The sequence below is a fragment of the Ruegeria sp. BHSA191 genome, from assembly GCF_059613325.1.
Genome location: NZ_JBXWSH010000021.1, coordinates 1 through 56,628 on the forward strand (window position 1 = coordinate 1; position 56,628 = coordinate 56,628).

Consider the following 56,628-nt stretch of genomic DNA (forward strand, 5'->3'; position numbering starts at 1 on the left):
TCGAGGCGACCTCGGCGGATGAGGCGCTGGCACTGACCGCCAGTTTGAATGACATCTCGCTGATCTTGTCCGATATTCGGCTGGAGGGCACTGCCACCGGCATTGATCTGATCGAACGACTTGCTCTACCAATTCCGGTGATCCTGATGACCTCGTTGCCCTATGATGACCCGCTGCACCGTCAAGCTCTTGCCAAGGCGCCGGTCCTGCGCAAACCCTTCACCCGCGCGCAATTGTCCGCGCTGATCCGAACCGAGGCCGCCTCATGACGCAACCCCTGGTGACCATTCTGGACGACGAGCCGGAAATCCGCCGGATTCTGACCGAAGCGCTTGAAGACGCTGGATTTCGAACCCAGAGCTTTGCCCGCGCCCGCGAATTCGAAGCGTCTCTGAAACGGGTCACGCCGGATGTGTGCCTCGTGGACCTGTCGCTGCCCGACACCGACGGATTGGCGCTGGTGCACCGGCTGGCGCTTGAACAGGGTGCGGCGGTCATCATCATTTCGGGTCGGGCACAGGTGCAGGACCGGGTGACGGGGCTGGAGTTGGGGGCCGATGACTACATCACCAAACCCTTTGACCCAGCTGAGGTGGTGGCCCGCATCCGCGCCCGTCTGCGTGCGCCCAGATCCCAGGTGCAGCAATCGCAGGTGGCCAGGTTCCATGGCTGGACGGCGTGTTTCGACCGCTATGTTCTGCTGACTGATACCGGTGAGGAAGCCGCATTCAGCCATGCCGAGGGCGAAGTTCTGCGGCTGTTCCTGGAAAGCCCCAAACGCCTGATCAGTCGAGCGCAGATGCAGGAGGCTTTGGGCGGGGCTGCGGGCGAAAGCTTTGACCGGGCGATGGACGTGCGCATATCGCGGCTGCGTACCAAACTGGGAGAAGACCCCAAGAACCCGCGCCTGATCAAGACCATCTACGGCGCCGGTTACATCTTTCTGGGCGACGTCGAGTGGCGGTGATAGAGTTTCGGAGCGAACGGCCCGACAGGTCTTGGTCACCCGATGCTTTGACGAAAACCCGCATTGGCACTGGTATTTTCGAGTTCAGCCCCTAACTGAAGGCTTCTGTGCGTCGTGGCACGGCTTTGCCGGTCGGCGCTTTGACAACTTGCAAATCCGGTTCTGACACGCAACAAGGCGTCAGAACGTTTGGAGACCCTGATGATCGGAAAGACCTGGGCCAAGTGGCGCTCCGGCCATATCGGCCGGCTGGTGGGCGATAGTCTGCGGGCGCAGTGGCGGCTTTATGCCATCGCAATGGTCGCCATGGCGATCGTGGCCGCGACGACAGCCGGAACCGCGTGGATGATGGAAAGCATCGTGGACGCGATGACCACCCCCGAAATGCAATCGCAGGTTTATTGGATTGCGCTCGGGGTCGTTGCGCTGTTTTTCACCAAGGCGGTGGCCTCCTATGCTCAGGCCGTGTTTCTGGCACGCGCCGGTAACCGCATCATCGCCGAGCAGCAGGAAAAGCTGTACGACAAGCTTATCACCCGCGGGGTCGGTTTTTTTGCCAAGACCGAGTCGTCTAGTCTTTTGATGCGCGTGACCAATGGGGCCCAGGCCGCGCGGCGTCTTGTGGATGTCATCGTCACCAGTTTCGTTCGAGACGCCCTGACGCTGGTCGGCCTGGTCTTTGTGATGGTCTACCAGCAACCGGTTCTGTCGGTTATGTTCTTTGTGGTGGGGCCATTGGCCCTGTGGGGCGTGAGGGCGCTTTTGAAAAGCGTGCGCGTCATCATGGAATCCGAGCTGAAATCGCTGGCAGAGATCATCAAGGTGCTTCAGGAAACTTCGGCCGGCATCAAGGTGATCAAGGTTTTTGCGCTCGAGGACATGATGGTCGACCGGATGCACGGCGCCATTCGCTCGGTCGAACGCCGCGCCAACTCGATCGCCAAGCTGCAGGCGATCGCAAGCCCCTTGATGGAGCTTTTGGCCGGATTGGCGGTGGCGGGCGTTCTCGTGGTTTCGACGATGGGACTCGCCGGCAGCGAGCCGCCATCGGCGGGTCAGTTGATGTCGTTCATCACGGCTCTTCTGATGGCCTACGAGCCGGCCAAACGGCTGTCGCGCATGCGTGTGGCGATCGAAACCACATTGGTGCCGATCGGTATGATGTTTCAGTTGCTGGATCAGGAAGACCCGATGCGCGAAAAGCCGGGGGCAATCGACCTTGCTCCGGGGCCCGGTGAAATTCGCCTGAAGGACGTCACGTTCGGGTATCGCGGTTCGCACCCGGTCATCCGAAAGCTGAGCGCTACCTTCGAGGCTGGCAAGACGACCGCGCTGGTGGGGCAATCCGGCGGCGGAAAATCGACCATCTTCGGCCTGATCATGCGGTTCTACGATCCCAAAAGTGGTACCGTTGAAATCGACGGGCAGAACTTGCAGGATGTCAGTTTTGCATCGTTGCGGCGCAAAATCTCGTTTGTAGGCCAGGACACTTTCCTGTTTTCGACATCCGTGATGGAGAATTTGCGCTTTGCCCGACCGGATGCCACCGACGAAGAGGTCATCGAGGCGGCGCGTGCTGCGCATGCGCATGACTTCATCATGGCGCTGCCCAAAGGTTATGATACGCAGGTTGGCGAAAACGGAGCCTTCCTGTCGGGTGGGCAAAAACAGCGCCTGGCCATCGCCCGGGCCATTCTGCGCAAGGCCGAGATCCTGTTGCTGGACGAAGCCACCAGTGCTTTGGATGCGGATTCCGAATCCCTGGTCAAGGACGCCTTGGACAGATTGACCGAAAACGTCACCACGATCGTCATCGCGCACCGGCTGTCGACGGTGCTGGGCGCGGACAAAATCATGGTGGTGCAAGACGGGCAGGTGGTCGAACAAGGCAATCTGGATGAATTGCTGGAAATGAACGGCAGATTCCGGGGTTTGTTCGACCAACAGTTCAAGACGTCCTCCAATTGACGCAGTTGGCGTGCCCTAGTCCCTGAACGCGCGGTTCTTGATCTTCAGAACCGGCTGCAACAGATACTCCAGGACGGTTTTCCGCCCGGACAGAATGTCGACCTCGGCGATCATACCCGGAATGATCTCGACAGGGTTCCCTGCCGCGTCCAGCAGCTTGTCTTCGGTCCGCACCTCGACCACGAAAACCTCTTCGTCGTTGCGCTCGGATCGGGTGATCGTGTCGGCACCGATGCGGATGATTTCACCGTCAAGTGCGCCATAGCGCGCGAAATCATAGGCCGTTATCTTGACCCTGACCTTCTGGCCTGCACGCAGAAAGGCAATGTCCTCGGGCCGGACGTAGGCTTCGACCAGCAGGCTGTCATCCAAGGGGACGATCTCGACCAACTCCTCTCCGCTGCGGGCCAAGCCGCCCAGTGTGCTGCGGTGCAATCGGTTGACGATTCCTTTGATCGGTGCTCGGACCTGCGCCCGCGAGGCTCTGTTTTCCAGCGCGGGCAGCGTCGGCTCCAGTGCGGCCAATTCGGCCGTGACCAAGGCAAGGTCGGTCAAGGCCGACGTGCGAAACCGGCTGCGGGCGGCCTTGATCCGATCATCGATTTCGCTCAACCCGGTGTTCAGCCGCAATGTGGCCGCCTCGGCTCTGACCTTGCGCCCTTTCCATTCGGCTTCGCTGCGGCGCAGGGCCATCAAGGTCGTCGCCGGCTCCATCTGGCGTTTAACCAGGGGTTCGATCAGGGCACGTTCCTCCGCCAGGACCTTGAGCGTTTCTTCCGCCGTGACCTTGTCGACCAAACCTTCTTCATACTCGCGCTGGCGTTGTTCGCGTTGTCGCTCCAGAATCGCGATCTCATCGGCCAATTCCGCCTGCCGCCCCAGATACAAGGCCGTCTCGGACTGGACGACTTCGGGCGCCTGCCGGACCAGATCGTCCTCAAACCTCAGATCGGTTCCATCGATCTCGGCCTGTAGCCTTTGTGCCTTTGCCATCAACCCAAAGGCCTTTTGCCGTTCGCGGTCCAGGTCGCTGTCAAGTTGCGTGGCGTCGAATTCCATCAACAGCTCATTCTTGTCGACGACCTGACCCTCGCGAACATGCAGGGCCAACAGAACGCCGGGTTCGGTGGCCTCGATGACTTGAACATCGGCCGACGGTACAATGCGCCCATCGGCGCGTACGACATCATCCAGTTCGGTGGTATACGCCCAGACACCCGCAACCAGGATGCAGCTCAAGGTCACCAGCAGCAGAACCGAACCTCGCGCGCCCGGGCGGCCGCGCAGTTCCCGCTCAAGGGAAGCAAAATCAGGATGCCGCGACATTCAGATGCCTCCGTGTACTGCGGGCGCGATGGGTCAGTATCGACTTGGGGCCGTCGGCGGCGATCCTGCCGTTCTCGATGACGATCACCCGCTCCACCATCTCTAGAAGGCTGGTTCTGTGGGTGACGACGATGGTCGTGGTTCCTTTTGTGGCCGTCTTGAGGCGCTGGATAATCTCGGCTTCTGACTTTACGTCCATTGCGCTTGTCGGTTCATCCAGGATCAGGACCGGTGGTCGCCCGATCAAGGCCCGTGCCAGGGCGATGGTCTGTCTCTGACCCCCTGACAGACCTTCGCCGCGCTCTGCCAGTTGCAGGTCGTAGCCGCTGGGGTGTCGGTTCACGAAATCTTCGACTCCGGCGATGTGGCCGGCGCGGATCAGGTCTTCCTCGCTGGGCCGATAGGCGCCGCTGACTATGTTGTCACGCACGGATCCTGAAAACAGCCATATGTCCTGCAGAACCGATCCAATGCTTCTCCGCAGGTCGCCCGGGTCAATCTGCCGGATGTCGATATTGTCCAGAAGAACCGACCCCGATCGCGGCTGGTACAGTCCCAGAAGCAACCGGGCAATTGTGCTCTTGCCCGAGCCGATCTGCCCAAGAATTGCGACCTTTTCCCCGGGTTCGATGGTGAAGGTCACGTTTCGCAGCGTATCTTCTTCCTGACCGGGATAGGCGAAGCAGACATTATTGAAGGAAACGCGGCCTGCAAAGCCGGGCCGGCTGATCCAGGTTTGTCCTGCTGGCTGTTCGCAGTCTGCCGACATCAGAGATTGCAGGTTGCGATAGGCGCTGCGCGCCTGATTGACCCGCGTCAGTGTTTGCGCAACCTGCCCCAGCGGGGCCAAGGCCCGACCGGTCAACATGACCGATGCAACGAGGGCACCCATGCTGGCGTGACCGTCGGCAATCAGGAATACCCCGTAGAAGACGATGAGAACCTGCGCGGCCTGTTGCACGAATCCGGTCAGGTTAAGCGCGAACTGGGTGATCGCCCGGCTCTTGATCCCGTTTTGCGAATGCCGCTCGACCGCCTCTTCCCAGCGCTTGCGCATCCGGTTCGAGGCCGTCGTGGTCTTGATCGTCTCTAGACCGGCCAGAGTTTCCACCAATACTGATTGCTTGGACTGCCCTTCGTCAAAATTCCGTGCCGCGAGCCGGGAAAGAAAGGGTTGCACCACCAAGCCCGCCAGCAGGACCGCAGGCACCGCCAGCGCCGGAATGGCCGCCAATTGACCGCCCACCAGGTAGATCGCGAAAATGAACAACGCGATGAAGGGCAGGTCGACGACGGCAACCAGCGTGGCTGACGTAAAGAACTCGCGCAGGGTTTCGAATTCGCGGACGGTGCTCGCCATGGCGCCAATCGACCCGGGGCGCGATTGCATCCGGATGTTCAGAATCTGGTTGAAGATCCGTCGCCCCATCAGCATGTCGGCCCTCTGGCCGGCCCTGTCGATGAACCCGGCCCGCAAGATCTTGAGGATGAAATCAAACAGCAACGCAAGACCGACGCCGACCGTCAGCGCGACAAGGGATTCCGTCGCCTCGTTGGGAAGTACCCGGTCGTAGACGACCATGATGAAGACCGATGTGGCCAGACCCAGAAAGTTGGTCATGGCGGCAGCCAGAGCGACTTGCGCATAGGACCAGCGGTTCGCCATCAGGGCCGACCAGAACCAGTGACCGTCGTCCCTGGTGTCCGGCTTCGGACCGTCCCTGTGGGCCTTACGGAACAATATGGCATAACCGGAATAAAGCGAGGCAACCGTCTCTTGGGGCATTTCCGAAACGCCATTGTCCAGTTCAGGGTCAAAGATCAACAGGTCTCCGCCGTGACCCCGTCCATGATAGACGACCGCCTTGTCGCCCTGCATCAAAAGAACAGCAGGTGCCAGCACATCGTCGAAGTCTTCCAGTCGACGTGCACCAAAACCGGCCTGCAGGCCGGCATCCTGAGCGAGAGCCAATGTCTCTTTGACGTTCAACCCCTTTTCCGGGTTGTGCTGGGCCGCAATGACCCGCGATGGCGTCAGTGGCCGCCCCAATTCGGCTGCGACGTGCAGAAGGCAACGCTCCAGTGCTTTGAAGTTCGGCTTTGTGGGTTCCGGGCGCTCCGAGGTCATGGCATGCCGTTCCAGTTTTCCAGTTGGATATCAAACAGGTCGAGGATGTCGCCGGTCAGGCTGATGGCGGCGTAATTGGTCAGGAAAAAGTTCTGCTCGGCGAGGATCATCCGCTCCTGCGCGGCGACCAGATCGCGTTGTGCATCCAGAATTTCGATCAGGCTGCTGCGGCCGATCTTGAACTGCTCTTGCATCGCCGAAACATTCTGGATGTTTGCCTGAACGGCGCGGCGCGCCTCTTTCAGTCGTTCCGCACCGGCTTTCTGGTCTGACCGAATGAAGCCAAGTTCGCGGCCGATTTCGCGGATCAGCGTTTCCCGCTCGAATTCCGCCTGCTTGATGCGCGCCGAGGCAGCGGCGATTTCGGCTCGCCGTTTGCCGGTGCTGTCAATCTCGTAATTGACGGACAGGTCCACTCCGAAATTCGCGTCATGATTGTCGTCCTGGTTGGCGAAGGCGGATACGCGGATATCCGGTTGGCGCCTGCCCAAGGCCGCCGACTGCTCGGCCCTAGCGGCAAGAAGCGCCGCATCCGTGCGTCGAACCTGTGGGCTGTTCAGCACGATCTGGCTGTCGCTTCTGTTCAATACGGGCGCGGGAAGCGGAGCGGGTAAAGCACCGGGGTCATAGCCGAATATCTCCCGGAAACGGGCGATGGACCGATCAGCCTGCGCCTGCGCGTTGGCCAGTTTCGTGCGGGCATCTGCGATCCTGGACCGGGCGGTCAGAAGGTCGGCAGTCGATCCGGCTCCGATGTCGGTCCTCTCGGAAATCTGCCGTTCGATCTGTTCGTGCGCCGCTACATTCTGCCGAGCAATGTCAACAAGCTCGCGCCGGTTCAGAACCGAAACATAGGCCTCGATTGCGGCCAATGCGGTCGCGGAAGCCGTCTGCAATTGGCTGCCGCGGCTTTCCAAAATCCTGGCCCGAGCAGCGGCCAGATTGCCAGAGGCCGCGCCGCCGTCATAGACTAATTGAGAGACGCGTAGATAGGGCGATAGGTCAGAAACATTCGAATCCACGCGCTCGGAACGCGCATTCAATCCCAAGGACAGCTGCGGCAGAAATGCACCTTCGGCGACGTCCCGGTTCGCGCGTGCCAGGTCGATTTCCGTATTTGACTTCGCAAGCGTCGGACTGGATTCCACCGCCTGGCGGATGCGGCGGCCGAACTCGCTGCTGGTCAGTCGCTCAGACGGTTCGGTAGCGCCCGCTCCGGCCGTGCCGGCCGAGAAGGCCATTTCGACTGGCGCCAGATCCGGCACGGGTTCGCACGCGGAGACAAGAGCCAAAAGAATGCAGCCAAGTACTTTCTGCGCAGACCGTTCAAACAAATGCATGGGAAGCCTCGTTTTCGGCCTTGGATTGTGCCGTAGCGAGCGCAGTGAGGAACCCGTCCAGTTCCGACGGCTGGGAGGTTGCGCAAGCGGATTGAGTTCGGCCGGCGGCCATCTGCAACTTGCCCAACCATTCAAAATGAGCGAGCGAAACCCGATGGCTGTATGCGATCTGCATTGCGCCACTCGTCATCATCAGCGAGGTTTCGGGGGGTGACAACTCGGCCAAACGCGTGAAATCGATGCCGCAAAGAGGCAAATCCAGGCTCAGCGGCACACCTGATTGCAAGGGTGCAAACAGCTTGAGCTCGGCAAGGACGGCGCAGGCGGACTCAGCCGCTCTCTGCTCCGCCACATAGTGTCGCATGAAGTCGACGACTGTCCCAAGCTCTTGCGAGGGCGCCTTGTCGGACGTGAAAAACGGCAGTCCTGTCGAATCTGGTGTGACAAGGCCCGTCGTTTCGTCCACAAGCAAGGTAAAGGTGCTCTCGTGCCCGGCTTGCCGACGGTCGGCCGGCGCCGCGAAAAAGGGGTGACACCGCAGGACAGACGGCACATAGGGTGCCAACCATCGGCCGTCGTTTGCGACGAAGAGGTTTGGTTCCCCTTCCAAGACAGACATGATGCTGACCGGTCGCAGCGATTCGCCGTTGGAGAGAAACCCGATCGGGAATGAAGCTGCGACGATCGGGATTTCTGAGGCAACGACCTCGCAAACTGCCATGGTTCGGGCGAAATCATAGGATGTGAACCGATGCCAAGAGCATTTGGAATGTCTCTGTGTGGTCACTGCGACCCGGTCGTTCTGAACCATTTTCCCTCTCGATGCTCGCTATGGGCAACACCCCCTTGGGGATGTTGCATGTTCCTTCGCTGGATCAGGCGGTCGCGCCGGTGGGATCCGTGTGCAGGATGTTGTCGCTGCTGAGGCTTCCGAGATCGCCAACCCCCTGAAAGTGCGCGATCATGTCGACAGAGGCCGTTCCCGAGGCGGTATAGTCCACCTTGGCCAGCACGCTGTCGGTTCCGTCGGTGGCCATCAGATAGATCTCATCGCCAGACTGAGCGCCACCCAAGCCTTCGGCTGCGGTCGTCAAGGTTCCCACATCGAGATCGGCCAGTTGGGTGTTCAGTCCGACAAAGCCAGTGTTCGCGCCAAGAGAACCTCCCAGCCCCAAAATCTCGATATCTGTCCCGCTTCCGCGCAAGGTCGAAGCATCAAGCCCGCTGAAGAGCAATGCATCGGTCACATCCGTCGCCGGACCAATATTGAAGCCGGTGATTGTATCCGTGCCGTTGATCGCGGGGTTCGCTTCAAACACGACCAGATCGCGCCCGGCGCCCGTCAGGTTAATTGCGTCGTCGCCGCCGCCGCCTCGAACGACGTCGTCCACATTCGAGGTCGACAGGATATCGGCGCCATCGGTTCCCATTTGCCATTTGGCTGGTCCGCCATTCGGTGTCGTTATTGCCAGAGCGATGGGCTGAGAAGGATCTTGCACCGTGATCGTGAAGGTGAACAGCGGTTGCGACAGGTCGGTGAAGGTCAGGGCCGTACCGGCAAAGTTGACGGCGCCCGGACCGGGTGAATAAGTGAGCTCCGAAAAGAGTTCGGGGTTTGGAACCGTCGATCCGGCGTTGAAGGTGACGACCGTCGGGTCGAAGGTCGCGTCGACATTGTAATCGATGCCGCTGGAGATATCGCGGTCTGCGTCGGCGTAGACGGCCAGTGTGACTTCGGACCCGGTTCGGCCGAATTCGGCGATCGTGTAAGCCGAGGGCACATGCGCAAAAACCTGGTCACTGACGGGCACGGGGTCAGGCCCTGTTGCGACGCTTGCCGTAGCCTGAACGTCGATGGCGTCGCCGCCGTCGAGCCCTGCGAAAGTCGCGGCTGGTACTGAGATGCTCCATGACCCGTCTGCTGCGACGGTCGCGGCCCCCACCGCGTTGGAGTTGACGGTCACATCCACCGACTGGCCGGGGGCGAGGCCATACGATGTTCCGCTGATCACAGTGCCGTTCGCTTGCGCGTCGACCAGAGCGATGCTGTCGTTTGTGCCCACCGGGTCCAGCAAAAGGATCGGACGGAAATCGGTCGCGAAATTCGCGGGCGTGGCCGAGGCCGGGTTCCCTGCAGCGTCTGCGACCGTGGCCGTGATCGTGTAGTTTCCGCCATCCGACAGACCTGAAAGGTCCGACGCAGGAATCGTCGCTGTCCAGCTTCCACCATTGGCGGTGGCCGTGTAGGTCTGACCGTTCAACGATACAGTGACCGTCTGCCCGTCTTCGGCTGTGGTCGAACCCGAAACCGGCAGGTCTGAACCTCTCTCGACGACATCAAGTGTCGCGCCCACAAGTAGCGGGTCCACCGTGATCGTCGGCGCCGAATAGTCGGTTGCGAAGCCGGTGGTCGCGCTTTGGGTGTTTCCGGCTGGATCGGTTACTGTCGCGGTAACGTTGTACGCTTCGGCGTCCTGCAACGAGGAGATGTCCACACTGGTCGCCACGAAGCTCCAGGCGCCGCCGCTGACGGTTGCGGAGCCGGTCGCGTCGACCGTGCCATCGGCCCGGGCGATGCTGATGGATACGATCGATCCGTCCGGCGCATCCGTCGTTCCGTTGACCGAAAGACCGCCAGCCCGTTCGGTTGCATTCATCACCGCTCCGGTCGAAATGCCCGAAATCGCCAGCGTCGGGGCCGTGAAATCCGTGTCGAAACTGGTAGATGCCTGAGTAGCGGGGTTGCCGGCAGCATCCGAGACGTCCGCCGTGACAGAGATCGTGGACCCGTCGGCGAGCGCGGCCAGGTCAGCCATCGGAACGGTCACTGCCCAGCTTCCACCGGTTGCGGACGCGGAATAACTCTGTCCGTTCAGGTTGACGGTCACGGCCTGCCCATCCTCGGCGGTCGTCGAGCCGGAGACGGTGAGGTCCGTGGCCTGCTCGGCCGCATTCATGACGGCGCCGTCGGAAAGCGCGTCGATGGTGACCATGGGCGCGGTGGCGTCCTTGGACAACCCGATGCTGGCCTGAGGCGCAGACAGGCCGTCCGCATCAATCACGTCGGCGGTGATGGTGAAACTGCCACCATCCGCCAGCGCCATCAGATCAGTGCTTGGGACGGTGACGCTCCAACTTCCGGACGAGACCGTACCAACATAGGGTTGTCCGTCCAGGTTCACCGTTACGGTTTGGCCGTCGGTCACGTTGCCCGTGGTTCCCGAGATCACAAGATCCGAGCCGGTTTCCGTGGAATTCATAACTGACCCGACCGACAGAGGAGCGATGGATATGGACGGGCCGGTTAAATCGACTGGAACCGAGGCCGAAATCGGCGACGCCGGATTGCCGGCGGCGTCGTCGACGGTGACGCTGACGTCTACCGGAACTCCGGTGGACAAGGTCGCCAGATCCGCGACGGGGACGGTAACTGACCACGCACCGCCAGAGACGGTGCCGGAATACGTGTTTCCGGCGAAGGTGACAGTGACGGCCTGTCCGTCTTCCGCCGTAGACGTGCCGGTCAGGGTCAGGTCCGCGCCGACATCGGCAAGGTCGATCTGCCCACCGGCCACGGGGTCAAGGGTCACTGTGGGATCGGTGAAGTCGGTGTTGAAACTGCCTGTCGCCTGAAGAGCTGGGTTCCCGGCGCGATCTTCGACATCTGCAGTTACGGAAATGACCGCTCCGTCGGGCAAGGACGTAAGATCCGGGGCCGGGATTGTGACGCTCCAGGTGCCGCCTGACGCCGTTCCGGAATAGGTCTGGCCATTGAGGTTTACGGTGACGGTCTGCCCGTTTTCGGCGTCAGTGATTCCGGTGACAGTCAGGTCCGTACCGCTTTCGGCGGCGTTCATGACCGCACCGTCTGAAAACTCGGTGATCGAGATCGTCGGTGCAATCGTGTCGACCGTGAAATCCGCCGTGGCGACCGATATTTCGTTTCCGTCACTGTCCAAGCTGCGGACCGAAACGGTCGTCACCCCCTGTGGCAGCCCCGCGGCCTCGGCCTGCGTCAGCGATACGCTCCATGTGCCATCGGGCGCGGGCGCGGCGATTGTGGTGACCGAGCCGATTGTCACCTCCACGGCGGCAGCCCCCGCCGCTGCCTCTGCCCCTGTGCTGACACTGTTGAGCGACGTGCCTTGAAGCTCGGCAAGGTTCAGGCTGGGGGGCGCAGGGACAGAAGGTGTGACGGGTGCCGGTTCGGGGGCCGGGATCGGGCTTGGCTCGGGCGTTTCATCCCCGCCGCCACCCCCGCCGGCGGCAGCCGCGCCGGCAAGGCCTATGCCGCCTAACACCGCGCCGGCTGCGCCGACTCCGCCTCCGGCTGCGGCCCCAGCGGCTGCGGCTTCGGCTGCGAACTGGGCAATCTCGACGGCGACGCCCTCGGCGATCATGATCGCGCCGCCGTCCAGTACGCGCACGTCTTCGGCTGCCACGACAACAGTTCGGCCGTCAAGCATCTTGAGTTGGACGTCGCCATTCTCAAGCAGTTTTACCGACCGGACGCCGGGCAACACTTCGGCGAACTGAAACGAGTCCAGGTCTTCTCGGCTGGCCTGGGCCAATGCAGGGAGGGTCAGCAAGGTCGAAACGAGACCGCCCGCAAAGCCGCGACCGGCCCATTTGCGCAGCTGTTTTTCAATCAGGTGGCGGGCTGTGATATCTTTGCCCGTTTCCGGTGCCTTGTCAGCCAAAGAGGCCTTTTGCGAACCTTGTTTCATCGTCATGATGCCCTCACCATCGGTGGCCACAAACAGCAGGTCGGCAGGCAGAGACGCAGCGTGTTTCGATCTTCGTTCCTGTCGCCTGTTTTCTCATGCGGTCGAACCCAAAAAGTTGTTTAAAACTGGAACCGAAATCCTCGTTTTCACCACATTTTCGTTCTGATCCCTGCTTCTCTTTCGGATGACCCTTGACGTGTGCCGCAAGTGGCGTGGGGGAAATCGAAAGTGAATCTTCAGTTCGAAAGAGTGGTGGCAACGGGAAGCCCGGCGCTCGATTCCGGTATCGGCGATACGGCTTTAAAAACGTTTAACGGTGTCACGTACCTGTACGGCGTGACTGGCGCGACAGGCGGGATTTCGGTTTGGGAACTGACAGCGGGCGGCGCGCCCGTGTTCCATGATGATCAGTATTTCGGCAGTACGATTGCCCTTCAGGCCGGGCGGTTCGGGCAGCCCGTAACCTTTGGCGCCCAAGACTGGATCGTGCTGGATATCGACACCGCGACGGGGCTTGTCGGCTATCAGTTGAACGGGAACGGCACGATCGGGGCCTTGGGCGAAGCCGCCGCGGTTTCGGGAGGTGGGGACGTGACGAGCCTGGTTCAGTACTCCGCCGGGGCAAGCGAATTCGTGACGGTTTCCCATCAAGATACTGCGCAGGTCACGACATACCGGATTGAAACGAACGGAACGCTTTTCGAGGTTGGGTCCCTCGCCGGTCAGGCTGATTCGATGCAGGCTGCACAGGTTGGCCCGAGTTCATTCGTGGTTGCGGCCAATGCAGCCGACAGCACGGTTCAGGTCTTCGGAGTCGACCTGATGACGGGCAGTCTGAGCCTGACCGATACGGGCGCATCGCTCGCAACGTTGGGCATCCATACCCCCACGGCGCTCGAGATCGTGCAGGCCCATGGCCAGACCTGGGTTCTGGTTGCGGGGTCGGGCAGCAACTCGATCAGCGTCATGCGGTTGGGCGCGGATGGCAGCCTGGTTCCAACCGACCATGCCCTCGACACGCTTGGCACCCGGTTCGGATCGGTTCAGGACATGAAGGTCGTCGAAGCGGGCGGCCATGTTTTCGTGGTGGCCGGTGGCGGCGACGACGGGGTCACGCTGCTGACGATGACGCCGGATGGCAAGCTGGTCTATCTGGACAGCTTTGCCGATACGCTGGCCAGCGGCCTTCAGAATGTCGAGGTGATCGAAGTTGCCCATGTCGGGAACGAGTTGCAGATCTTTGCCGGCTCGCAGCAGGAGCCGGGCTTGACCCAACTGAGTGTGTCTCTGCAGGATTTGGGCGTGGTTGCCGAAGGCTATGGCACCGTGACCGGCACCGCGCAGGACGACATGCTGAGCGGTGGCGTTCTGGATACTGTCGTGCAGGGCGGGGCCGGAGACGACATCCTGATTGCCGGGCGTGGCGCGACAACCCTGACCGGCGGATCGGGTGCCGACATCTTCGTCATGCGGTCCGGCAGCGGGCCAACCACGATCACAGATTTTCAGGCTGGCACCGACCGCCTGGACCTGTTCGACTATCTGCTGCTGCGCAATCCCGGCCAGTTGACCGTGACCTCGACCGCGCAGGGTGCGCAGATTGACTATCGCAACGAGACGATTCATGTCGTCTCGGCCGACGGGTCGCCGCTGGACGGTGCGGCTATGTTCGGTGCGGGGTTTCAGGGTCCCGATCACATGCCGGTCGACTACGGCGTGTTTGCCAGCCCGCAATCCTCGGGTGGGGTAGTCGGTCTCGTTTCGATCGACTCGCGAACCGCGAATCCGGGCCTCACCGATGCCGAAATCCGGTTCACGCCCTCCGGCAACGCGACGATCACGGCGCAGGCGGACGGGCAGGGGCAGTTCGATCTGGGCCTTCCGGACGGAACCCTGAACGGCCATCTGGACATCATCAAAACCTACTCCAATGCCACGCGCGAAATCACCGCGCTGGATTCCCTGCAGGTTCTGCGAATCTCGGTCGGCATGGATCCGACATGGGGTCCAGCAAGCCCCGAAGATCTGATCGCCGCCGATATCACGGGTGATGGCAAGGTGACGGCTATGGATGCACTGGTGATCCTGCAAGTGGCCGTCGGCATGCCGTCATTGCACGAGCCCGAGTGGGTCTTTCTGGATCAGAACGCCGACCTGTCCGGCATCACGCGGCACAACGTTTCGTATGACACCGGAGTTTCCGTGGCGGCCGTCGATGGCGTGATCGCTACTGACATGACATCCATCTTGCTGGGCAACCTCGAAGGCCCGTGACGCGCTATTCGCGGAAGGCCCGGTTGAAATAGTCGGTCATGGGCTTGACCAGATAGGACAGCGGCGTGCGCTCGTCGGTCTTGATCAGAGTTTCGACCGGCATGCCGGGCAGCAGGGTCTGGCCATTCAGCCGTTCGGTCTGGCCATCGTCCAGGGCCACCTCGGTCCGATAATAGGCCTGCCCGGTCTTTTCATTGGTCAGCGCGTCGGCCGACACGTTGATTACATGGCCGTCGATCTGGGGGGTTTCCCTCTGGTTGAAGGCCGGAAACCGCAGGGTGACGGGTTGTCCCACGTGCAGCTGGTCGACATGGATAGCGTCCACGCGCGCCGCCACCAGCAAGGGCGTATCGTCGGGGACGATGTACATCATGGGTTCGCCGGGCTGAACCACGGATTGCGCTGCAAAGACCTGGCTGCCGAAGACCGTACCAGCGACCGGGGCGCGAATGTCCAGGCGCGACAGGCGCTCGGTCAGCGACAGGCGACGCTGCGACAGCTCCACGATCTGCGCCTGCACTTCCCGCAACTCTGTGATCGCCTGCTCGCGCCGTGCGGACGCCAGCTCGACGATCTGGATTTCGGTCGCGGCGATCTGTCCCTTCAGGCGGGCCACCGTTGCCTCCAGCCGCCCGATTTCACCGGTCAGGCTGGCCTCTTCGCGCTGCAGGGCCAGCACCCGGCTGGCCTGGGTCAGGCCCTTGGCCAGAAGGTCGTTCTGATCCTCCAGCTCTTGCCGGATCAGATCGACCTGTTTGGTCAGCGACACCCATTGGGCGTCGGTTCCTGCGATTTCGCTTTCGATTTGATTCCGTTGCTTGCCCAGCTGGTCGATCTTCTGGGCCAAGGTATCGGACCGCGCCAGGAACAGGTTTCTTTGTCCGGTGATCAAATCCGGGTCGATCGGTTCCATCCGCGCAAGATCGCGCATGCGCGCGTCCAGTTCGTCGACCTTGGCGCCATCGCGTTCCGCTTCCAGCCGCACCTTCCGCGCCAGCAACTCGAACAACTGAGATTCGATGATGGCCTTCTCGGACGTCAGGAAGGTGCCGTCCAACTGCAACAGAAGGTCCCCCTGGGCGACATGGTCGCCATCGCGGGCGTACAATTCGCCCACGACCCCGCCGTCAGGGTGCTCGATCACCTGCCGGTTGCTCTGGACTTCGACGACGCCGGGCGAGACGATCGCCCCGGCCAGTCTGGTCCGCGTGCTCCAAACGCCGACGCCGCCGATCAGGATCGTCAGTGCGGCAAAACCCACTAGGGCCGGAACGGTGATCCGCCAGGCCGGGCGCGAAACTTGGTTGGCCATGTCTATTCACCCACCTTCTTGAGCTGTCGCTTGATGACGCCCGCGTTCTGCACCATTGCGCTCAGAACATCGTCGCGCGGTCCGAATTTAACGATCTGGCCTCGTTCGACCACAGCCAGGTCGTCGCACTCTGAAATGGCCTGGGGCCGGTGCGTCATGATGATGGCCGCCTTGCCTTCGGCTTTGAGATTTCGGATGGCCGCGTTCAGCGCGTCCGTTCCGTCGGCATCCAACGCCGAATTGGGCTCGTCCAGGATCAGCACGACCGGGTCGCCATACAGAGCGCGCGCCAGGGCGATCCGCTGTTTCTGACCGCCCGACAGTTGGCTGTCATTGCCTTCCAGAAACGTGTCATACCCTTTCTCGAGGCTCAGGATCAGTTCATGCGCATTGGCCTTCTTGGCGGCGGCCACGACGGCCTCGGCGTCAGGCGACAGGGACATCCGAGCGATATTCTCGGCCACGGTTCCGTTGAACAGGGTGACCTGCTGCGGCAGATAGCCGATGTGACGGCCCAGATCGTCCGGGTCATACTGGCTAAGGGTTGCGCCGCCCAGGCGAACCTCGCCCGCCGCCGGCGCCCACAGTCCCAGCAGCGCCTTGGCCAGTGTGGTCTTGCCCGATCCGCTCTTGCCGATCACGCCAAGCGCCTTGCCGGGCTCCAGCACCAGAGACGCCCCACGCAGGGTCGGTGTCTTGGTGCCCGGAGGGATCACCGTCAGGTTCTTGGCCACCAGCCGCGCGGCGGGAACCGGCAACTTGGTGCGCGACGGCTCCCTGGGTGTTCGGGCCAAAAACTGGTTCAGGCCCTTCCACGCCATGCGCGCCCGTTCGACCATCGCCCATTGGCCCACGATCTGTTCCACAGGTGCCAGCGCCCGTCCCAGCAGAATTGACCCCGCGATCATCGCGCCCGCCGTCATCTCGTTCTGCAGCACCAGCCAGGCGCCCAGTGCCAGCATGGCCGACTGCAGAAACAGCCGCAGGGATTTCGTCAGCGCGCTGAAGCTGCCGGTCCAGTCGCTGGCCGAAATGCTCTGCGACAAGGCCTGCGATCTCTGTTGCAGCCACCGGTCGGTAACGTCCCGCTGCATGCCCTGCGATCGCACCACCTCGACCGCCTGACGGGCACTTTCGGAAAAGGCGTTGGCCTTGGCCGACGCGACCTGGGCTTCGGCGACCTTATGGTGGGTCAGGATCTGGTTCACGACCGCAATGACGATCAGAAGAATCCCGCCCCCCACCGCGAGCCAGCCCAGAAGAGGGTGGAAAATGAAGATGGCGGCCAGAAACACCGGCGTCCAAGGCAGGTCCATTATCGCCAGAAATACGGGCGAGGCACACAGGGCCTGAATGGTCTCGAGGTCGCGCAGCGACCGGGCGGGTGTGGCCCGGGCTTGAGGATAAAGAGCATGGCGCAGGGTCGCGTCGAACACACGTTCGTCCAGGTCGGACTGAAACCTGGCGCCGAACCGGGCAATGATCCGCCCGCGGGCATAGTCCAGCATTGCCATCAGGCCATAGAGCAGGGCGACCAGCAGAAACAGCGCCGTCAGCGTCTCGACCGCGCGCGAGGACAGGACGCGGTCATAGACCTGAAGCATGAACAGCGGCCCGGTCAACATCAGGATGTTGACGAAGACGCTGAACAGGAAGGTCAGCAACAGGAAGGTCGATCCCTGCCTGCGTGCGGATTGAAGCTCGGGGTCCGGGCGGAGATTTTCAGGGTGCTTCGGGCTCACGATCGGTCAACCTTTGTCATTCATGCGCGGATCCGGGGCTGTGACAAGCTTGGGCCGCAGCCAAACCCGGGATTTACCAGCCTCGCCCGGCCTTCTGAAGTCGCAAGGGGCGCCGGAGTGCAATGTGCGGCGGTTTCTTGCCAGATTGACCGGCCGGATTCCGCCTCACTCAGGCACTCTGGGGGTGCGGCTACCCGATGTTGCAGCGAGCCTCGTCGCAGCTACGATATATGGGTGACATCGGTGGAACAACAGTTTTGTCCACCGGTTGCCAAGGCTCGTGAACGGTCAGTTGTCGAGGCTACGGAAAATCCGCGTGGTCGAGAAATACCGCTCCAGTTCTTCGATCCGTTCCTTGCTTTCTTCCCAGCGGGCTTCTTGCACCTCGGCGATCAGGGTCTCGGAGATCAACTGCAATGCGATGGTGGAATCCCAGCTCGACGGGGCCTCGACCAGTGCGTGGAACGTGTAATCCGCCGTCCGCCCGATGGGTGAGCCCCACTGGTCGGTGAACAGAACGACCGTCACACCCCGATCCGACGCCACCTGCGCCAGCTTCTCCAGATGCGCTTCGTAGCGACGGATGTCGAAGATCACCAGGACCGAGCTGTCATCCATGTCCAGCAGGTATTGCGGCCACACGTTGGCCGAGTTGCCCAGCATCGTCACGTTGGGCCGGATGATCTGCATGTGGTTGAACAGATAGTCGGCGTTCGAGCGGGTGATGCGGCCGCCCACGACATAGAGATGCCGCTCGGTATCGGCCAGCAACTGGGCCACGGCGTCGAACATGGACTTGTCCAGCCGCTCCAGCGTGTGCCGCATGTTGGTCCAGACGGCCTGCGCGAAACGGGTGATCGGGTGCTCGGTCTCGTCGTCGACGATCCAGGCGTCGCGTTTCGAGATCGGCTTCTTGATCTGCGCGGCGACCTCCTCGCGCAGGGCGTCCTGAAGGGCGGGAAAGCCGTCAAAGCCCAGTTTGCGCGCCATGCGGATCACCGTCGGGGTCGAGACCTGCGCCGCCGCGGCCAGCTTGGTGATCGATTGCAACCCGGCCATCGGATAATCCTGCAGCAGGACCGAGCCCAGCTGACGTTCGGATCGGGTCAGGTCATCAAGCTCGTCCTGGATGCGTTGCTTGACGGTCTTGGCGACAGAGGCCATCGGCGCCCTCGTATTATTCAATTCGTTACAGAATATGATCGAATGTAATTTTGTCTACAGAAATTTTCTTGACAGGCTGAATTTCGCTGTAACAAATGCTACTCATGATTGCTGCACCCGAGTCTCCTTTGCTGTCAACGATCGAAGCACCCGCCGCACGGGTGTTGAACGCGCTTGGCTGCGCCCCGGCAGTGCTGGTGTGCGAGCATGCCAGCCGGTTCATTCCGGCGGCGCTGGACGGTCTGGGGCTCGAAGCGGATGCGGCCCGCTCTCACGCTGCCTGGGATATCGGCGCGTTGGAGCTTGCGGTCGAGTTGATGGGCGCCCTGGATGCGCCGCTGGTGCAGGCCCGGGTCAGCCGGCTGGTCTATGACTGCAACCGCCCGCCCGAACGCGCCGATTCCATGCCCGAGGTCAGCGAAGTGTTCGAGGTGCCGGGCAACCGGAACCTGACCCCGGCCCAACGTGCCCAACGGGTGCGTGAAATCTACGAACCGTTCCGGGATCTGTTGTCCAAGACGCTGGACGCGCGCCCGGAACCACCGGTTCTGATCACGATCCACAGTTTCACCCCGGTCTACAAAGGACAAAGGCGCGACGTCGAACTGGGCATCCTGCACGATCAGGACGAGCGCGCGGCTCGGGTGATGCTGGACCATGTCGCAGGCTGCGGCCTGAGGACCGCTTTGAACGAACCCTATTCGGCCGCCGATGGCGTGACCCACACCCTGAGCGAGCACGGCGTCGCCCGCGGCCTTCCGAACGTGATGATCGAGGTCCGCAACGACCTGATCGACACGCCCGCCGGGGTCAACCGTATGGCTGGCATTCTGTCCCCGGTTCTGACCCGGACCATCGCGGCATTTTCGCCAACCGGAACAGAGGAGCAGGTATGAATTTCATGCGGGGATATGTTGCGGTCATCGACCGCATGAACCGCTGGATCGGGCGGGTCGTGATGTACGGCATCTTCGTGATGATGGGTATCCTGTTGTGGTCGTCGATCTCGAAGACCTTTTTCCTTCCGTCGCTCTGGACGCTCGAAGTCGCGCAGTTCGCGATGGTGGCCTATTACATCCTGGGCGGGCCGTATTCGATCCAGATGGGCTCGAACGTGCGGATGGACCTTCTCTACAGCGAATGGTCGCACCGGCGCCGGGCCTGGACCGACGCCATCACCGTGCTGTTCCTGATCTTCTACCTGGGTGTGATGATCTATGGCGGCTTCGACTCGCTCAGCTATTCCCTGCAGTATGGTGAGCGCAGCCCGACCGCGTGGCGCCCCTATTTGTGGCCAATCAAGGTGATCATGGTCGTGGGGCTGATCCTGATGCTGCTGCAGGCCATTTGCGAGCTTTTCAAAGATATTCTGCGCCTCAAGGGCGATGACATCCCGCGCGAGGTGATCTGATGTCGTATGAATTGATCGCCATTCTGATGTTCTCGACCATGATGCTGATGCTGCTGACCGGTCAGCGCGTGTTCGGTGCCATCGGCTTTGTGGCCGTGGTGGCTGCGCTGCTGCTGTGGGGAGACCGCGGCGGCTATGATATCGGGTTTTCGGCCGCGATGAAGCTGATGAAATGGTACCCGCTGCTGACGCTGCCGATGTTCATCTTCATGGGTTACGTTTTGGCCGAGTCCAAAATCGCCGACGACCTGTACAAGATGTTCCATGTCTGGATGGGCGGGCTGAATGGCGGGCTGGCTATCGGCACGATCGGGTTGATGGTGCTGATTTCGGCAATGAACGGGCTGAGCGTGGCAGGCATGGCGATCGGCGCCACGATTGCGCTGCCCGAGCTGCTCAAACGCGGCTATGATAAGAAGATGGTGACCGGGGTTATCCAGGCCGGGTCATCGCTGGGCATTCTCGTGCCGCCGTCGGTGGTGCTGGTTCTCTATGCGATGATCGCGCGTCAGCCGGTGGGGCAGCTGTGGCTGGCGGGTATCCTGCCGGGCCTGATGATGGCGGGGATGTTCATCCTGTACATCGTGATCCGCTGCCGGATAAACCCGGAACTCGGCCCGGCCCTGTCCAAGGAAGAGCGCGACGTGCCAATGGCGGAGAAGCTACGGCTGCTGCGCGCGGGTCTGCTGCCGTTGGCGATCTTCGCGGCGATGATGGTGCCCTTCGTCAATGGCTGGACCTCGCTGGTCGAAAGCTCGGCCATCGGTGCGCTGACGGCTTTTGCCGCCGCGGTGCTGAAAGGTCGGATGACGCGCAAAGTGTTCGAGGTCTCGGTCCGTTCGACCCTGGGCATCACCTGCATGTTCATGTGGATCATCCTGGCCGCCTTGGCCTTTGGCGCGGTGTTCGATGGGCTGGGCGCCGTGCGCGCGATCGAGACGCTGTTCACCGAACGGCTGGGCCTGAACCCGTGGGTGATCCTGATCCTGATGCAGCTAAGCTTCATCATGATGGGCACCTTCCTGGACGACACCGCGATGCTGGTGATCGTTGCGCCGCTGTACGTGCCGCTGGTGGGGGAACTGGGGTTCGACCTGATCTGGTACGGGGTACTGTACACGATCACCACGCAGATCGCTTATATGACGCCGCCCTTCGGCTATAACCTGTTCCTGATGCGGGCCATGGCCCCGCCCGAGATTTCGCTTCGCGACATCTACGGCTCGATCCTGCCCTTCGTGATGGTGATGACGCTGGCGCTGGCCATCATCATGACCTTCCCGCAGATCGCGCTGTGGCTGCCCGATTACATCTACAACAAATGACCCCGGACACACCGGGGCACATGCGAGAGGATGGTCTCTCGCCCATCGAAACCGACAACGGAGAGAGAAGATGACGAACAGACGCACATTCCTGAAAGGGGCCGCAGCGGCCCCGGCGGCCGCCCTGGCCACGCCCGCACTGGCGCAATCCACGATCCGCTGGCGCATGCAGACATATGCCGGCCCCGCGCTGGCAGAGCATGTGATCGATCCGGCCATCAAGATGTTCAACCAGATCGCCGGCGACCGGATGCAGATCGAGCTGTTCTATGCCGACCAGCTGGTGCCCACGGGCGAGCTGTTTCGCGCCATGCAGCGCGGCACGATCGACGCGGTGCAGTCGGATGATGACTCGATGGCCTCGCCCACCGAAGTAACCGTGTTCGGCGGCTATTTCCCGTTTGCCTCGCGCTATTCGCTGGACGTTCCGGTCCTGTTCAACCAGTACGGTCTGAACGAGATCTGGGACGAAGAATATTCCAAGGTGGGCGTCAAGCACATCTCGGCCGGCGCCTGGGACCCGTGCCATTTCGCCACCAAGGACCCGATCAACAGTCTTGAGGACCTGAAGGGCAAGCGGGTCTTCACCTTCCCGACGGCGGGCCGGTTCCTGTCGCAGTTTGGCGTGGTCCCCGTGACCCTGCCGTGGGAGGACATCGAGGTTGCCGTGCAGACCGGCGAGCTGGACGGCATCGCCTGGTCGGGCATCACCGAGGATTACACCGTCGGCTGGGCGGATGTGACCAACTACTTCCTGACCAACAACATCTCGGGCGCCTGGGCCGGGTCGTTCTTTGCCAACATGGACCGCTGGAACGAATTGCCCGAAGACCTGCAGACCCTGTTCCGTGTCTGCACCGACCAGTCGCACTACTACCGTCAGTGGTGGTACTGGGGCGGCGAGGCATCGCTGCGCGTGAATGGTGACAAGCTGAAGCTGACCACCATCCCCGACGAGGAATGGGCGCAGGTCGAAGCGGCCGCCGTTGCCTTCTGGGATGAGATCGCCGCCGAGTCCGAGATCAAGGCCAAGGTCGTCGAGATCATCAAGCGCTACAACGCCGACATGCAGAAGGCCGGGCGTCCATATCGCTATAGCTAAATCTGTACTCCGGCGCGCGGGTTCAATCGTGCGCCGGGGGTTCTGGCCGGTGCCCGTTCGGGCACGGGTGACCGCAAGAGCAAGTTCGCCAGTGTGAGACTAGGCCGGGGTCTTGGAAGTGACGAGGAATGAGAACAATGGGCATTGACGCGATTTTGGCGGATCTGAAGGTCCAGGTCGATGAAGGCGATGTGGATACCGTGCTTGTCTGCATGGTGGACATGCAGGGCCGCCTGATGGGCAAGCGCTTTCATGCGGGGCATTTCGTGGCCGGCGCGTGGCGCGAGACCCATTGCTGCAACTACCTGCTGGCCACCGATCTCGAGATGGCGACGCCGGACGGCTATGCCTCGACCAGCTGGGAGCGCGGCTATGGCGACTATGTCATGAAGCCCGACCTGAGCACCCTGCGCCCGGTGCCGTGGCTGGAGGGCACGGTGATGGTGATGTGCGACGTGCTGGATCACCACACGCATGAAGAGGTGCCGCATTCTCCGCGCGCCATTCTGAAGAAGCAGGTCAATCGCCTGAAGGCCATGGGCTATGAGGCGATGTGCGCGACCGAGCTGGAGTTTTTCCTGTTCGAGAAGAGCTTCGACCAGATCCGCAAGGAGGGATTCCGCGACCTGCAGCCGATCTCGGGCTACAACGAGGATTACCACATCCTTCAGACCACCAAGGAAGAGCATGTGATGCGGCCGATCCGCAATCACCTGTGGAACGCGGGCATTCCCGTCGAGAATTCAAAGGGCGAGGCCGAGGCCGGCCAGGAAGAATTGAACATCAAATACGCCCCGGCCATGCAGACGGCCGAGTATCACTCGATCGCCAAGAACGCGGTCAAGGAGATTGCATTCCAGCAGGGCCATGCGGCGACCTTCCTGCCGAAATGGCATCATGACCGGGTCGGAAGTTCGTCGCATGTGCATCAGTCGCTTTGGGCGGACGGGCAGCCGGCATTTTTTGACAAGGCCGACCCGCTGGGCATGTCGGACCTTATGAAGAGCTACATGGCGGGCCTGCTGAAATACGCGGCTGATTATACCTATTTCATGGCGCCCTACATCAACAGCTACAAGCGGTTCATGAAGGGCACCTTCGCGCCGACGCGGATCATCTGGTCGGTGGACAACCGCACTGCGGGGTTCCGGCTGTGCGGCGATGGCACCAAGGCGGTGCGGGTGGAGTGCCGGATTCCGGGTTCGGACATGAACCCCTATCTGGCCATCGCCGGAATGCTGGCCGCAGGGATCGCGGGCATCGAGGAGGGGCTGGAGCTGCAGCCGCCGACCAAGGGCGATGTCTATCAGGGGGATACGGGCATGATTCCGGGCAACCTGCGTGCGGCGCGGGACGCATTGCATGGGTCGTCCATGCTGCGGGCGGCCATGGGAGATGACGTGGTGGACCACTATGTGCGTGCCGCCGAGGTCGAGATCGAGGAATTCGAGCGTGTGGTGACCGATTGGGAGATTGCCCGCGGGTTCGAGCGGGCGTAAAGGGCGGATGTGAGGGGCCAGCCCCTCACGCTCCCCGGGATATTTTTGGCCAGATGAAGCAGAGGGCCTGCTTTGCTTGAGGATGGAGTGACCATGGGTCAGGTGTTGAAATGTATCTCGCCGATCGACGGATCGGTGTTTGCCGAGCGGACTGCGCTGGATCGCGACACGGCATTCGCCGCAGCGGGTCGGGCACGGGCAGCGCAGGCGGATTGGGCGGCGCGGCCCCTGCTGGAGCGGATCGATCTGGTGATGGCCGGCGTTGCAGCCGTGGGGGCGATGAATGACGAGATCGTGCCGGAACTGGCGCGGATGATGGGCCGGCCGGTGCGTTATGGCGGCGAGTTCGGCGGTTTCAACGAACGCGCGACCTATATGGCGGGCATCGCGCGCGATGCGCTGGCCGATATTGCCGTGGGTGAGGACGAAACATTCAAGCGCTACATCAAGCGCGTGCCGCATGGAGTGGTGTTCGTTGTGGCGCCCTGGAACTATCCGTACATGACGGCGATCAACACGGTGGCGCCCGCCTTGATCGCGGGCAACACGGTTGTGCTGAAACATGCCACGCAGACCCTGTTGGTGGGTGAGCGGATGGCGCGGGCCTTCCATTCGGCAGGCGTGCCCGAGGATGTGTTCCAGAACCTGTTTCTGAGCCATGACGTGACCAACGAATTGATCGCTGGCAAGGCGTTCGATTTCGTGAACTTCACAGGCTCGGTTGCCGGAGGGCAGGCGATGGAACGGGCGGCGGCCGGCACCTTTACCCCCGTCAGCACCGAGTTGGGGGGCAAGGATCCTGGCTATGTCATGGACGACGCCGATCTGGATGCGGCGGTCGAGACGCTGATCGACGGGGCCATGTTCAACTCGGGCCAGTGCTGCTGCGGGATCGAGCGGATCTATGTGCATGAGAGCCTGTATGACGATTTCGTTGCCAAGGCGATCGAGATCGTCAAGGGCTACAAGCTGGGCAATCCGCTGGACCCTGAGACGACGCTGGGACCGATGGCCAACGTGCGCTTTGCAGACGAGGTGCGCGCGCAGATCGCCGAGGCCGTGGCCGCAGGTGCCGTGGCGCATATCGAGACCTTTGCCGAGGATGACGGCGGCGCCTATCTGACGCCGCAGATCCTGACCAATGTCACCCACGACATGCGCGTGATGCGCGACGAAAGCTTCGGCCCGGTCGTGGGGATCATGAAAGTGTCCTCGGATGAAGAGGCCATTGCCCTGATGAATGACAGCGAATTCGGCCTGACCGCCGCGCTGTGGACGCGCGACGTGGCGCGGGCCGAACGCATCGGCGACCGGATCGAGACCGGAACCGTGTTCATGAACCGGGCCGACTATCTGGACCCGGGCCTGTGCTGGACCGGGTGCAAGAATACCGGCCGTGGCGGCGGCTTGTCGGTCATCGGATATCACAACCTGACACGTCCCAAATCCTACCACCTGAAGAAGGTGACGGGCTGAGGGCGATTTGCCTGTCCCGGACCGACCCCCTCGCCGGGGCAGGCCTTAGACACAAGGAAAGCTGACATGAGTCTTGTTGGAAACTGGTCCTATCCGACCACGATCAAATTCGGTGCTGGCCGCATCAAGGAACTGCCCGAGGCCTGCGCGGCGGCGGGGATCAAGCGCCCGCTGTTGGTGACCGACCGCGGTCTGGCCGATTTGCCGATCACTGCCGCGACGCTAGAGATTCTCGAGGCCGCAGGGTTGGGCCGGGGCCTGTTCAGCGAGGTCGACCCGAACCCGAACGAAAAGAATCTCGAGGCCGGTGTGGCCGCCTACAAGGCGGGGGAACATGACGGTGTGATCGCGTTTGGTGGCGGCTCGGGGCTGGATCTGGGCAAAATGGTCGCCTTCATGGCCGGTCAGATCCGGCCGGTCTGGGATTTCGAGGATATTGGCGATTGGTGGACCCGCGCGGATGCCGACGCGATCGCGCCGATCATCGCGGTGCCGACGACGGCCGGCACCGGCTCGGAAGTGGGCCGTGCCAGCGTCATCACCAACTCGGAAACCCATGCCAAGAAGATTATCTTCCACCCCAAGGTGCTGCCGACCGTGGTGATCTGCGACCCTGAACTGACCGTGGGCATGCCGAAATTCATCACCGCCGGCACCGGCCTGGATGCCTTTGCGCATTGTGTCGAGGCCTATTCCAGCCCCCATTACCACCCGATGAGCCAGGGCATCGCGCTGGAAGGGATGCGGCTGGTCAAGGACTATCTGCCGCGCGCCTATGCGGACGGCACCGACATTGAGGCCCGCGCCCAGATGATGAGTGCGGCCGCCATGGGAGCGACGGCTTTCCAGAAGGGGCTGGGTGCAGTCCACGCCATGAGCCACCCGATCGGCGCGGTGTTCAACACCCATCATGGCACCACCAACGCGGTCTGCATGCCCGCGGTTCTGGAGTTCAATGCCGCTGCGATTGCCGACCGGTTCGACGCGGCCGCAGCCTATCTGGGCATTTCGGGGGGGTTCGACGGATTTCGGGCCTTCGTGCAGGAATTCAACGACTCGCTGGGCATCCCGCGCAAGCTGTCCGATCTGGGCGTGACCGAGGATGCGATCCCCGACCTGGTCAAGGGTGCGATCGTCGATCCGTCCTGCGGCGGAAACCCGATCGAGTTGACCGAGGACAACCTGACCCAGCTGTTCTGCGCGGCGCTGTAAGCGCAACGCCGGGCCACTTGAAACCCCGGCGGCGATTGCTTGACGTTCGCGGATGCGGCCCGCAAGTTGGGTCCGCAACATGGTGGCCGGTGGGGCCAACGATGGATAGGAGCATCGGTATATAGATGCGAACGCCAACATGACGCAGCCGGACTGGACCGACCGGTTCAATGGAACTCGCCGCTTGCCGGACCGGGTCCGCGACCGGCTGCGCAAGGCGGCGCGTATCGTGCGGGTTGCGAAGGGTGCGCAGGTGTTTGGCCCGGACAATGTGCCCGAAAGCCTGTTGTTTCTTTACGCTGGTCGAATTCGGGTGTCCCAGCGGTCCGATACGGGGCGCGAGATCGTGCTGTATCGCGTCGAGGCCGGCGACAGCTGCGTTCTGACTACGGCCTGCATGCTGGCCGAGGAGGCATACAATGCCCAGGGGATCGCGGAAACGGACGTGACGGCCGTTGTTCTGCCAAAGGCCGAGTTCGACCGGCTGGCGGCCGAAGAAGACGCGTTTCGCAGCTTTGTCTTCGAGGCCTATTCGCGCCGGTTGATCGATCTGTTGCGGGTGGTTGATGATGTCGCCTTCGGGCGCATCGATGTGCGGTTGGCGGAACGGTTGCTGGCGCTGGCAGGCGAGGCGTCCGAGATACAGGTGACCCACCAGCAACTGGCCGACGAGCTTGGAACCGCCCGTGAAGTGATCTCGCGTGTCCTGAACGATTTTCAGAAGCGCGAGTTGATCACCCAGTCGCGCGGGCGAGTCACCCTTGCCGACAAGGCTGCATTGCAGTCGCTGGCGCAAAGCGGCTGAGTTTTTCCTGAAATCCACCGGCTTTCGTGACATTGTCACTGAAGGGGCCGGAAACCTGCCCTATGTGTCATTCAAAACTTGGAATGTAGAGGGCATAATGGCCACCAATGTGGGAACGCTCGACCGAATTCTGCGTGCTACGCTGGGGCTGGTCCTGTTGTACTTGGCATTTGCCAGCAAACTGCCGTTTTTCGACGGCGGCATCGGAAAATGGGGTGCAGTAATTGTCGGCGTAGTGATGCTGATCACTTCGGCGCTGCGGATCTGCCCGCTTTACGGTGCCTTCGGCATCAAAACCTGTAAGAGGACCTGACATGGAGACTGTATTTACACCTTTCGCTTCTTTCGGGGGCGGTTTGCTGATCGGCCTGGGAGCCGTTCTTCTGATGCTAGGGCTGGGTCGCATCATGGGGGCGACCGGGATCATGTCGGGGCTGGTTTTTCCCGAGAACGTCTCGGAGTTCTCATGGCGTCTGGCTCTGGTGGCAGGCATGATCGTGGCGCCGGGGCTGATCTTCGCGGTCACCGGCACGATGCCCGCGATTGACGTACCGGTCAGCCCGCTGATGATTGCCGTCGGAGGTGTCATCGTCGGACTCGGTGCCAGCCTCGGGTCCGGGTGTACGTCGGGCCACGGTGTCTGCGGCCTGTCGCGCCTGTCGGTGCGGTCGCTGGTGGCGGTACCGACCTTCATGGCGACCGCGGCCATCACCGTTTTCATCATTCGCCATGTGATCGGAGGGTAAGCCGATGAAACTGTTTCATACCTTCCTGACCGGCCTCGTCTTCGGCGTTGGGATTGCCATCTCGGGCATGATGAACCCGGCCAAGGTCCTGAACTTCTTTGACATTGCCGGCACCTGGGACCCCAGCCTTGCCTTCGTGATGGGCGGTGCGCTTGTGGTGACCTTCATCGGCTATCGGCTGATTTGGCGCCGGGACGCGCCCCTGTTCGCCGCGCGGTTCCAGATTCCGACCTCGACCGTCATCGACGGCAAGCTGATCGGTGGTTCGGCCCTGTTCGGCATCGGGTGGGGTATTGCCGGGTTCTGCCCCGGAGCGGCCCTCCCGGCCCTGGGTACCGGACGGTGGGAGGTGGTGTTGTTCCTGGGGGCCGTCGCCGTGGGCCTGGTCCTGGCCCGGATCCTGCAGGGCAAACCATTGTTTTCGCGCTCGGCCAAGGCCTGAGCGCCCAAGAGGAGACACAATCATGAACGATCAGAAATCAATCGACGCCCACAACCAGCGGATGGCGGATGCGATTGCAACGCCGATTGCCGAGTATCCGGTCGATCTGAGCGTCAAGCCCGAGGTTCAGGGCTTCTACGACGAGGCGACGGCGACGATCAGCTATATCGTCAAGGACCCCACGTCGAACGCTTGCGCGATCATCGACAGCGTGATGGACATCGACTATGCCGCCGGCCGGATCACCTTTGAACATGCCGATCTGCTGATCGCCGAGATCGAAAAGCAGGGGCTGAAGTTGGAGTGGATCATCGAGACGCATGCGCATGCCGACCACCTGTCGGCGGCGCCCTACATCCAGCAGAAGCTGGGCGGCAAGATCGGTATCGGCGAGAACATCAAGATCGTGCAGGAGGTCTTCGGCAAAATCTTCAACGAAGGCACCGAGTTCCAGCGCGACGGCAGCCAGTTTGATGCGCTGTTCACCGATGGCATGACCTACAAGATCGGCAACATGACCGCTTTTGCCATGCACACGCCGGGCCATACGCCGGCCTGCATGACCCATGTGATCGGCGATGGGGCCTTCGTGGGTGATACACTGTTCATGCCCGATGGTGGCTCGGCGCGCGCCGATTTCCCGGGCGGGGATGCCGGTACGCTCTATGACTCGATCCAGAAGGTGCTGAGCCTGCCGGACGAGACCCGGCTGTTCATGTGCCACGACTACATGCCCGGCGGGCGCGAGGTGAAGTGGGAGACCACGGTGGCCGAGGAAAAGGCGCACAACATCCATGTGGGCGGCGGCAAGTCGCGGGACGAGTTCATCAAGATGCGCACCGAGCGTGACGCGACGCTGGCGATGCCGACGCTGATCATCCCGTCGATCCAGGTCAATATCCGGGCGGGCGAAATTCCGACCGACCAAGACGGCAATCAGATGCTGAAGGTGCCGGTCAACAAGCTCTGATCGCGGGAGGCGACGATGGAAATCAGGAAAATCTCCGACAAGTTGTCGGTCTCGCCGCAGATCACGTCGGACGACCTTGCCGCCATCAAGGCGGCGGGGTTCCGCGCCATTATCTGCAACCGGCCCGACGGTGAAGGCGCCGACCAGCCCACTTTCGAGGAAATCGAGGCCGCTGCAGAAAGGCTGGGTATCGAAGCCCGGTACGTTCCGGTCCAATCTGGCCTGGTCCGCGACGAAGATGCCCGCGCCTTCGGTCAGGCCCTGACCGAGCTGCCGGGTCCGATCCTGGCCTATTGCCGGACGGGCACGCGCTCGGCCACCCTGTGGTCGCTGCACGAGGCCGCGCACAAACGCCCTGTTTCGGAGATCCTGACCGCGACCAAGGTTGCCGGGTACGACATGAGCGGTGTCGCCCGCCGTATCGCCAATGGCGGCAAGACGCCCACCGACACCGGCGATGCGTCCTTTGACGTGGTGATCGTGGGCGGCGGGGCAGGGGGCATCGCCACCGCCGCTAGCCTGCATGCGCGCAAATCCGACCTGTCGATCGCCATCATCGACCCGTCGGACGTGCACTATTATCAACCCGGCTGGACCCTGGTGGGCGGCGGCGTGTTCACGCCGGAACAGACGGCCAAGACCATGGGTTCGCTGATCCCACGTGGGGTCAAATGGATCAAGGCCGCCGTTGCCGCGTTCGAGCCGCAGAACAATGCCGTCATTCTGGATGGCTGCCGGGTGGTCAAATACGACCGTCTGGTGGTGTCTCCGGGACTCAAGCTGGACTGGGGCGCGGTCGAAGGGCTGGAAGAAACGCTGGGCCGCAACGGCGTGACCTCGAATTATCGCTATGACTTGGCGCCCTATACCTGGCAGTTGGTCGAAGGGCTGAAGGCGGGCCGGGCTCTGTTCACCCAGCCGCCGATGCCGATCAAATGCGCGGGCGCGCCGCAGAAGGCGATGTATCTGTCGGGAGATGCGTGGGTCCGGCGCGGGGTTCTCAAGGATATCGACATCCAGTTCATGAACGCGGGCGGAGTGCTGTTCGGGGTCAACGACTATGTCCCGGCGTTGATGGAATACGTAAAGAAATATGACGCCACGCTCAATTTCTTCCACAATCTGATGGCGGTGGACGGGGCGGCGAAGACCGCCACGTTCAAGGTGGCCAAGCCCAACGAGCAGCCCGAGCAGGTGACGGTCGAATTCGACATGATGCATGTCTGCCCGCCGCAGGTGGCGCCAGACTTCATCCGGGTCTCGCCGCTGGCGGATGCGGTGGGCTGGGTCGATGTCGATCAGGCGACGCTGCGCCATAAGAGCTATGACAACATCTGGTCGCTGGGCGACGTGATGAACGCGCCAAACGCCAAGACCGCGGCGGCGGCGCGCAAGCAGGCGCCGGTGGTGGCCGACAACATCGTGGCCGATATCGAGGGCCGCGCCCCGGTGGCGGCCTATGACGGATACGGCTCGTGCCCGTTGACAGTGGAACGCGGCAAGATCGTGCTGGCCGAGTTCGGCTATGGCGGTGTCCTGAAGCCCAGCTTCCCAAAGTTCCTTATTGACGGCACCAAACCTAGCCGCGCGGCCTGGTTCTTGAAGGAAAAGCTGCTGCCGCCGGTCTATTGGTCGGCGATGCTGAAGGGCAAGGAATGGATGGCCAAGCCCGAACCGCTGAAGGTGGCGGCCGAATAAACAACCTGCCGCCTCCGAACCCGATGCCGGCCGAACCGGTGCAAGTTCTGGCCTGACGCTGCGGATGTCCGGCCAAGACCTGGCGGTCAGAGCCTCCTCGCTCTGACCGCCGCCTTTCCAGGACGAGACCCCATGCAGAGCCTTTATCGCTACCTTCCCATTCTCGACTGGGGCCGCCGGTACGACCGGGCGGCGCTGTCCAATGACATGATCGCGGCGGTGATCGTGACGATCATGTTGATCCCGCAATCGCTGGCCTATGCGCTGCTGGCGGGGCTGCCGCCCGAGGCGGGGATCTACGCCTCGATCTTGCCGATCATCCTCTATGCAATTTTTGGCACCAGCCGGGCGCTGGCGGTGGGTCCGGTCGCGGTGGTGTCGTTGCTGACGGCAAGTGCGGTGGGGCAGGTGGCTGAACAGGGCACCGCCGGATATGCGGTGGCGGCGCTGACGCTGGCCTTTCTGTCGGGCGGGTTCCTGGTGCTGCTGGGCGTGTTGCGGCTGGGCTTTCTGGCCAACTTCCTCAGCCATCCGGTGATCGCCGGCTTCATCACCGCCTCAGGCATCCTGATCGCCACCAGCCAGCTGAAACATATCCTGGGGGTCAGCGCGCATGGGCATACCCTGCCGGAGATGCTGGGCTCGATCCTTGCGCATCTGAACCAGACCAACCCGATCACCGTGGTGATTGGCGTGCTGGCCACGGCGTTCCTGTTCTGGGTGCGCAAAAATCTCAAACCCGCGCTGCGGCGTATGGGGGTGCCACCGCTGCTGGCGGATGTGCTGACCAAGGCCGGGCCGGTGGCGGCGGTGGTGGCCACAACCCTGTCGGTCTGGGCCTTCGGGCTGGACGCGCGAGGCGTCAAGATCGTGGGCGAGGTGCCCCAGAGCCTGCCGCCGCTGACCCTGCCGGGGGTGTCCTCGGATCTGATCGGCGCGCTGCTGGTGCCCGCCATCTTGATCTCGATCATCGGGTTTGTCGAAAGTATCTCGGTCGCGCAGACGCTGGCCGCCAAGAAACGCCAGCGCGTCGACCCCGATCAGGAACTGATTGGCTTGGGCGCGGCCAACCTGGGCGCGGCATTCACCGGGGGCTTTCCGGTCACCGGCGGGTTCTCGCGCTCGGTGGTGAACTTCGACGCGGGCGCCGAGACCCCGGCGGCGGGCATCTACACCGCCGGCGGGCTGGCGATCGCCGCGCTGTTCCTGACCCCGCTGGTCTATTTCCTGCCCAAGGCGACGCTGGCCGCGACGATCATCGTGGCGGTGCTCAGCCTGGTGGACCTGTCGATCCTGAAAAAGACCTGGGGCTATTCGCGGGCCGATTTTGCTGCCGTCGCCGCCACCATCGTGCTGACCCTGCTGGCCGGGGTCGAGACCGGCGTGGCCAGCGGTGTGGCAATCTCGATCCTGCTGCATCTGTACAAGACCTCGCGCCCACATGTGGCCGAGGTGGGGCTGGTGCCGGGCACCCAGCACTTCCGCAACATCAAGCGCCACAAGGTCGAAACCGACCCCACGCTGGTCACGTTGCGGGTGGATGAAAGCCTGTATTTCGTGAACGCCCGGTTCCTCGAGGACCTAATCCAGTCGCGCGTGACCGAGGGCTGCGAGATCCGCAACGTGGTGCTGATGTTCTCGGCGGTGAACGAGGTCGACTTCTCGGCGCTCGAAAGCCTCGAGGCGATCAATCACCGCCTGCGCGACATGGGCGTCGGCCTGCATCTGAGCGAGGTCAAGGGCCCCGTCATGGACCGCTTGAAACAGTCCCACTTCCTAGACGAACTGAACGGGCAGGTCTTCCTGTCACAATACGACGCGTGGCAAAGACTGACCGCGCCTGACCGGGTGCGCGCGGCGGAATAATTCGGTCAGATCAGTTCTTCATGGGCCTTGCGCGGGATGGTTTCGATGACCTGGTGACCGGAGCGGCCTACCACGGAGTATTCCCACCGCCCATCCTGCCAGATCACGATGCCCAAATCCCCGTCGCGCCGGTATTGAAACGAGGGTTGAGCCGAGTCCGTGGCCAGGTCGGCAAACAGGCTGAGGCGGTCGCCGGATTCGTTTTCATAATGGAAGACTGCTGCCAGGCCATGACCCAGAGGCAACAACCCCCCACCGATCAGCCGGTAACCGGTATCCCCCAGTTCCGGCGCGATCACGGGTGCGCCCAGCCAGATACTCAGCCAGGTTTGCAGATGATCGCGTTGGTCGGCGAACACCTCGACCGGGTTAAGAACCTGGGGCGAATACAGGGCGTGTGCCGCCGCAGCCTGAATCGGTGCCTGCGACATCAGTGTCACTGGTTTGGCGGAGTCCCGCGACAGGAACAGGCCACTGCCCAGACCCAATGCAAAATCGAAACCGCCGCGGCCAGCCGCCTGCACCCGGCATGACCGGTACTCTGAAGTGCCCCGCGCATCAGTCGGTCCAGTTGCGCGGGATCAGGCTGCGGCACCAAGGCACCGATCATCCCGGCTGCCGGATCATTGCCGCAAGCCGCGTACGGTCGGCCGGATGTGCAGCCAGGTGCCGCTCCTGACGGTCCTGCTGAGATGGCGTCAACTGGCCGTCGAAAGCGGCCTGCAGCAGGGTTTCAATGGTCGGTTCGGTCGTCATTTCACGCTCCGCAATCGTGACGTTTTCGGCGGTTCTTCGGCGGCTTGCAGTCGTGCCCGCGCGCGACAGACGTGACGTGACGGTGCCCTACGGGATCCTCAGCAATCGGGCGCTCTCGGCATAGGTCTGCTCCGCGACCTTGACCGCCAGCAGTACAAGTTTCTAATCCTCCGGCAAGGCACCGATCTGACGCCTCAGCTAGCGCAGTTTCAAACGCTCTTCGGCGGGCGGCCTCGGGCGAGGCCAGCTGATCCAGCGCTTGGCGGTCAGAGGCCGGGACGCCGGCGGCGCGCCTGCTGTCGTTGCGATAGCAGTTGAGCAGGATCTTCATCGCCCAAGGTTTGAACGGGTGGTCCGGCAATCTAAGCCCCTTTTTTCGTATCGCACACAGAACGGCATCCTGCACCAGGTCATCGGCCTGGTCGTGGCTTCGGGTCAGCGCGAACGCAAACCGCCAAAGATCGGGCAGAGCGTCTTCGATTTGCTTGTCGAATGTCTGTCTTATCGCGTTGACGAAAGGCGACCGGATCCGGTCGCCCTTCTGGTCCGGGGTCAGGGTCGCGCAGTGTGCCAGACACCCTTGACGCCGTCGCCGGTCATGTCTCCGGGTTGCTTGTGCTTGATCCACAGATACAGGGGTTGGCCCTTGTAGGCGACCTGCATCGTACCGTCATCGCGCTGGAGCAACGAATAGTTCTTGGGCAGGTCGGTTCCGGCGGCGGCCAGCGGCGGCCAGTTCACGGCGTATTGGTCATAGCAGTTGGACTTGCCCGTTTCGTCCTTGTCGAACGTGTACAGCGTCATCTTGTTGGCATCCATCAGAAAGGTCTGATCACCCAGTTTCCCGGTCAGGACCGGGGCATCGCCAGCGGCGGCGGCGGTTGCAAGGGCGCATGCCATCAGGGTGGATATGGTCAGCGCAAAAGAAGTGCTGGTCATTCAGGTGTTCCGCCGTGTCGCTATCGCGCAGCGCAAGCACCACGACTGGGCCAGTCCGTTCGGGTGCGTTTTTGTACGAACTGACGAACGTTCAAACCCGGTGGCTTCAGCTGGGTCAGTCCGGTCGCCGGTTCGAAGCCCGCCGGTGGGCGTTTGCGAAAAGAGGTTTTCCGTCAAAAAATAGGAAACTGGCACGGTGTGCTGGTCTTGCCGCTATCCGCTGTCGTGTCGCGACGTTCGCGATATGGTGGGCGAGCGCGGGATGACAGTCGATGCCTCGGCGATCCACCGTTGCGTCAGGATGTTCGGCCCCAAGATCCGCGGGCGTGTCTATTGTGCCATCGATCATGCAGCGATTGCGCCCGATCCGCGGGTTCCAGACCATGGCCGGAGCCATCGCGGCGCTCGCCGGGAAACGAGACCTTCCGCACGATCCGAAAGGGCCAGTTCGAAGACTGTCAGACAGGGGTTGCCAGGGAAACGGCCTTCGTTGCAGATCTCTTCCCCGAAGCTGCGTGACGGGAGACGCTGCGGCTATCACTCCGCGGTTACAGGTTTTAGGCTACAGCCCCCAGACAACACCTACGCAACTCCATACCCGGGCACGCAAAATCATTCCGCCGGAGCAAATCCCGTAATCAGCTGACGTAAACCGATGGCTGCACCGACAAAGATCGAACCGAAGGCGACAGGCGCGCTGAAGGCAAGAACCGAAAAAGCTGAAATTCCTTGGCCGACACTGCATCCTACTGCAAGGATCGCACCCGGGCCCATGATCGCGGCCCCCATGATTTGACGTCGCAATTCGCGCGGGTCTTCGCAGGCTTCCCACCGGAAATGCCCCTTGGAATACGACCCAAGTGCCGCTCCTAATACCACACCTACAACTGAACCGACGCTGAACGACAATGTATTGCCCGACGCGGTCATGGCATAGATGATTGTATCTCCGATCGGGGCTGCAAACGTGTGGGTCCGGACGGGTTCGGCGTCAAAACCGGTATAAAGAACCCAATATGTGCCGACCCAGCCTGATACGATGGCAAGTCCCACCACGCTGGCCCAAATGATCTGGCTTGCCGACGGGCGCTGCCCCGCCCGAACAAGAGCTGCGCCGATAAGAACCGCCCCTGCGACCAAACCGGTTGCCAAAGGTTCGATCCCAACCGTTTCAAAAAGTTGGGTGAAACCTTGAGGTGACTCAGCGCCCATGATTTCGGGAAACAGCCAGACGCGCGCTTGTGCCAGGGGTCCGGACATGACGAAATAGGCCGACAGACCCATCACGACAACGATGAGAAAAGACCGCAAGTCGCCTCCACCCAACCGAGCCAACGCGCCGTATCCGCAATTTCCGCTAAGTGCCATGCCGTAGCCGAACATGAGGCCGCCGATGATCGTTCCCAGCGGGTTCCATGCGCGATCCAGATAGGCCGTTTCAAGGCTGTTGAACTTGCCCGCCGCAATAGCCAAATGCACACCGATTACTGCCACACCGATGGCGATGGCCCACATCTTGAGGCGCCGGTTGTCAGATCCGTACAGAGCGTCCTCAATGGCGCCCAATGTGCAAAAGCGGCCAACCCGAGCCGCCAACCCAAGCGCCACGCCCCCGACCAACCCGATCAGGGCTGCGGAGTTCGCTTCTCCGATGAGTTCCAGCACGGTATCCTCCCTCGGCCGGTTGCCACAACAGGGCAGGGCCGCTCAGTCGGCACGACAGAACAAGTCGTACACAACTTCCATGATTTGTTTCGGGCGGTCGTCTGTCAAGCTGTAGTAGATCGCCTTGCCTTCTCGGCGCGGGGTTACCAACCCCTCGAAGCGCAAGCGGGACAGCTGCTGGGACACTGCAGCCTGGCGCGCGGACAAAAGCTCTTCCAGCTCGGTCACTGATTTTTCGCCGGATGCCAGATGGCACAGGATCATCAACCGCCCTTCGTGGCTGATCGCCTTCAGGAAGTTCGACGCCCGCTGAGCGTTGTTCACCATCTTTTGCATGTCTTCGGCGCAAATGTTCTTGTCGAACACCGGCAGACGTGACGCAGGGGTTTCAGGATTGGTTGTCACGAAACTGTTTTCCTTACCCAGCTTGCTTCCAATCAATACCCGCCCGGTCAAGCATCATTCCCAAGAGACCCCAAAAGAAATCTTCACCCGGATAGCCCTCGATTCGACCGACTTCGAGCCCGTCTTCAATCAGAATGAAAGTCGGGGTAAACCGCACGCCGCGCTGCAGTTGTACGTCTGGCGTCGTTGTGTGCAGGTCGTATCGGCGCAATGGCGCGGCCTGGCCTTCGAGGGTCTTAGGATAGATGGGGGCAATTTCGGCGTTCCAGCGGGCACACCAACTGCACCCTTTTTCCTCGGCCATCAGCAGGTAAGTATCCGCCAGGACAGCCGTCGGAAGCAACATGGCCAAGACGAAAGCCAGTGTTTTCATCATCGACGTTGTCCCAAGTTGATACGCTCCCAAATTGACGTAGGCTATATTTCCATCATAATAGTATTTTTGAATATCTCAAGCGGTGGAGCGGCGACCAAGTGTTTGATGTCACTTTTTGGGGTGCAACTGTCGCCGGGCTACTTTCTTTCCTGTCGCCCTGCATCCTGCCGATCGTCCCGTTTTACCTGAGCTATCTGGCCGGAGCGGGTATGAACCAGATTTCTGCCGGGTCCGAGATTTCGCCCGCAGTCCGTTTTCGTGCCGTACTGGCAGCGAGTTGTTTTGCGTTGGGAGTGATAACAATTTTCGTTGGCCTCGGCGCCACCGCGACTGTGTTCGGCAGCTTGGTGCGCGAGTATTTTGACGTGCTGCGCTGGGTCGCGGCGGCGATCATCATTGCGATGGGTTTGCACTTTCTTGGCGTGGTCAAAATCGGATTCCTGTACCGTCAGTTCCGGGCGGACGCAGGGGATATATCGAATGTAAGTCTGATCGGGGCCTATGTGATCGGGCTGGCCTTCGCCTTTGGATGGACCCCTTGCGTCGGGCCAGTCCTGGCTGCGATTCTATTCACTGCGGCCGGGCAGGAAACGGCCAACGAAGGGGCCGCTTTGTTGCTTGCCTACGGTCTGGGCATGACATTGCCCTTCATCGTGGCCGCCATGTTCATCGGTCCGTTCATGACGTGGATGGCGCGGTTCCGCAAACATCTTGGGCTGATCGAGAAGCTGATGGGGCTGATGCTGGTCCTTTTCGGCGTTCTGATCGCCACGAATTCGATCAACTACATTGCGCAATGGATGCTTGAGACCATTCCCTGGTTCAGCGCAATCGGATGAAACTCGAAAGGACTCTCACCATGATCAGAATGCTTCTCCTGTTCGCCACGATTTTGATGGCACCGATGACTCTGGCAGCGGAACTGGGTGACGACGGCCTGCACAAGGCCTCGTGGATGCGCGATACTTTCAAGGATCTGCGCGAAGACCTTGAGGAAGCCAATGCCGAGGGAAGGCGGCTGATGGTCATCGTCGAGCAGCGCGGCTGTATATATTGCAAGAAGATGCATGAAGAGGTTTTTGTCGATCCGGAGATCGAAAGCCTGTTGGAAGACCGGTTCTTCGTCGTTCAGATCAACATGTTCGGCGATGTCGAAGTGACTGATTTCGACGGTACGGTCCTGCCCGAGAAAGACATGGTCAAACGCTGGGGAGCCTTGTTCACTCCAACTGTCTATTTTTTCCCCCAAGAGGTGCCGGAGGGTGCAGCGGCGACACAGGCAGTGGTGGCCACAATGCCGGGCGCTTTCGGTCGCGGGACAACGTTCGACATGCTGAACTGGGTGCTGGAAAAAGGTTACGACGGGGACGAGCCGTTCCAGAAATATCATGCCCGCATGATCGAGGCGCGCAAAGGCTAAGCTCCCTTGGCTCGGCGCAACAATAGTTTGAACCCCGCCTTCCCTGCGTAAAAATACAAAAATTCAATTAGACGAATTTAATGTTGCGAGTCGGTGTTGGTGTGCACTAGTGTGCAAAGACAAAGCAGGGAATCGTCTTTGGGAGGAGGCATGACAAAAGCGTTGAAACTTGGCCTGGCCGGAATGCTGTGTGCATCGACGGCGATGGCGGGTGAGATCAAGCCGAAAGATGTGTCGTTTGCCGACGGCGCCATCGAACAGTCGCTGACCGGTACTCCGGGCGACCCTGAAAAAGGCGCGATGATCGTGGGTGAGAAATCCATGGGCAACTGCGTGGCCTGCCATCAAGTGGCGGCGCTGGCGGACGTGCCGTTTCAGGGCGAGGTCGGCCCGCCGCTGGATGGGGCGGGGGACCGCTGGACCGAGGCCGAGCTGCGCGGTCTGGTGGCAAATGCCAAGATGACCTTCGAAGGTACCGTGATGCCGGCCTTCTTCAAGGCCGATGGCTATATCCGACCTGGCGATGCCTATACCGGCAAGGCGCCCAGCGGGCCGCTTGAGCCGATCCTGAGCGCACAGGACGTCGAGGACGTGGTCGCGTTCCTGATGACACTCAACGAACAATAGTCGCCTTCGCCTGTCCAAGGGGCACACACTCAAAGGAGATGTAAAATGGAAATTTCGCGACGCGAAACCCTGGCCTTGGGTCTGGGGGCTGCGGTTCTGACGATGCTGCCGTTCCGGGTGAATGCGGCGGTCGAGGATTCGATCTCGGCTTTCACCGGCGGGGCTGACATCGCCGACGGTGGCGTCACCCTGACCGCGCCGGAAATCGCCGAAAACGGCAACACCGTACCGATCGAAGTCAGCGCCCCGGGGGCCGTGGCCATCGCAGTGTTCGCCGCAGGCAACCCGACGCCGGATGTTGCCACGTTCAACTTCGGACCACTGGCCGCGTCGCAGTCGGCATCGACCCGGATTCGACTGGCCGGAACACAGGACGTCATCGCCGTGGCCAAGATGGCCGATGGCAGCTTTGCCAAGGCATCGGCAACGGTCAAGGTCACAATCGGCGGCTGCGGCGGCTGATCGCCCGCGCTCCCCTTAGAACAACAGGAGAAACCCCATGGCATCCGGAGTGAAACCCCGCGTTAAGGTCCCAAAAACGGCAGCGGCCGGCGAGGCGGTGACGATCAAGAGCCTTATCAGCCACACGATGGAAAGCGGTCAGCGCAAGGACAAGGAAGGCAATGTCATTCCGCGTTCGATCATCAACCGCTTTACCTGCGAATTCAACGGCCAGATGGTCATCGACGTGACCCTCGAGCCGGCGATTTCGACCAACCCGTATTTCCAGTTCGAAGCCACCGTGCCCGAGGCCGGGGAATTCGTCTTCACCTGGTATGACGATGACGGGTCGGTCTATGACACCAACAAGAAGATCGAGATCGCTTGACGGCTCGGCAAATCGGCAGAGCGGTGCCCGGGTGTATCTGGGCGCCGATCGACCAAGGGAGGAAACGGAATGAAATTGAAGGCTTTGACGGCTGTTGTTGCAATGGCGGCGATGCCGACTGTGGTTCTGGCCGGCCCCGATGACGACAAGCTGATCATCAATGGCGAGACCGAGATGATTTCGGTCGCCAAGGCGCCCGAACATCTGGAAAACTTCGACACGATCTATTCCGGCTGGCATTTCCGCACCGACGAGACGCAGGCGCTGCAGGTCGACGACTTCGACAACCCGGCCATGATTTTCGTGGATCAGGCCGCTGACACTTTTGAAGCAGTGGACGGCGCCGCCGGCAAGAGCTGCGCCTCGTGCCATGACGGTGCCGAAAGCTTTGCCGGTCTTGCCGCTCAGATGCCGAAGGTTGACCCTGAAACCGGCAAGCTGGTGGTGATGGAAGACCTGATCAACGAATGCCGGACCGAGCGCATGGAGGCTGACGCTTGGAAATGGTCGGGCGCCGACATGCAGGGCATGGTCGCGCTGATCGGCCTGCAGTCGCGGGGCATGCCGATGAACGTAGCCATTGACGGACCCGCCGCGCCCTACTGGGAGCAGGGCAAGGAGATGTACTATACCCGGTATGGCCAGCTTGAGCTGAGCTGCGCCAATTGCCACGAAGACAATTACGGCAACATGATCCGGGCCGACCACCTGAGCCAGGGCATGATCAACGGCTTTCCGACCTATCGCCTGAAACAGGCCAAGCTGATTTCGCGCCACAACCGGTTCCGCGGCTGCATCCGCGATACGCGCGCCGAAACCTTTGCCGAAGGCTCGGATGAGTTCCGCGCGCTCGAACTTTATGTGGCTTCGCGCGGAAATGGTCTGTCGGTCGAAACCCCGGCGGTCCGCCAGTAATCGAACACCCGCGCCGGATCGTCTGGTGCGGGTATTTCTTTCCTAAAACATTCACGAATTTAAATGTGAATCAAGGGCGCATCAGATGATCTCAAGACGTGACTTTCTGCAGGTTTCAATGGCAGCCTCGGCGCTGGTGGGCGCGTCCGGCTTCGGCAACTGGGCCCGGCTGGCGGCGCAGCAGTCTCTGACCCAGGACCAGCTGCTGGAGTTCGAGACCTTCGGCAATGTGTCGCTGATCCATATCACCGACATTCACGCACAGCTCAAGCCAATCTATTTCCGCGAACCGTCGATTAATATCGGGGTGGGGGCCAACAAGGGGGTCGTGCCGCATGTTACCGGGGCCGATTTCCGCAGGCTCTACGGGATCGAGGATGGCAGCCCCAGCCACTATGCCCTGACGTCCGACGATTTTGCCGCGCTGGCCAAGGCCTATGGCCGGGTTGGCGGTCTGGATCGCGTGGCCACGGTGATCAACGCCATTCGCGCCGATCGTCCCGATGCGATCCTCCTTGACGGGGGCGACACCTGGCACGGATCCTATACCTGCCTGAAGACCCAGGGTCAGGACATGGTCAACGTGATGAACGCCTTGCGGCCGGACGCGATGACATTCCATTGGGAATTCACCCTGGGCAGCGACCGCGTGGCCGAACTGGTCGAACAACTGCCCTTTGCGGCCTTGGGACAGAACATCTTCGACGCGGAATGGGACGAGCCGGCCGAGCTGTTCCCGCCCTACCAGATGTTCGAGCGCGGCGGCACCAAGATCGCCGTGATTGGCCAAGCGTTCCCTTACATGCCGATTGCCAATCCCGGCTGGATGTTCCCCGAATACGCGTTCGGCATCCGCGACGAACACATGGCGCAGATGGTTGAAGAGGTCCGCGCCGCCGGTGCGGAATGCGTCGTGGTTCTCAGCCACAACGGCTTTGACGTCGACAAGAAGATGGCCAGCGTGGTGCCGGGGATCGACGTGATCCTGTCGGGCCATACTCATGACGCTCTGCCCGAGCCGGTGCTGGTGGGTGAAACGATCATCGTTGCGTCGGGCTCGAACGGCAAATTCGTCAGCCGGGTGGATCTGGATATCCGCGATGGCCGGATGATGGGCTATCGCACCAAGCTGATCCCGATCTTTTCGGACGTGATCGCCCCCGATCCCGAAGTTTCCGCCTTGATCGACGAACAGCGCGCGCCCTATCTGGACGAGATGTCCGAGGTGATCGGCCAGACCGACGGCCTGCTGTATCGACGGGGCAATTTCAACGGCACCTGGGATGACCTGATCTGCGACGCGTTGCTCAGCGAGCGCGAAGCGGAAATCGCGCTCAGCCCGGGCGTGCGCTGGGGGCCGTCGCTGATACCGGGGCAGGACATCACCCGCGAGGATATCTTCGGTGTCACCTCGATGACCTACGGCCAGGCCTACCGGACCGAGATGACAGGCGAATTCCTGAAGGTGGTCCTGGAAGACGTGGCCGACAACATCTTCAACCCTGATCCCTATTATCAGCAGGGCGGCGACATGGTGCGCACCGGTGGGCTCGGCTATCGGATCGACGTGTCCAAGCCGCAGGGCGAGCGGATCTCGAACATGACCCTGCTGAAGACCGGTGAGCCGATCGACGCATCCAGGGCCTATGTCGTGGCTGGCTGGGCCTCGGTCAACGAGGGCACCGAGGGACCGCCGATCTGGGACGTGGTCGAAAGCCATATCCGCAAGCTTGGAACCGTCACGGTTCAGGAAAACACCAACGTCGACGTCGTGGGCGTCTGACACTACCCGGAGCACTTGAGACATGGATGATATGTTCAAGCCTTCCCGCCGCGCCTTTCTGCGAGGCGGCGCCGCGATCGCCGCAGGATCGGTCGCGGGGTCGGTCGCGGCGCAGGAGGCGGACCCGTTGATCACCCAATTGCAGGACTGGGCCTCGTACACCGGCGCCGGTGTCGATGAAACGCCCTATGGTATGCCGATCCGTTTTGAAAGCGACGTCGTGCGGCGTAATGTCGAATGGCTGACCGCCTCGCCGATCTCGTCGATCAACTTCACGCCGATCCACGCGCTGGACGGCACCATTACCCCACAAGGCTGCGCCTTCGAGCGGCACCATTCCGGCGCAATCGAATTGAGCAAGCAGGATTACCGGCTGATGATCAACGGGTTGGTCGATCGGCCGCTGGTCTTTACCTACGATGATCTTGAACGGTTCCCGCGCGAAAATCACGTCTACTTCTGCGAATGCGCGGCCAATACGGGCATGGAATGGGCCGGCGCCCAGTTGAACGGCGTCCAGTTCACCCATGGCATGATCCACAACATGGAATATGCCGGTGTCCCACTGCGCGTCCTGCTGCAAGAGGCCGGATTGGACGCCGCCGGAGACCTGTCGGACAAATGGGTCTATGTCGAGGGCGCCGACGCTTCGTCGAACGGCCGTTCGATCCCGATGGAAAAGGCGCTGGACGACGTTCTGGTCGCCTTCAAGGCCAATGGCGAGGCGCTGCGTATGGAGCATGGCTATCCGGTCCGGCTGGTGGTTCCGGGCTGGGAGGGCAACATGTGGGTCAAGTGGCTGCGCCGGATCGAAGTGACCGATGCGGCGGTGGAAAGCCGTGAGGAGACCTCGAAATACACGGATGTATACGCCGATGGCACCGCCCGGAAATGGACCTGGGTGATGGATGCCAAGTCGGTCATCACTTCGCCCAGTCCGCAGATGCCGATCAAGCACGGCAAGGGGCCGCTGGTGATTTCCGGCCTGGCGTGGTCCGGTCACGGACGCATCACGCGGGTCGATGTCTCGAAGGATGGCGGTATCACCTGGGAGACCGCGCGGCTGGGCAAGCAGCTTGATACCAAGGCGCTGACCCGCTTCTATTTGGATACCGAGTGGGACGGTTCTCCGATGCTGCTGCAAAGCCGCGCCATGGACGAAACCGGCTATGTCCAGCCGACCAAAGACCAACTGCGCGAGAAGCGCGGCGAAAACTCGGTCTATCACAACAACTGTATCCAGACCTGGTACGTCAACGCAGAAGGGATCGCCGAAAATGTCGAAGTCTCTTAGTGGCATCTATCTTCCCGTTTTTGGCGGGATCGCCTTGGTGTGCAGTGTCGCGGTTGCGGTCGCGAACCGCGGATATGGTGACAGCCAGATCGAGACGCTGCAGACGCGACTTGCACAGGTCGAGGCGCAAAAGGCCTCGGCGCTGACCGAGGCCGAAGCAAGCGCGGCCCGTTTGGCGGAATTGGAGACTCGCCTTTCCGAACTGGAAAGCAAGGCCGGCAACGCGGTTGCCGGGGGTGAGCCGGTTTCGGCGCATGAGGGAACCTTCGGTCTGGGCCGTCCGGCCTTGCCCGAAGAGATCGCGGCCTGGGACGTGGACGTGTTGCCCGATGGGCGCGGGCTGCCCGAGGGGTCGGGCGATGTGTTTACGGGTGAGGAAGTTTTCGCCGAAAAATGCGCGGCCTGCCACGGTGACTTTGCCGAAGGCGTGGACAACTGGCCGGTTCTGGCCGGTGGCTTTGGCACGCTGGCCGACGAAGACCCCGTCAAGACGGTCGGGTCGTATTGGCCCTACCTGACCACGGCTTGGGACTATGTGCACCGGTCGATGCCCTTCGGCGAGGCCGGAACACTCAGCGCCGATGAGACCTATGCGATCGTGGCCTACATCCTGTATTCCAACGACTTGGTCGATGACGAGTTCGAGCTGAACCACGACAATCTGGCGACGTTCGAAATGCCCAACCAGGACGGGTTCGTGATCGACGACCGGCCTCAGTTGGAATACGCGGAATGGCGCACCGAGCCCTGCATGGAAAACTGCAAGGACAGTGTCGAGATCACCAAGCGCGCGACGTTCCTGGATGTGACGCCGGACCATGGCGGCGACTCGGTCATGAATTCCGCCGACACATCCGAAACGCCCACGTTTGCGGCTGCCAACGCGACGGTGGAAGAAGCCGCTTCCGGGGATGCGGCCGAAGCCGGTGATGCCGAGCTGATCGCCGCCGGCAAGAAGGTGTTCAGGAAGTGCTCGGCCTGCCACCAAGTGGGGGACGGCGCCAAGAACAAGACCGGTCCGCATCTCAACGGTCTGTTCGGGCGGACCTTCGGATCGGTGGACGGGTTCGGTTACTCGTCGGTTTTCAAGCAAGCCAACGAAGAAGGCCGGATCTGGGACCAGGCCGCGCTGGACGCGTTTCTGGCCAAGCCGAAAACCTACATGAAGGGCACCAAGATGAGTTTTGCCGGGCTTAAGGACGAGCAGGACCGCGCGGCGCTCAATGCCTATCTTGCGACATTCGGCGAGTAGATGATGCAACGGGCGCTGGGGGTGATCCTTTCGGCTTGTGCCACGGTGGTTTCAACCGCCGTGGCTGCCGATGTTTTGGGCGATGCCGAGGCCGGAAAGGTGGTGTTCGACCAGTGCAAGGGATGCCATCAGGTAGGCAAGGGGGCAAAGAACCGGATCGGCCCGCATCTGAACGGACTGTTTGGCCGGCCGGCGGCCGGCATTGAAGGGTTCAAGTATTCCAAAAGTTTCCGGCGCGCCGCGGCCAGCGGGCTGGAATGGCATGCGGATACGCTGGATGCGTTTTTGGAAAATCCACGGTCCTATGCCTCGGGAACGCGCATGAGTTTTCGGGGGATCAAAAACGCCAAGGATCGTCACGACGTGATCGCCTATCTTCGGCTGTTTTCCGACGATCCTGCGAACATCCCCGAGGCGGATCCCACGGCCACGGCCACCGATCATGACCTGGACCCGGCGATCCTGGCGATCCAGGGTGATCCGGAATACGGCGAATACCTGAGTAGCGAATGCACGACCTGTCACCAGGCGGACGGAGGCGATGACGGTATTCCGTCAATCGTGCTGTGGCCCGAAGAAGACTTTGTCATTGCGATGCACGCATACAAGAACAAACAGCGTCAGCATCCGGTCATGCAGATGATGGCCGGGCGTCTCAATGACGAGGAAATCGCCGCGCTTGCGGCGTATTTCAACCGCCTCGAACACTGAGCACTGCAGGGAGGAGACTGCACATGACGATGAACAGACGCGCATTTCTGGGAAAGACGGCGCTGGTCACGGCCTCGTTGGCCGCCCCGGCGGTTCTTGCCGATGGTCACGGCAAGCCGCGGGTCGTCGTGATCGGTGGCGGGGCCGGCGGGGCCACCGCTGCGCGCTACATCGCCAAGGACAGCAAGGGCGCCATCGACGTCACCTTGGTCGAGCCGACGCGCCGTTACTATACCTGCTTTTTCTCGAACCTTTATCTGGGTGGGTTCAAGGATATGAAAGACCTTGGCCACAGCTATGGCGGGCTGGCGGCCGGCGGCGTCAACGTGGTGCATGACTGGGCCATCGGGGTGGACCGCGATGCCAAGACGGTGGCGCTGGCCGGGGGCGGAAGCCTTCCCTATGACAAGCTGATCCTCAGCCCCGGCATTGATTTCGTCGATGGCGCGGTGCCAGGATGGGACATCTCGGCACAGAACGCCATGCCGCACGCCTACAAGGCCGGGTCGCAGACCGAGCTGCTGAAAGCGCAGTTGATGGCAATGCCCGAAGGCGGCACCTTTGCCATGGTTGCGCCACCCAACCCGTATCGCTGCCCGCCGGGACCGTACGAGCGCGTGTCCATGGTCGCCCACTTCCTGAAGGCCAACAATCCGACGGCCAAGATCATCGTGGCCGATCCCAAGCCAAAATTCTCGAAAATGGCGCTGTTCCAGGAAGGATGGGCCAACCACTATGACGGCATGATCGATTGGATTGGCGAAGAATTCGGGGGCGGCAATGTCAGCGTGGACCCGGCCGCGATGACGCTGACCATCGACGGCGAGGAAACCAAAGTGGATGTGTGCAACGTCATCCCCGCGATGAAGGCCGGTCGGATCGCCGAACTGGCAGGCGTGACCGATGGCAATTGGGCGCCGGTGAACGCGGCTGACATGTCGTCGAAGGCTGATGCGGACATTTACGTTTTGGGCGATGCATCGCAGCAAGGCGACATGCCGAAATCCGGGTTCTCGGCCAACAGTCAGGCAAAAGTCTGTGCCAATGCCGTGCGTGGGGCGCTGACCGGGTCCAAGGTTTTCCCGGCCAAGTTCTCGAACACCTGCTGGTCGCTGATCGATACCGACGACGGTGTCAAGGTCGGCGCCACCTATGAGGCGACGCCGGAAAAGATCGCCAAGGTGGACGGGTTTATTTCACAGACCGGCGAAAGCGCGGAAGTGCGCAAGACGACTTACGAAGAGTCTGAAGGCTGGTACACTGGTATCACGTCCGACATGTTCGGTTGATGTTATAGGGCGCCCCGACTGGCAAAGCGGGTTTCGGGGCGATCAGTAATCCAGTGGGAGGAAAAAAATGAGAAAAATAATGGGAATGATCGCGGTCTGCGTCATGGCGCTGTGGACGTCCGCAGCCGCGGCGCAAGACGGTCTTGCAGACCACAAACTGGCTCTGCAAATCAGCGACAACAACCCGCAGAAAATGAACACGGTCCTGAACGTGGCGGCAAATGTGACGCGGTACTATGAAAGCCAGGGCGAAACCGTCGAAGTTCGGATTGTAGCGTTCAATGCGGGGCTTCACATGCTGCGCAAGGATACATCGCCGGTTCTCGAACGTCTGGATGCGTTCGGTGCCTCGATGCCGAACGTCACGTTCGCAGCCTGCGAAAATACGATTGCCGGCATGACCAAGAAAGAAGGCAAAGAGCCACCTATCGTCGAAATCGCCGAGCATGTCCCGGCCGGAGTAGTCGATCTGATGACTCTCAGCGAAGCGGGCTGGACGGTTATTCGCCCTTGATAAATGAAAGGACTAGGAAGATGAAAAACGCATTTATGGCATTTGTTCTGACTGCTGGTGCAGCAGGAGCAGACCCCATCCTTGTTCCTTTCGATGGCAGTTTCGATGAAGCGACCTTTGCCGTTGAAAGCGCGATCGTTGGAAAGGGGCTGGTGATTGACTACGTCAGCCATGTGGGCGACATGCTGAACCGTACTGGCGAAGATGTTGGAAGCTCTGAAAAAGTCTTCGAAAACGCAGATATTTTCCTGTTCTGCTCGGCGGTTTTGTCGCGCGAAGTGATGGAGGCCGATCCGATGAATATCCAGCACTGTCCCTATGGCATCTTCGTCACCGACCGTGACGGAGAGGTGATGGTCGGATATCGCCCCTATCCTGAAGGGCCGATGCAGAAGGTCCAGGCTCTGTTGGACGATATCGTCTCGGAGGCTGTTGGCAACTGATGGATTACCAGGGGTTTTTCCGGTCTGAACTGGCCAAATTGCGCGAGGAAGGCAATTACCGCGAATTCGCCGAGCTCGAGCGGCATTGCGGTCGTTTTCCGGCCGCAAACTGCCACAACGGGCCAGGCGAGGTGACGATCTGGTGTTCGAATGACTACCTGGGCATGGGCCAACACCCGAAAGTTCTGTCGGCCATGCACGCGGCGCTGGACCGGACCGGTGCAGGCGCAGGTGGTACGCGCAACATATCCGGCACCACCCATGACCTTGTTCTTCTGGAATCCGAACTGGCGGATCTGCACAACAAGGAAGCCGCCCTGTTGTTTACCTCGGGCTATGTATCAAACTGGGCGGCACTGGGCACTTTGGCGGCGCGGATTCCCAATTGTGTCGTCCTTTCGGATGCGTTGAACCACGCCTCGATGATCGAAGGCATCCGCCACTCGCGGGCGCAGAAGGTAATCTGGAAACATAACGATCTGGTTGATCTCGAGGCAAAGCTGGCTGCCTTGCCGCCCGACCAGCCCAAGCTGATCGCTTTCGAGAGTGTCTATTCGATGGACGGCGATATCGCCCCGATCCGCGAGATCTGCGATCTGGCTGATCGATACAACGCCATGACCTATTTAGACGAGGTACATGCTGTTGGACTATACGGCCCGCGTGGTGGTGGCATTGCCGAACGCGAAGGTTTGATGGACCGGCTGACCATCATCGAAGGCACGCTGGGCAAGGCCTTTGGCGTGATGGGCGGATACATTGCCGCCTCGGCCGAGATCTGCGACTTCGTACGCTCATTTGCCAGCGGATTCATCTTTACCACGGCGTTGCCCCCGGCACTTGCAGCCGGAGCGGCGGCCTCTATCCGGCATCTTAAAAACAGCGCGTCGGAACGCGAAGCCCACAAGGCGCGTGTGGCGCAGGTTCGGGCGCGGCTGGACGAAATCGGCCTTCCGCATATCGAAAACCCCAGCCACATCATTCCGGTGATGGTCGGCGACCCTGTCAAATGCAAGTTCATCTCGGACATGCTTTTGAAAGAGCACGGTCTATACATCCAACCGATCAATTATCCAACGGTGCCGAAAGGAACCGAGCGGCTTAGGATCACACCTTCACCGGTTCACACCGATCGGGACATCGATCGTTTGATTTCTGCACTCGAAATGCTCTGGTCACAGTGTCAACTAGGGCGTCAACCGCTGGCCGCGCAGTAACGCCCGATAGGGTCAGGCGGTGGCCGACATCTGGCCACCTCGCATTTGCAGCAAAGTGTGCGTCGCAACGGCGCCGACCCACATGCAAAACACGGCCACCCAGGCTGTCAGGGCAAGGATTGCCCCGCCTGACATTCCGGCGCCCACGGCGCAACCGCCAGCCAACATGCTGCCGAACCCCATCAGAACGCCCCCGATCAGGTATCTTTCCATTGGTGTGTTCGGCTCGAACCGCTGTATCCTGGCCTCGCCCCGCAGCAGGGCGAGCATCAGGGCACCAAGGAATACGCCGGGGACCAAACCCACTCCGAAGCTAAGCGGGAGGTTCCGTTCGTTGACCAATGCCATGAGCGTGTCCGCTGATGGCCCGGTAAAGGTAACTGATTGCACCTGCACCACATCGAACGAGGCCGAGGCGATCGCGTAGGTCACGCTCCAACCAGCAAAAACAGCGACACCTACCAAGGCCGCCGAGACCAGCTCGGACCAGCGCAGGTTTCGGGATATTCCGTAGGAGACGGCTGCGACAAGACCCAGAACGCCGACAGCGCCAACCATAACCGAGGAGTCGAACAGCATCCGTTCAGACCCGCCCGGAATTGTCCACAGGCTGGCCAGCCTCTCGCGAAGAGGTGCCAGCACCCCGCGATACGATGCCTGCGCCGTCAGGGTCAGAACCAGCCCTGTCACGATGGCCCTCAAGTTCCCCGAAGCAGACAGTACCAGCAGACGGCTGGCACAGCCCCGCGCCAGGATCATGCCTATGCCAAACATCAACCCGCCGATGATCGCCCCAGAAAGACTGCCTGTGCCGGCGATTTGCCGGGCCATGCTGACGTCAAGATGCCCAGTCAGGATCGAAAGCTGGACCAGGGCCAGACCCGTGCAGAATGCGATCAGCCAAATTGCCAGTTTTGGCCCAAGCGTACGCTCGGCCACTTCGACGGTCGCCGCCCGCAGGCAAAACCGGGAATGATAGGCGGCGGCCCCGAACAAAAGCCCCACCAGTGCCCCTGACATCATCAGAAGTGTGGGCTCGCCGAACTGATCAATTAGTTGTTCCATCCGTGTTCACCAGCAGTCCTTGTTGCGTGGCAATATAGGGTGGGACTATTTTAGTCTGCCTTGATTTCGCTCAAGCGCCACAGGGTATAGTTGTCCAGCGCCTCGCGGGCCCGAACGACAGGCAGGCCGCGGGCGATCCAGCCGGGGGATTTTCCATTCCCGAACATCCCTTCGGAAACGTCTACGACATCGGTCACGCCGTTCTTCTCAAGAATTTCGGCCACATAGTTCGAGCGACCGCCGGTCGCACAGATCAGGCCGACGCGTTCCGGTGGAACACGGGACAGAACTTCTTGCAGGCGCTTCGGAAAATCCGGCTCGTGCATTGAAATGGGCAAGGCCCCACGGGCAACGCCCGACTCTTCCCATTCCTGCGGAGAGCGGATGTCCAGCAGAACAAGGCGTCCCGCCTCCACCAGGCCGGCAGCTTCCGGAGCTGACATGTCCTGACCTGCTGCACCAGCTGGCTGAGCAACAGACAACAAGTACAGCAGCAGGCTGGCCAGAAGGGTGCGCGGCACCGGAAAATGTTGTTTCAGCAATCTCTGCAAGTTTTGATTCCCAGAATTCGGTAGATAGGACAAAAGTTCAGGAATGCAGTACCAACGAAAATAACGCCAAAATAGCCCCAGATACCGATGGTGCCCATGGCCGCCAGGATGATCAGTGCAGCCCCCAGAACCAGGCGGGCGAGGCGGTCAAATTGTCCAAGATTGCGAGTCATAGCGGGTCTCCTTCATTTCTGTGCCACCTATGTAGCCGGAAAACCACCGGGTCGTATGTGACTCAATCACGGTCAGGCATGCTCGGCATGCTCTGCGAGGGCAGCGACCTGAAGAACCGTGATCGTCCCGCGGCCAGAATTGATCCAGCCCCGCCTTTCAAAGGACTTCAGTATTCGCGAGACGACCTCGCGCACAGTTCCCAATTCCTGAGCCAGCTCTTGCTGCGTGACGTGGATGGTCGGTCCTGCACGATTGGCCAGCCAGCGGGCAATGCGTTGGTCGGTCCGGTGAATAAGCAGATCGTCAATAACATCGGTCAATTCCCCCACACGGGCGGCGAAATTGCGGAACACGATCTCTTGGAATTTTGGTTCCGAACTCAGCAGCGAGCGGAACCGCTGGGCGGGAATTGAGACTGCGGTGACATTGCCCTCGGCGTAGCCATAGCCCGAATAGGGACGCCCGGACAAAAGCCCGGTGGTGGTCAGAACGCAGCTATCCCCAGCCTCGACCCTGTACAGGACGACAGTACGACCGGCGGCGTTGGTTTGTTCCACCCGAACCGAGCCAGACAGGACAAACAGAAAGGCCCGGCTCTCGTCGCCGGGCCGGAACAGGCAGGTGCCATCCGGAACGTGGATTCTGTTGCCCTGGGTCAGAAACGGTTCGGCTGGGTGGTCGGTCACTCGAACTCCATCTGCTCATAGACGCGCCCGGCATTCTTCGTGGCCAGTTCCTCGAACGTGTCGAGATGCGCGTAGGGGCTTTGGTCGATGTAGTAGGCATCGGCCAGATCGCCGCCTTCTTCAAGATGCGCGCCAATTTTTTCCCGAAGATAGACCAGATAATCGCGGGTATAGCGCCGCACCTGGTCCATGTTGGTGGGATGTCCGTGACCGGGAATGACATAGGTGGCGCCCAGAGGCTCGAACCTGGTTTCCCAGGTTTCGATCCAGTCCGCCACGATGGTATCCTCAAAGATGGGCAGCATCCGTTCGTGAAAGGCCATGTCACCGGCAATGACCAGACTCTGCTCGGGCAGCCAGACCTGCGTGTCGCCTGGCCCGTGTGCCGGGCCCAGATGCAGCACCTCGATCCGGTAATCGCCCATCTCGACGACGCGTGTGTCCTCGAAGGTTTCGGTGGGCGGCGCGACGAACGTGCCTTCGGCCTTGTCGCGGTTGTACCGTTTCATCTCCTCCAGCAACTGATGGCCGCGCTCTTCGATTTCATGCGCGGCATCCACATGGGCTAGAATCGGAACGCCTTGCTCGGCCCAGTAGGAGTTGCCCAGCATCGCGTGCCCCTGGCCGTTCTCGTCAATCACTAGCTTCACCGGCTGGTCGGTGATGGCCTTGATCTCTTCGTGTAGCGCCTTGGCCAGGACATAGGCCGCGCCGCCATTGATCACCACGACCCCATCGCCGGTGACGATGAAGCTGAGGTTGTTGTTGTGGCCGGAGTTTTCATAGGTCGGCGGAGCTGTCGCACCGATCGCGGACCAGACATTTGGAATGAACTCCACAGGTTTCGAATACAGGGGTGAGGCCGGGTACTGATCCGCGATGTCTTCGCTGGCCAGGGCCGGAGACGCAAGCAGCGCCGCAAACAGGACGATACGCATATTCATGCCTCCACGAACCGATAACCGTCACCGGCCTTTTCGGCGCGGCCGATGCCGCCGCCGGGAAGATGGAAGCCGATCAGGGCCAGGTCCTCGTGCGTCAGGCGGTCGAACAAAACCTGCCGCGTGGCGGCCGCCGTCTCTGCGTCCTGATCCGCACCACTGTGCCACGCGGGCCGGCGGAAGGCGACGTGGTGATTGCCGATGGCATCGCCGACGACCAGTGCGGCCGAGTTGCCCTTCCGGATCTCGAACGCCATGTGTCCGGGTGTATGGCCCGGAGTCGAAACCGCAGCGATCCCGGGCAGGATTTCCTGATCGGCGTCGAAAAGCTGAACGCGGTCTTCGATCGCGGTCATTCTTCTTTTTGCGCCGACGGCATGAGCGGCACGGGTCTCGCCGATGGTGTTGACGGTCTCGGGATTCCACCAATAATCCCACTCGGCTCGGCCCATCATGAAGGCTGCATCGGGGAAGACGATCTCGTCGAAATCATCCAACAGCCCCCAGATGTGGTCGGGATGTGCATGAGTGAACACGACATGGGTGACGTCTTCGGGGGTGACACCGGCCGCGTCGAGGCTATCAAGAACGGTGCCGGCAGTCGGAACGAAATCCGGCCCCGCGCCGACGTCGAACAGAACAGTGTTTTCGCCGTCGCGATATAGGGTCAGGTTGCACTCGGGTTCCAGCGTTTCATTGGATATCCCGAAGTCCGCCAGAATCTGACCAAGCTCATCTTTGGGCATGGGTTCAAAAATAAAACTGGCGGGCAGGATCAGATGGCCGTCGCTGACCGTCGTCAGCCTGGCCGAACCCAACGAAACGTCGGCCCGTGCCAAGACCGGCAGCCCGCCTGCAAGCGGAATGGCCGCCATGATCTGCATCATCCTGCGCCGTGAGATATTCATGTCCAACTCCCTAAATGCTCACATCGGAATATGAATGAATATCTCCCGAGGGGCAAGAATTGCCGGATAGAGCCCCAACGCTTTGCGCTTGGCCAGGTGTGCTTTTGGGGAAAGCGGGCTACCGGTGCAAATAGGCCGGGTGGGCGCGGGTATCGGTCTTTGTCGCGCTTTTGGCGGCAGGGCGGGATACAACCTGCGCTGCCAGCCTCAGGTCGTCAGATCACAGGGTGAATGGCACAAGCGACGACGGTCAGAGCGACGCCGCAGCGCGGCTCGCCTGATCGTAGTGACCGGACAGAGCGCGCAGGTTGCGGGCCAACTCGCGCAGATCGTCGCCGGACAGGTCGGTGGCAGGCAGCCCTTCCAGCAGGCATTGTTGGCGCACCTTGCGATAGGCGTCGCATAGCTCCACGCCCTCGGGCGAGGTGCGGTAGAACACCTCTTTGCCGCGCTTTTCCGACGTCAGCAGCCCGGCCTTCAGAAGTTTGCGCAGGGCGTAGTTAACGGTGTGGCTGTCTTCGATGTTCAGAAGAAAGCAGATGTCGGTCAGGCGTTTGTCGCGGCCGCGGTGGTTGACGTTGTGCAGGATCAGAATGTCGAGCGGTCCCAGATCGGCCTGCCCGGCTGCGGCCATGCAGCGGGTCATCCAGCGTGAGAACGCGTTGTAGACGATGATCAGGCCGAATTCGAGTTCGGACAGTTCCCAGCCTTCGCCCTCGGCCAGGTGGCGAGAGGAAACGATGCGGCGCGTGTCGGGGGAAGAATTGGTCATGTTGCGGCCCTTTGATCTGCAAAACGCTGAGAAATTATCAGTGTTTTGGCATGGAGTGCGTGCGTTTTCAACGTCCTGACCTTTGGAACCCGCAGCGTTTCGGCCAAAACAATAACAAAACGTTGACAAATCGCTGACGTTGAGTCAGCTTCTGCGCCAGTACTCAAGCAGGGAGAGCCAAAATGAAACTGATGCAGATTGCCGGTGGCGCGGTGGCCGCGCTGGCCGGGTTGGCCATGCAGGTGCAGGCCGAGACCTGGGACATGCCGACCCCCTATCCGGACGCCACCTTCCACACGGTGAACATCCACGAATTCGCCAAGGACGTCGCCGCGGCCACAGACGGTGCCGTTGAAATCAAGGTCCATTCCGCCGGGTCTCTGTTCAAGCACCCCGAGATCAGCAAGGCCGTACGCAGCGGTCAGGTTCCGATCGGAGAGTTTTTCCTGTCGCTGCTGGCCAATGACAACCCAGCCTTCGGTGCGGACTCGCTTCCGTTCCTGGCCACCAACTATGACGACGCCCAAAAGCTGTGGGCGGCTCAGAAGGACGTGATCAGCGGTCTGCTGGATGAACAGGGCATGATGGTACTGTACGCCGTGCCGTGGCCGCCGCAGGGTCTGTACACCACCAAGGAAATCAACAGCGTGGATGACTTGGCGGGCCTGAAGTTCCGCACCTACAACGCCACGCTGGAAGAATTCGCCAACTTGGCGGGCGCCGCACCCACGCAGGTCGAGGTGCCGGACATTCCGCAGGCCTTCAGCACCGGCCGGGTCGAAGCGATGATCACCTCGCCCTCGACCGGGGTGAACTCTAAGGCGTGGGACTTTTTGACCCACTACACCGACATCCAGGCCTGGATTCCCAAGAACGTGGTCGTGGTGAACAAGCGCGCCTTCCGCCGTCTGGATGACGCGACCCAGGCCGCCGTGTTGGAGGCGGCCGCCGCCGCCGAAGCCCGCGGCTGGGAGATGAGCCAGGCCGAGACCGCCAAGCAGACCGCGGTCCTGCAGGAAAACGGCATCACCGTGGTGCAGCCATCCGAAGAGTTGATGGCCGGCTTGCGCGCGATCGGCGCGCAGATGCTCGAGAACTGGACCGCTGAGGCCGGCGAAGAAGGCGCCGCGTTGCTGCAGGCCTATCAGCAGTAAACGATCCGACCTGGCCGGGTGCCAAACGTCCGGCCGGGTTCGACAACAAGGGGAGGGGATGGCGATGCTGCGGCGCAGTCTTGATTTCATCTATCGTGCAGCCGGCGGATTGGCGGCGCTGTTCATTCTGGCCATCGTCGTGCTGGTCTTTGCGCAGGTCGGGCTGAATCTGGCCGACAAGATCTGGGCCGCGTTGACCGGGCAGGGCGTGGGCCTGACCATCCCCTCCTATGCCGATTTCACCGGGTTCTTTCTGGCCGCATCCAGCTTTCTGGCGCTGGCCTATGCGCTGCGCGCCGGCGGGCATATCCGGGTCACGCTGCTGATCGGACGGATGCCCAAGGGGCCGCGCCGTCTGACCGAGATCTGCGTGGTGACAATTGCCCTGGCCATGAGCGCCTATGCCACCTGGTATCTGGGCCTGCTGGTGCTGGAGTCGCTG

The 56,628-nt window shown here is 61.4% G+C and carries 56 protein-coding genes (1 of these 56 only partly in view); 34 read left to right on the forward strand and 22 right to left on the reverse strand.

What is annotated here, in order from left to right; genetic code table 11:
• From AC2FNS_RS16480 to AC2FNS_RS16490, 3 genes are all read left to right on the forward strand, one after another.
• A partial coding sequence (locus tag AC2FNS_RS16480) for a response regulator (RefSeq protein ID WP_496803914.1) occupies window positions 1-269 on the forward strand: 269 nt, incomplete at its 5' end.
• Window positions 266-967, forward strand: coding sequence for a response regulator transcription factor (locus tag AC2FNS_RS16485; RefSeq protein WP_496712358.1), 702 nt, complete (start codon window positions 266-268; stop codon window positions 965-967). The genes AC2FNS_RS16480 and AC2FNS_RS16485, both read left to right, overlap by 4 nt.
• A gap of 201 nt (window positions 968-1,168) precedes the next feature.
• Window positions 1,169-2,935: an ABC transporter ATP-binding protein gene (locus tag AC2FNS_RS16490; RefSeq protein ID WP_496681476.1), complete on the forward strand. Its 1,767-nt coding sequence runs from the start codon at window positions 1,169-1,171 to the stop codon at window positions 2,933-2,935.
• Between the two features lie 15 nt (window positions 2,936-2,950).
• On the opposite strand, the gene AC2FNS_RS16495 is transcribed toward AC2FNS_RS16490, so the two are convergent.
• The 5 genes from AC2FNS_RS16495 to AC2FNS_RS16515 form a co-directional block, all read right to left on the reverse strand.
• On the reverse strand, window positions 2,951-4,261 hold the full coding sequence (locus AC2FNS_RS16495; RefSeq protein WP_496712359.1) for an HlyD family type I secretion periplasmic adaptor subunit: 1,311 nt from the start codon (window positions 4,259-4,261) through the stop codon (window positions 2,951-2,953).
• Window positions 4,245-6,389: a type I secretion system permease/ATPase gene (locus AC2FNS_RS16500; protein ID WP_496712361.1), complete on the reverse strand. Its 2,145-nt coding sequence runs from the start codon at window positions 6,387-6,389 to the stop codon at window positions 4,245-4,247. Before AC2FNS_RS16500 ends, AC2FNS_RS16495 begins: the two co-directional genes overlap by 17 nt.
• Entirely contained in the window at window positions 6,386-7,729 is a 1,344-nt protein-coding gene (locus AC2FNS_RS16505; protein ID WP_496797745.1) for a TolC family protein, read from the reverse strand. Before AC2FNS_RS16505 ends, AC2FNS_RS16500 begins: the two co-directional genes overlap by 4 nt.
• Window positions 7,716-8,540, reverse strand: a complete 825-nt coding sequence (locus AC2FNS_RS16510; RefSeq protein ID WP_496727643.1) for a SapC family protein — start codon at window positions 8,538-8,540, stop codon at window positions 7,716-7,718. Before AC2FNS_RS16510 ends, AC2FNS_RS16505 begins: the two co-directional genes overlap by 14 nt.
• Before the next feature lie 64 nt (window positions 8,541-8,604).
• The gene (locus AC2FNS_RS16515; RefSeq protein ID WP_496803915.1) at window positions 8,605-12,462 is read right to left on the reverse strand and encodes a beta strand repeat-containing protein; all 3,858 of its coding nucleotides are present in this window, start codon (window positions 12,460-12,462) and stop codon (window positions 8,605-8,607) included.
• A gap of 330 nt (window positions 12,463-12,792) precedes the next feature.
• On the opposite strand from AC2FNS_RS16515, the gene AC2FNS_RS16520 reads away from it, so the two are divergent.
• Window positions 12,793-14,730, forward strand: a complete 1,938-nt coding sequence (locus AC2FNS_RS16520) for a M10 family metallopeptidase C-terminal domain-containing protein (RefSeq protein ID WP_496712365.1) — start codon at window positions 12,793-12,795, stop codon at window positions 14,728-14,730.
• Window positions 14,731-14,734: 4 nt separating this feature from the next.
• Here AC2FNS_RS16520 and AC2FNS_RS16525 read toward each other — a convergent pair whose 3' ends face one another.
• From AC2FNS_RS16525 to AC2FNS_RS16535, 3 genes are all read right to left on the reverse strand, one after another.
• Window positions 14,735-16,042 (reverse strand): HlyD family type I secretion periplasmic adaptor subunit, encoded by a 1,308-nt coding sequence (locus AC2FNS_RS16525; protein ID WP_496727644.1) that lies wholly within the window; start codon window positions 16,040-16,042, stop codon window positions 14,735-14,737.
• Window positions 16,043-16,044: 2 nt separating this feature from the next.
• Window positions 16,045-17,784, reverse strand: a complete 1,740-nt coding sequence (locus tag AC2FNS_RS16530; protein ID WP_496727645.1) for a type I secretion system permease/ATPase — start codon at window positions 17,782-17,784, stop codon at window positions 16,045-16,047.
• Between the two features lie 288 nt (window positions 17,785-18,072).
• Window positions 18,073-18,948, reverse strand: a complete 876-nt coding sequence (locus tag AC2FNS_RS16535) for a MurR/RpiR family transcriptional regulator (RefSeq protein ID WP_496713582.1) — start codon at window positions 18,946-18,948, stop codon at window positions 18,073-18,075.
• A 104-nt stretch (window positions 18,949-19,052) separates the two neighbouring features.
• On the opposite strand from AC2FNS_RS16535, the gene AC2FNS_RS16540 reads away from it, so the two are divergent.
• The 14 genes from AC2FNS_RS16540 (at window position 19,053) to AC2FNS_RS16605 (ending at window position 33,500) form a co-directional block, all read left to right on the forward strand.
• Window positions 19,053-19,844 carry an N-formylglutamate amidohydrolase gene (locus AC2FNS_RS16540; protein ID WP_496713580.1) on the forward strand — a complete coding sequence of 264 codons (792 nt, stop codon included), beginning with the start codon at window positions 19,053-19,055 and terminating at the stop codon, window positions 19,842-19,844.
• A complete protein-coding gene (locus AC2FNS_RS16545; RefSeq protein WP_496685223.1) occupies window positions 19,841-20,359 on the forward strand; it encodes a TRAP transporter small permease subunit in 519 nt (172 codons plus the stop codon). Before AC2FNS_RS16540 ends, AC2FNS_RS16545 begins: the two co-directional genes overlap by 4 nt.
• On the forward strand, window positions 20,359-21,684 hold the full coding sequence (locus tag AC2FNS_RS16550; RefSeq protein ID WP_496713578.1) for a TRAP transporter large permease: 1,326 nt from the start codon (window positions 20,359-20,361) through the stop codon (window positions 21,682-21,684). Before AC2FNS_RS16545 ends, AC2FNS_RS16550 begins: the two co-directional genes overlap by 1 nt.
• A 70-nt stretch (window positions 21,685-21,754) precedes the next feature.
• Window positions 21,755-22,786 (forward strand): TRAP transporter substrate-binding protein, encoded by a 1,032-nt coding sequence (locus tag AC2FNS_RS16555; protein WP_496713576.1) that lies wholly within the window; start codon window positions 21,755-21,757, stop codon window positions 22,784-22,786.
• 137 nt (window positions 22,787-22,923) lie between these two features.
• Window positions 22,924-24,285, forward strand: a complete 1,362-nt coding sequence (locus tag AC2FNS_RS16560) for a glutamine synthetase family protein (protein ID WP_496684277.1) — start codon at window positions 22,924-22,926, stop codon at window positions 24,283-24,285.
• A 93-nt stretch (window positions 24,286-24,378) separates the two neighbouring features.
• Window positions 24,379-25,761 carry an aldehyde dehydrogenase family protein gene (locus tag AC2FNS_RS16565; RefSeq protein ID WP_496713574.1) on the forward strand — a complete coding sequence of 461 codons (1,383 nt, stop codon included), beginning with the start codon at window positions 24,379-24,381 and terminating at the stop codon, window positions 25,759-25,761.
• Between the two features lie 66 nt (window positions 25,762-25,827).
• A complete protein-coding gene (locus AC2FNS_RS16570; protein WP_496713572.1) occupies window positions 25,828-26,973 on the forward strand; it encodes an iron-containing alcohol dehydrogenase in 1,146 nt (381 codons plus the stop codon).
• 139 nt (window positions 26,974-27,112) lie between these two features.
• Window positions 27,113-27,778, forward strand: coding sequence for a Crp/Fnr family transcriptional regulator (locus AC2FNS_RS16575; RefSeq protein WP_496727712.1), 666 nt, complete (start codon window positions 27,113-27,115; stop codon window positions 27,776-27,778).
• 97 nt (window positions 27,779-27,875) lie between these two features.
• On the forward strand, window positions 27,876-28,091 hold the full coding sequence (locus AC2FNS_RS16580; protein ID WP_496685214.1) for a YgaP family membrane protein: 216 nt from the start codon (window positions 27,876-27,878) through the stop codon (window positions 28,089-28,091).
• 1 nt (window position 28,092) lies between these two features.
• Window positions 28,093-28,524 (forward strand): YeeE/YedE family protein, encoded by a 432-nt coding sequence (locus tag AC2FNS_RS16585; RefSeq protein ID WP_496684262.1) that lies wholly within the window; start codon window positions 28,093-28,095, stop codon window positions 28,522-28,524.
• 4 nt (window positions 28,525-28,528) lie between these two features.
• Complete coding sequence (locus AC2FNS_RS16590) at window positions 28,529-28,966, forward strand: DUF6691 family protein (RefSeq protein WP_496684259.1); 438 nt, start codon at window positions 28,529-28,531, stop codon at window positions 28,964-28,966.
• An 85-nt stretch (window positions 28,967-29,051) separates the two neighbouring features.
• Window positions 29,052-29,936 carry an MBL fold metallo-hydrolase gene (locus AC2FNS_RS16595; protein ID WP_496685732.1) on the forward strand — a complete coding sequence of 295 codons (885 nt, stop codon included), beginning with the start codon at window positions 29,052-29,054 and terminating at the stop codon, window positions 29,934-29,936.
• 15 nt (window positions 29,937-29,951) lie between these two features.
• Window positions 29,952-31,634 (forward strand): bifunctional protein tyrosine phosphatase family protein/NAD(P)/FAD-dependent oxidoreductase, encoded by a 1,683-nt coding sequence (locus tag AC2FNS_RS16600; protein ID WP_496713195.1) that lies wholly within the window; start codon window positions 29,952-29,954, stop codon window positions 31,632-31,634.
• Between the two features lie 132 nt (window positions 31,635-31,766).
• Entirely contained in the window at window positions 31,767-33,500 is a 1,734-nt protein-coding gene (locus tag AC2FNS_RS16605; RefSeq protein ID WP_496683875.1) for a SulP family inorganic anion transporter, read from the forward strand.
• Window positions 33,501-33,505: 5 nt separating this feature from the next.
• Here AC2FNS_RS16605 and AC2FNS_RS16610 read toward each other — a convergent pair whose 3' ends face one another.
• The 7 genes from AC2FNS_RS16610 to AC2FNS_RS16640 all read right to left on the reverse strand — a co-directional run bounded on the left by AC2FNS_RS16610 (window position 33,506) and on the right by AC2FNS_RS16640 (window position 37,641).
• Window positions 33,506-33,931, reverse strand: coding sequence for a hypothetical protein (locus AC2FNS_RS16610; RefSeq protein WP_496713193.1), 426 nt, complete (start codon window positions 33,929-33,931; stop codon window positions 33,506-33,508).
• Window positions 33,932-34,106: 175 nt separating this feature from the next.
• On the reverse strand, window positions 34,107-34,256 hold the full coding sequence (locus AC2FNS_RS16615) for a hypothetical protein (protein WP_496713191.1): 150 nt from the start codon (window positions 34,254-34,256) through the stop codon (window positions 34,107-34,109).
• A 1-nt stretch (window position 34,257) separates the two neighbouring features.
• The gene (locus AC2FNS_RS16620) at window positions 34,258-34,884 is read right to left on the reverse strand and encodes an RNA polymerase sigma factor (RefSeq protein WP_496803916.1); all 627 of its coding nucleotides are present in this window, start codon (window positions 34,882-34,884) and stop codon (window positions 34,258-34,260) included.
• Window positions 34,809-35,195 (reverse strand): COG4315 family predicted lipoprotein, encoded by a 387-nt coding sequence (locus AC2FNS_RS16625; RefSeq protein WP_496713187.1) that lies wholly within the window; start codon window positions 35,193-35,195, stop codon window positions 34,809-34,811. Before AC2FNS_RS16625 ends, AC2FNS_RS16620 begins: the two co-directional genes overlap by 76 nt.
• A gap of 612 nt (window positions 35,196-35,807) precedes the next feature.
• A complete protein-coding gene (locus AC2FNS_RS16630) occupies window positions 35,808-36,860 on the reverse strand; it encodes a YeeE/YedE family protein (RefSeq protein ID WP_496713185.1) in 1,053 nt (350 codons plus the stop codon).
• Window positions 36,861-36,902: 42 nt separating this feature from the next.
• The gene (locus AC2FNS_RS16635; protein WP_496683887.1) at window positions 36,903-37,196 is read right to left on the reverse strand and encodes an ArsR/SmtB family transcription factor; all 294 of its coding nucleotides are present in this window, start codon (window positions 37,194-37,196) and stop codon (window positions 36,903-36,905) included.
• 82 nt (window positions 37,197-37,278) lie between these two features.
• Entirely contained in the window at window positions 37,279-37,641 is a 363-nt protein-coding gene (locus tag AC2FNS_RS16640; protein ID WP_496685730.1) for a hypothetical protein, read from the reverse strand.
• 98 nt (window positions 37,642-37,739) lie between these two features.
• On the opposite strand from AC2FNS_RS16640, the gene AC2FNS_RS16645 reads away from it, so the two are divergent.
• The 14 genes from AC2FNS_RS16645 to hemA all read left to right on the forward strand — a co-directional run bounded on the left by AC2FNS_RS16645 (window position 37,740) and on the right by hemA (window position 49,935).
• Window positions 37,740-38,480 carry a cytochrome c biogenesis CcdA family protein gene (locus AC2FNS_RS16645; protein ID WP_496685200.1) on the forward strand — a complete coding sequence of 247 codons (741 nt, stop codon included), beginning with the start codon at window positions 37,740-37,742 and terminating at the stop codon, window positions 38,478-38,480.
• Window positions 38,481-38,500: 20 nt separating this feature from the next.
• Window positions 38,501-39,061 (forward strand): thioredoxin family protein, encoded by a 561-nt coding sequence (locus AC2FNS_RS16650; protein ID WP_496683852.1) that lies wholly within the window; start codon window positions 38,501-38,503, stop codon window positions 39,059-39,061.
• A gap of 150 nt (window positions 39,062-39,211) precedes the next feature.
• Window positions 39,212-39,688, forward strand: a complete 477-nt coding sequence (gene soxX, locus AC2FNS_RS16655; RefSeq protein ID WP_496683849.1) for a sulfur oxidation c-type cytochrome SoxX — start codon at window positions 39,212-39,214, stop codon at window positions 39,686-39,688.
• Window positions 39,689-39,733: 45 nt separating this feature from the next.
• Window positions 39,734-40,150 carry a thiosulfate oxidation carrier protein SoxY gene (gene soxY, locus AC2FNS_RS16660; protein WP_496685195.1) on the forward strand — a complete coding sequence of 139 codons (417 nt, stop codon included), beginning with the start codon at window positions 39,734-39,736 and terminating at the stop codon, window positions 40,148-40,150.
• Window positions 40,151-40,187: 37 nt separating this feature from the next.
• Window positions 40,188-40,517, forward strand: a complete 330-nt coding sequence (gene soxZ / locus AC2FNS_RS16665; protein ID WP_496683844.1) for a thiosulfate oxidation carrier complex protein SoxZ — start codon at window positions 40,188-40,190, stop codon at window positions 40,515-40,517.
• A 69-nt stretch (window positions 40,518-40,586) separates the two neighbouring features.
• A complete protein-coding gene (gene soxA, locus AC2FNS_RS16670; protein ID WP_496685193.1) occupies window positions 40,587-41,432 on the forward strand; it encodes a sulfur oxidation c-type cytochrome SoxA in 846 nt (281 codons plus the stop codon).
• A gap of 85 nt (window positions 41,433-41,517) precedes the next feature.
• Window positions 41,518-43,215 (forward strand): thiosulfohydrolase SoxB, encoded by a 1,698-nt coding sequence (soxB, locus tag AC2FNS_RS16675; protein ID WP_496685190.1) that lies wholly within the window; start codon window positions 41,518-41,520, stop codon window positions 43,213-43,215.
• A gap of 22 nt (window positions 43,216-43,237) precedes the next feature.
• Entirely contained in the window at window positions 43,238-44,509 is a 1,272-nt protein-coding gene (soxC, locus tag AC2FNS_RS16680) for a sulfite dehydrogenase (RefSeq protein ID WP_496713183.1), read from the forward strand.
• Window positions 44,493-45,761: a c-type cytochrome gene (locus tag AC2FNS_RS16685; RefSeq protein WP_496713181.1), complete on the forward strand. Its 1,269-nt coding sequence runs from the start codon at window positions 44,493-44,495 to the stop codon at window positions 45,759-45,761. The genes soxC and AC2FNS_RS16685 overlap by 17 nt, the downstream gene beginning before the upstream one ends.
• Window positions 45,762-45,764: 3 nt before the next feature.
• Window positions 45,765-46,472, forward strand: coding sequence for a c-type cytochrome (locus tag AC2FNS_RS16690; protein ID WP_496683830.1), 708 nt, complete (start codon window positions 45,765-45,767; stop codon window positions 46,470-46,472).
• Window positions 46,473-46,495: 23 nt separating this feature from the next.
• Window positions 46,496-47,761, forward strand: a complete 1,266-nt coding sequence (locus AC2FNS_RS16695; protein WP_496683828.1) for an FCSD flavin-binding domain-containing protein — start codon at window positions 46,496-46,498, stop codon at window positions 47,759-47,761.
• A 103-nt stretch (window positions 47,762-47,864) separates the two neighbouring features.
• The gene (locus AC2FNS_RS16700) at window positions 47,865-48,275 is read left to right on the forward strand and encodes a DsrE family protein (protein WP_496713177.1); all 411 of its coding nucleotides are present in this window, start codon (window positions 47,865-47,867) and stop codon (window positions 48,273-48,275) included.
• Between the two features lie 35 nt (window positions 48,276-48,310).
• Entirely contained in the window at window positions 48,311-48,718 is a 408-nt protein-coding gene (locus tag AC2FNS_RS16705; protein WP_496713197.1) for a DUF302 domain-containing protein, read from the forward strand.
• Complete coding sequence (gene hemA, locus AC2FNS_RS16710) at window positions 48,718-49,935, forward strand: 5-aminolevulinate synthase (RefSeq protein WP_496803917.1); 1,218 nt, start codon at window positions 48,718-48,720, stop codon at window positions 49,933-49,935. The genes AC2FNS_RS16705 and hemA overlap by 1 nt, the downstream gene beginning before the upstream one ends.
• Before the next feature lie 12 nt (window positions 49,936-49,947).
• Here the strand turns inward: hemA and AC2FNS_RS16715 are convergent, their stop codons facing one another.
• From AC2FNS_RS16715 to AC2FNS_RS16745, 7 genes are all read right to left on the reverse strand, one after another.
• Window positions 49,948-51,000 (reverse strand): YeeE/YedE family protein, encoded by a 1,053-nt coding sequence (locus AC2FNS_RS16715; RefSeq protein ID WP_496713174.1) that lies wholly within the window; start codon window positions 50,998-51,000, stop codon window positions 49,948-49,950.
• 50 nt (window positions 51,001-51,050) lie between these two features.
• Window positions 51,051-51,521 carry a rhodanese-like domain-containing protein gene (locus tag AC2FNS_RS16720; RefSeq protein ID WP_496727666.1) on the reverse strand — a complete coding sequence of 157 codons (471 nt, stop codon included), beginning with the start codon at window positions 51,519-51,521 and terminating at the stop codon, window positions 51,051-51,053.
• A 14-nt stretch (window positions 51,522-51,535) separates the two neighbouring features.
• Window positions 51,536-51,724 carry a YgaP family membrane protein gene (locus tag AC2FNS_RS16725; protein ID WP_496684469.1) on the reverse strand — a complete coding sequence of 63 codons (189 nt, stop codon included), beginning with the start codon at window positions 51,722-51,724 and terminating at the stop codon, window positions 51,536-51,538.
• A gap of 72 nt (window positions 51,725-51,796) precedes the next feature.
• A complete protein-coding gene (locus AC2FNS_RS16730) occupies window positions 51,797-52,411 on the reverse strand; it encodes a Crp/Fnr family transcriptional regulator (RefSeq protein WP_496713752.1) in 615 nt (204 codons plus the stop codon).
• Window positions 52,408-53,349, reverse strand: a complete 942-nt coding sequence (locus AC2FNS_RS16735) for an MBL fold metallo-hydrolase (protein ID WP_496685725.1) — start codon at window positions 53,347-53,349, stop codon at window positions 52,408-52,410. The genes AC2FNS_RS16730 and AC2FNS_RS16735 overlap by 4 nt, the downstream gene beginning before the upstream one ends.
• A gap of 2 nt (window positions 53,350-53,351) precedes the next feature.
• A complete protein-coding gene (locus tag AC2FNS_RS16740) occupies window positions 53,352-54,260 on the reverse strand; it encodes an MBL fold metallo-hydrolase (protein ID WP_496727665.1) in 909 nt (302 codons plus the stop codon).
• A 250-nt stretch (window positions 54,261-54,510) separates the two neighbouring features.
• Window positions 54,511-55,032, reverse strand: coding sequence for a winged helix DNA-binding protein (locus AC2FNS_RS16745; RefSeq protein ID WP_496684462.1), 522 nt, complete (start codon window positions 55,030-55,032; stop codon window positions 54,511-54,513).
• 182 nt (window positions 55,033-55,214) lie between these two features.
• On the opposite strand from AC2FNS_RS16745, the gene AC2FNS_RS16750 reads away from it, so the two are divergent.
• Both AC2FNS_RS16750 and AC2FNS_RS16755 read left to right on the forward strand, forming a co-directional pair.
• Window positions 55,215-56,186 (forward strand): TRAP transporter substrate-binding protein, encoded by a 972-nt coding sequence (locus AC2FNS_RS16750; RefSeq protein WP_496711894.1) that lies wholly within the window; start codon window positions 55,215-55,217, stop codon window positions 56,184-56,186.
• Between the two features lie 64 nt (window positions 56,187-56,250).
• On the forward strand, window positions 56,251-56,628 hold the 5' portion of the coding sequence (locus tag AC2FNS_RS16755; RefSeq protein ID WP_496711895.1) for a TRAP transporter small permease. The gene runs 174 nt beyond the window's last position; only the first 378 of its 552 coding nucleotides appear in the window; its start codon is at window positions 56,251-56,253; the stop codon falls past the right edge of the window.

Bases quoted from the DNA above. Each gene is read 5' to 3' on its own strand.
- AC2FNS_RS16485 (WP_496712358.1), top strand. From the start codon at position 266: ATGACGCAACCCCTGGTGACCATTCTGGACGACGAGCCGGAAATCCGC.
- AC2FNS_RS16490 (WP_496681476.1), top strand. From the start codon at position 1,169: ATGATCGGAAAGACCTGGGCCAAGTGGCGCTCCGGCCATATCGGCCGG.
- AC2FNS_RS16495 (WP_496712359.1), bottom strand. From the start codon at position 4,261: ATGTCGCGGCATCCTGATTTTGCTTCCCTTGAGCGGGAACTGCGCGGC.
- AC2FNS_RS16500 (WP_496712361.1), bottom strand. From the start codon at position 6,389: ATGACCTCGGAGCGCCCGGAACCCACAAAGCCGAACTTCAAAGCACTG.
- AC2FNS_RS16505 (WP_496797745.1), bottom strand. From the start codon at position 7,729: ATGCATTTGTTTGAACGGTCTGCGCAGAAAGTACTTGGCTGCATTCTT.
- AC2FNS_RS16510 (WP_496727643.1), bottom strand. From the start codon at position 8,540: ATGGTTCAGAACGACCGGGTCGCAGTGACCACACAGAGACATTCCAAA.
- AC2FNS_RS16515 (WP_496803915.1), bottom strand. From the start codon at position 12,462: ATGACGATGAAACAAGGTTCGCAAAAGGCCTCTTTGGCTGACAAGGCA.
- AC2FNS_RS16525 (WP_496727644.1), bottom strand. From the start codon at position 16,042: ATGGCCAACCAAGTTTCGCGCCCGGCCTGGCGGATCACCGTTCCGGCC.
- AC2FNS_RS16535 (WP_496713582.1), bottom strand. From the start codon at position 18,948: ATGGCCTCTGTCGCCAAGACCGTCAAGCAACGCATCCAGGACGAGCTT.
- AC2FNS_RS16540 (WP_496713580.1), top strand. From the start codon at position 19,053: ATGATTGCTGCACCCGAGTCTCCTTTGCTGTCAACGATCGAAGCACCC.
- AC2FNS_RS16545 (WP_496685223.1), top strand. From the start codon at position 19,841: ATGAATTTCATGCGGGGATATGTTGCGGTCATCGACCGCATGAACCGC.
- AC2FNS_RS16550 (WP_496713578.1), top strand. From the start codon at position 20,359: ATGTCGTATGAATTGATCGCCATTCTGATGTTCTCGACCATGATGCTG.
- AC2FNS_RS16555 (WP_496713576.1), top strand. From the start codon at position 21,755: ATGACGAACAGACGCACATTCCTGAAAGGGGCCGCAGCGGCCCCGGCG.
- AC2FNS_RS16560 (WP_496684277.1), top strand. From the start codon at position 22,924: ATGGGCATTGACGCGATTTTGGCGGATCTGAAGGTCCAGGTCGATGAA.
- AC2FNS_RS16565 (WP_496713574.1), top strand. From the start codon at position 24,379: ATGGGTCAGGTGTTGAAATGTATCTCGCCGATCGACGGATCGGTGTTT.
- AC2FNS_RS16570 (WP_496713572.1), top strand. From the start codon at position 25,828: ATGAGTCTTGTTGGAAACTGGTCCTATCCGACCACGATCAAATTCGGT.
- AC2FNS_RS16575 (WP_496727712.1), top strand. From the start codon at position 27,113: ATGACGCAGCCGGACTGGACCGACCGGTTCAATGGAACTCGCCGCTTG.
- AC2FNS_RS16580 (WP_496685214.1), top strand. From the start codon at position 27,876: ATGGCCACCAATGTGGGAACGCTCGACCGAATTCTGCGTGCTACGCTG.
- AC2FNS_RS16585 (WP_496684262.1), top strand. From the start codon at position 28,093: ATGGAGACTGTATTTACACCTTTCGCTTCTTTCGGGGGCGGTTTGCTG.
- AC2FNS_RS16590 (WP_496684259.1), top strand. From the start codon at position 28,529: ATGAAACTGTTTCATACCTTCCTGACCGGCCTCGTCTTCGGCGTTGGG.
- AC2FNS_RS16600 (WP_496713195.1), top strand. From the start codon at position 29,952: ATGGAAATCAGGAAAATCTCCGACAAGTTGTCGGTCTCGCCGCAGATC.
- AC2FNS_RS16605 (WP_496683875.1), top strand. From the start codon at position 31,767: ATGCAGAGCCTTTATCGCTACCTTCCCATTCTCGACTGGGGCCGCCGG.
- AC2FNS_RS16610 (WP_496713193.1), bottom strand. From the start codon at position 33,931: ATGTCGCAGGCACCGATTCAGGCTGCGGCGGCACACGCCCTGTATTCG.
- AC2FNS_RS16615 (WP_496713191.1), bottom strand. From the start codon at position 34,256: ATGACGACCGAACCGACCATTGAAACCCTGCTGCAGGCCGCTTTCGAC.
- AC2FNS_RS16625 (WP_496713187.1), bottom strand. From the start codon at position 35,195: ATGACCAGCACTTCTTTTGCGCTGACCATATCCACCCTGATGGCATGC.
- AC2FNS_RS16635 (WP_496683887.1), bottom strand. From the start codon at position 37,196: ATGCAAAAGATGGTGAACAACGCTCAGCGGGCGTCGAACTTCCTGAAG.
- AC2FNS_RS16640 (WP_496685730.1), bottom strand. From the start codon at position 37,641: ATGATGAAAACACTGGCTTTCGTCTTGGCCATGTTGCTTCCGACGGCT.
- AC2FNS_RS16650 (WP_496683852.1), top strand. From the start codon at position 38,501: ATGATCAGAATGCTTCTCCTGTTCGCCACGATTTTGATGGCACCGATG.
- soxX (WP_496683849.1), top strand. From the start codon at position 39,212: ATGACAAAAGCGTTGAAACTTGGCCTGGCCGGAATGCTGTGTGCATCG.
- soxY (WP_496685195.1), top strand. From the start codon at position 39,734: ATGGAAATTTCGCGACGCGAAACCCTGGCCTTGGGTCTGGGGGCTGCG.
- soxZ (WP_496683844.1), top strand. From the start codon at position 40,188: ATGGCATCCGGAGTGAAACCCCGCGTTAAGGTCCCAAAAACGGCAGCG.
- soxA (WP_496685193.1), top strand. From the start codon at position 40,587: ATGAAATTGAAGGCTTTGACGGCTGTTGTTGCAATGGCGGCGATGCCG.
- soxB (WP_496685190.1), top strand. From the start codon at position 41,518: ATGATCTCAAGACGTGACTTTCTGCAGGTTTCAATGGCAGCCTCGGCG.
- soxC (WP_496713183.1), top strand. From the start codon at position 43,238: ATGGATGATATGTTCAAGCCTTCCCGCCGCGCCTTTCTGCGAGGCGGC.
- AC2FNS_RS16685 (WP_496713181.1), top strand. From the start codon at position 44,493: ATGTCGAAGTCTCTTAGTGGCATCTATCTTCCCGTTTTTGGCGGGATC.
- AC2FNS_RS16690 (WP_496683830.1), top strand. From the start codon at position 45,765: ATGCAACGGGCGCTGGGGGTGATCCTTTCGGCTTGTGCCACGGTGGTT.
- AC2FNS_RS16695 (WP_496683828.1), top strand. From the start codon at position 46,496: ATGACGATGAACAGACGCGCATTTCTGGGAAAGACGGCGCTGGTCACG.
- AC2FNS_RS16700 (WP_496713177.1), top strand. From the start codon at position 47,865: ATGGCGCTGTGGACGTCCGCAGCCGCGGCGCAAGACGGTCTTGCAGAC.
- AC2FNS_RS16705 (WP_496713197.1), top strand. From the start codon at position 48,311: ATGGCATTTGTTCTGACTGCTGGTGCAGCAGGAGCAGACCCCATCCTT.
- hemA (WP_496803917.1), top strand. From the start codon at position 48,718: ATGGATTACCAGGGGTTTTTCCGGTCTGAACTGGCCAAATTGCGCGAG.
- AC2FNS_RS16715 (WP_496713174.1), bottom strand. From the start codon at position 51,000: ATGGAACAACTAATTGATCAGTTCGGCGAGCCCACACTTCTGATGATG.
- AC2FNS_RS16725 (WP_496684469.1), bottom strand. From the start codon at position 51,724: ATGACTCGCAATCTTGGACAATTTGACCGCCTCGCCCGCCTGGTTCTG.
- AC2FNS_RS16735 (WP_496685725.1), bottom strand. From the start codon at position 53,349: ATGCGTATCGTCCTGTTTGCGGCGCTGCTTGCGTCTCCGGCCCTGGCC.
- AC2FNS_RS16740 (WP_496727665.1), bottom strand. From the start codon at position 54,260: ATGAATATCTCACGGCGCAGGATGATGCAGATCATGGCGGCCATTCCG.
- AC2FNS_RS16745 (WP_496684462.1), bottom strand. From the start codon at position 55,032: ATGACCAATTCTTCCCCCGACACGCGCCGCATCGTTTCCTCTCGCCAC.
- AC2FNS_RS16750 (WP_496711894.1), top strand. From the start codon at position 55,215: ATGAAACTGATGCAGATTGCCGGTGGCGCGGTGGCCGCGCTGGCCGGG.